This is a genomic window from Mesorhizobium sp. M0830 (assembly GCF_040319965.1).
In the GTDB taxonomy this organism is placed as follows: domain Bacteria; phylum Pseudomonadota; class Alphaproteobacteria; order Rhizobiales; family Rhizobiaceae; genus Mesorhizobium.
In genome coordinates, this window is sequence record NZ_JAMYOR010000016.1 from 1 (window position 1) to 57,671 (window position 57,671).

At 62.2% G+C, this 57,671-nt stretch carries 52 protein-coding genes and 1 pseudogene (1 of these 53 running past the window's edge); 19 read left to right on the forward strand and 34 right to left on the reverse strand.

Annotated elements, in window-relative coordinates; translation table 11 throughout:
- Positions 1-302: 302 nt before the first annotated feature.
- From NKI20_RS12195 to NKI20_RS12225, 7 genes are read left to right on the forward strand one after another with little or no spacing between them, the layout of a single operon-like run.
- Positions 303-1,199, forward strand: coding sequence for a carbohydrate ABC transporter permease (locus NKI20_RS12195; protein ID WP_352600623.1), 897 nt, complete (start codon positions 303-305; stop codon positions 1,197-1,199).
- Positions 1,200-1,201: 2 nt separating this feature from the next.
- On the forward strand, positions 1,202-2,068 hold the full coding sequence (locus tag NKI20_RS12200) for a carbohydrate ABC transporter permease (protein WP_352830801.1): 867 nt from the start codon (positions 1,202-1,204) through the stop codon (positions 2,066-2,068).
- 4 nt (positions 2,069-2,072) lie between these two features.
- The gene (locus tag NKI20_RS12205; RefSeq protein WP_352830803.1) at positions 2,073-3,170 is read left to right on the forward strand and encodes an ABC transporter ATP-binding protein; all 1,098 of its coding nucleotides are present in this window, start codon (positions 2,073-2,075) and stop codon (positions 3,168-3,170) included.
- 5 nt (positions 3,171-3,175) lie between these two features.
- Complete coding sequence (locus NKI20_RS12210) at positions 3,176-4,288, forward strand: mandelate racemase/muconate lactonizing enzyme family protein (RefSeq protein ID WP_352726167.1); 1,113 nt, start codon at positions 3,176-3,178, stop codon at positions 4,286-4,288.
- 9 nt (positions 4,289-4,297) lie between these two features.
- On the forward strand, positions 4,298-4,627 hold the full coding sequence (locus tag NKI20_RS12215; RefSeq protein ID WP_352726169.1) for an L-rhamnose mutarotase: 330 nt from the start codon (positions 4,298-4,300) through the stop codon (positions 4,625-4,627).
- The gene (locus NKI20_RS12220; protein ID WP_352830806.1) at positions 4,620-5,696 is read left to right on the forward strand and encodes a Gfo/Idh/MocA family protein; all 1,077 of its coding nucleotides are present in this window, start codon (positions 4,620-4,622) and stop codon (positions 5,694-5,696) included. Before NKI20_RS12215 ends, NKI20_RS12220 begins: the two co-directional genes overlap by 8 nt.
- The gene (locus NKI20_RS12225; protein WP_352830964.1) at positions 5,693-6,148 is read left to right on the forward strand and encodes a MaoC/PaaZ C-terminal domain-containing protein; all 456 of its coding nucleotides are present in this window, start codon (positions 5,693-5,695) and stop codon (positions 6,146-6,148) included. The genes NKI20_RS12220 and NKI20_RS12225 overlap by 4 nt, the downstream gene beginning before the upstream one ends.
- A 125-nt stretch (positions 6,149-6,273) precedes the next feature.
- Here the strand turns inward: NKI20_RS12225 and NKI20_RS12230 are convergent, their stop codons facing one another.
- From NKI20_RS12230 to NKI20_RS12250, 5 genes are all read right to left on the reverse strand, one after another.
- Positions 6,274-7,170 carry a dihydrodipicolinate synthase family protein gene (locus NKI20_RS12230; RefSeq protein WP_352830808.1) on the reverse strand — a complete coding sequence of 299 codons (897 nt, stop codon included), beginning with the start codon at positions 7,168-7,170 and terminating at the stop codon, positions 6,274-6,276.
- A 28-nt stretch (positions 7,171-7,198) separates the two neighbouring features.
- The gene (locus NKI20_RS12235) at positions 7,199-9,274 is read right to left on the reverse strand and encodes a dipeptide ABC transporter ATP-binding protein (protein WP_352830810.1); all 2,076 of its coding nucleotides are present in this window, start codon (positions 9,272-9,274) and stop codon (positions 7,199-7,201) included.
- A complete protein-coding gene (gene opp4C, locus NKI20_RS12240; RefSeq protein WP_352830812.1) occupies positions 9,271-10,179 on the reverse strand; it encodes an oligopeptide ABC transporter permease in 909 nt (302 codons plus the stop codon). The genes NKI20_RS12235 and opp4C overlap by 4 nt, the downstream gene beginning before the upstream one ends.
- Positions 10,172-11,128, reverse strand: a complete 957-nt coding sequence (locus NKI20_RS12245) for an ABC transporter permease (protein ID WP_352830814.1) — start codon at positions 11,126-11,128, stop codon at positions 10,172-10,174. The genes opp4C and NKI20_RS12245 overlap by 8 nt, the downstream gene beginning before the upstream one ends.
- A gap of 91 nt (positions 11,129-11,219) precedes the next feature.
- Positions 11,220-12,821, reverse strand: a complete 1,602-nt coding sequence (locus tag NKI20_RS12250) for an ABC transporter substrate-binding protein (RefSeq protein WP_352830816.1) — start codon at positions 12,819-12,821, stop codon at positions 11,220-11,222.
- Positions 12,822-13,020: 199 nt separating this feature from the next.
- Here NKI20_RS12250 and nanR point away from each other — a divergent pair, with 199 nt between their 5' ends.
- A complete protein-coding gene (gene nanR / locus NKI20_RS12255; RefSeq protein WP_352830966.1) occupies positions 13,021-13,722 on the forward strand; it encodes a transcriptional regulator NanR in 702 nt (233 codons plus the stop codon).
- Between the two features lie 77 nt (positions 13,723-13,799).
- Here the strand turns inward: nanR and kce are convergent, their stop codons facing one another.
- The 3 genes from kce to NKI20_RS12270 are packed head-to-tail and all read right to left on the reverse strand — an operon-like array spanning position 13,800 to position 16,496.
- Positions 13,800-14,756 carry a 3,5-dioxohexanoate:acetyl-CoA acetone transferase gene (kce, locus tag NKI20_RS12260; protein WP_352830818.1) on the reverse strand — a complete coding sequence of 319 codons (957 nt, stop codon included), beginning with the start codon at positions 14,754-14,756 and terminating at the stop codon, positions 13,800-13,802.
- Positions 14,753-15,700 carry a 3-hydroxyacyl-CoA dehydrogenase gene (locus NKI20_RS12265; protein ID WP_352830820.1) on the reverse strand — a complete coding sequence of 316 codons (948 nt, stop codon included), beginning with the start codon at positions 15,698-15,700 and terminating at the stop codon, positions 14,753-14,755. Before NKI20_RS12265 ends, kce begins: the two co-directional genes overlap by 4 nt.
- Positions 15,701-15,710: 10 nt before the next feature.
- Positions 15,711-16,496: an SDR family oxidoreductase gene (locus tag NKI20_RS12270; RefSeq protein WP_352830822.1), complete on the reverse strand. Its 786-nt coding sequence runs from the start codon at positions 16,494-16,496 to the stop codon at positions 15,711-15,713.
- Between the two features lie 237 nt (positions 16,497-16,733).
- Between NKI20_RS12270 and NKI20_RS12275 the strand changes: the two genes are divergently transcribed.
- From NKI20_RS12275 to apnL, 7 genes are all read left to right on the forward strand, one after another.
- On the forward strand, positions 16,734-17,561 hold the full coding sequence (locus tag NKI20_RS12275) for a phosphogluconate dehydrogenase C-terminal domain-containing protein (RefSeq protein WP_352830824.1): 828 nt from the start codon (positions 16,734-16,736) through the stop codon (positions 17,559-17,561).
- A gap of 327 nt (positions 17,562-17,888) precedes the next feature.
- A complete protein-coding gene (locus tag NKI20_RS12280) occupies positions 17,889-18,830 on the forward strand; it encodes a D-ribose ABC transporter substrate-binding protein (RefSeq protein ID WP_352830826.1) in 942 nt (313 codons plus the stop codon).
- A 95-nt stretch (positions 18,831-18,925) separates the two neighbouring features.
- On the forward strand, positions 18,926-19,570 hold the full coding sequence (locus NKI20_RS12285) for a DUF2291 family protein (protein ID WP_352830827.1): 645 nt from the start codon (positions 18,926-18,928) through the stop codon (positions 19,568-19,570).
- Positions 19,567-21,123 carry a sugar ABC transporter ATP-binding protein gene (locus NKI20_RS12290; RefSeq protein WP_352830829.1) on the forward strand — a complete coding sequence of 519 codons (1,557 nt, stop codon included), beginning with the start codon at positions 19,567-19,569 and terminating at the stop codon, positions 21,121-21,123. Before NKI20_RS12285 ends, NKI20_RS12290 begins: the two co-directional genes overlap by 4 nt.
- Positions 21,116-22,180, forward strand: a complete 1,065-nt coding sequence (locus NKI20_RS12295) for an ABC transporter permease (protein ID WP_352830831.1) — start codon at positions 21,116-21,118, stop codon at positions 22,178-22,180. Before NKI20_RS12290 ends, NKI20_RS12295 begins: the two co-directional genes overlap by 8 nt.
- A 2-nt stretch (positions 22,181-22,182) precedes the next feature.
- A complete protein-coding gene (locus NKI20_RS12300) occupies positions 22,183-23,217 on the forward strand; it encodes a Gfo/Idh/MocA family protein (RefSeq protein ID WP_352830832.1) in 1,035 nt (344 codons plus the stop codon).
- Positions 23,214-25,052, forward strand: coding sequence for a D-apionate lactonase (apnL, locus tag NKI20_RS12305; RefSeq protein WP_352830833.1), 1,839 nt, complete (start codon positions 23,214-23,216; stop codon positions 25,050-25,052). The genes NKI20_RS12300 and apnL overlap by 4 nt, the downstream gene beginning before the upstream one ends.
- 2 nt (positions 25,053-25,054) lie before the next feature.
- Here the strand turns inward: apnL and NKI20_RS12310 are convergent, their stop codons facing one another.
- On the reverse strand, positions 25,055-25,768 hold the full coding sequence (locus tag NKI20_RS12310) for a transcriptional regulator NanR (protein WP_023756728.1): 714 nt from the start codon (positions 25,766-25,768) through the stop codon (positions 25,055-25,057).
- Positions 25,769-25,947: 179 nt separating this feature from the next.
- Between NKI20_RS12310 and oiaX the strand changes: the two genes are divergently transcribed.
- The 4 genes from oiaX to dhaL all read left to right on the forward strand — a co-directional run bounded on the left by oiaX (position 25,948) and on the right by dhaL (position 30,337).
- Entirely contained in the window at positions 25,948-27,198 is a 1,251-nt protein-coding gene (oiaX, locus tag NKI20_RS12315) for a 3-oxo-isoapionate-4-phosphate decarboxylase OiaX (protein ID WP_023756729.1), read from the forward strand.
- A gap of 4 nt (positions 27,199-27,202) precedes the next feature.
- Complete coding sequence (locus NKI20_RS12320) at positions 27,203-28,537, forward strand: four-carbon acid sugar kinase family protein (RefSeq protein ID WP_352830835.1); 1,335 nt, start codon at positions 27,203-27,205, stop codon at positions 28,535-28,537.
- A 128-nt stretch (positions 28,538-28,665) separates the two neighbouring features.
- On the forward strand, positions 28,666-29,673 hold the full coding sequence (locus NKI20_RS12325) for a dihydroxyacetone kinase subunit DhaK (protein ID WP_352830837.1): 1,008 nt from the start codon (positions 28,666-28,668) through the stop codon (positions 29,671-29,673).
- 25 nt (positions 29,674-29,698) lie between these two features.
- A complete protein-coding gene (gene dhaL, locus NKI20_RS12330; RefSeq protein WP_023756732.1) occupies positions 29,699-30,337 on the forward strand; it encodes a dihydroxyacetone kinase subunit DhaL in 639 nt (212 codons plus the stop codon).
- A gap of 18 nt (positions 30,338-30,355) precedes the next feature.
- On the opposite strand, the gene derI is transcribed toward dhaL, so the two are convergent.
- The 25 genes and pseudogenes from derI to NKI20_RS12455 form a co-directional block, all read right to left on the reverse strand.
- On the reverse strand, positions 30,356-30,793 hold the full coding sequence (gene derI, locus NKI20_RS12335) for a D-erythrulose-4-phosphate isomerase (RefSeq protein ID WP_352830839.1): 438 nt from the start codon (positions 30,791-30,793) through the stop codon (positions 30,356-30,358).
- A 25-nt stretch (positions 30,794-30,818) separates the two neighbouring features.
- Entirely contained in the window at positions 30,819-31,586 is a 768-nt protein-coding gene (locus NKI20_RS12340) for a triose-phosphate isomerase (RefSeq protein WP_352830840.1), read from the reverse strand.
- Positions 31,587-31,648: 62 nt separating this feature from the next.
- Positions 31,649-32,587 (reverse strand): sugar phosphate isomerase/epimerase family protein, encoded by a 939-nt coding sequence (locus tag NKI20_RS12345; protein ID WP_352830842.1) that lies wholly within the window; start codon positions 32,585-32,587, stop codon positions 31,649-31,651.
- The gene (locus tag NKI20_RS12350) at positions 32,587-34,104 is read right to left on the reverse strand and encodes a glycerol-3-phosphate dehydrogenase (RefSeq protein ID WP_352830844.1); all 1,518 of its coding nucleotides are present in this window, start codon (positions 34,102-34,104) and stop codon (positions 32,587-32,589) included. Before NKI20_RS12350 ends, NKI20_RS12345 begins: the two co-directional genes overlap by 1 nt.
- Positions 34,101-35,660, reverse strand: a complete 1,560-nt coding sequence (locus tag NKI20_RS12355; RefSeq protein WP_352726211.1) for an FGGY-family carbohydrate kinase — start codon at positions 35,658-35,660, stop codon at positions 34,101-34,103. The genes NKI20_RS12350 and NKI20_RS12355 overlap by 4 nt, the downstream gene beginning before the upstream one ends.
- A 93-nt stretch (positions 35,661-35,753) precedes the next feature.
- Positions 35,754-36,695 carry a D-ribose ABC transporter substrate-binding protein gene (locus NKI20_RS12360; protein WP_352830846.1) on the reverse strand — a complete coding sequence of 314 codons (942 nt, stop codon included), beginning with the start codon at positions 36,693-36,695 and terminating at the stop codon, positions 35,754-35,756.
- 37 nt (positions 36,696-36,732) lie between these two features.
- On the reverse strand, positions 36,733-37,866 hold the full coding sequence (locus tag NKI20_RS12365; RefSeq protein ID WP_352830848.1) for an ABC transporter permease: 1,134 nt from the start codon (positions 37,864-37,866) through the stop codon (positions 36,733-36,735).
- 26 nt (positions 37,867-37,892) lie between these two features.
- Positions 37,893-39,419 (reverse strand): sugar ABC transporter ATP-binding protein, encoded by a 1,527-nt coding sequence (locus NKI20_RS12370; protein WP_352830850.1) that lies wholly within the window; start codon positions 39,417-39,419, stop codon positions 37,893-37,895.
- The gene (locus NKI20_RS12375; protein WP_502898088.1) at positions 39,416-39,976 is read right to left on the reverse strand and encodes a DUF2291 family protein; all 561 of its coding nucleotides are present in this window, start codon (positions 39,974-39,976) and stop codon (positions 39,416-39,418) included. Before NKI20_RS12375 ends, NKI20_RS12370 begins: the two co-directional genes overlap by 4 nt.
- A gap of 129 nt (positions 39,977-40,105) precedes the next feature.
- Positions 40,106-41,116, reverse strand: a complete 1,011-nt coding sequence (locus NKI20_RS12380; protein ID WP_023756742.1) for a sugar-binding transcriptional regulator — start codon at positions 41,114-41,116, stop codon at positions 40,106-40,108.
- Positions 41,117-41,490: 374 nt separating this feature from the next.
- A complete protein-coding gene (locus NKI20_RS12385; RefSeq protein ID WP_352830854.1) occupies positions 41,491-43,149 on the reverse strand; it encodes a glycerol-3-phosphate dehydrogenase/oxidase in 1,659 nt (552 codons plus the stop codon).
- 50 nt (positions 43,150-43,199) lie between these two features.
- On the reverse strand, positions 43,200-43,976 hold the full coding sequence (locus NKI20_RS12390) for a DeoR/GlpR family DNA-binding transcription regulator (protein ID WP_352830855.1): 777 nt from the start codon (positions 43,974-43,976) through the stop codon (positions 43,200-43,202).
- Positions 43,973-45,508, reverse strand: a complete 1,536-nt coding sequence (locus tag NKI20_RS12395) for an FGGY-family carbohydrate kinase (RefSeq protein WP_352830857.1) — start codon at positions 45,506-45,508, stop codon at positions 43,973-43,975. The genes NKI20_RS12390 and NKI20_RS12395 overlap by 4 nt, the downstream gene beginning before the upstream one ends.
- A gap of 527 nt (positions 45,509-46,035) precedes the next feature.
- Positions 46,036-47,349 (reverse strand): ABC transporter substrate-binding protein, encoded by a 1,314-nt coding sequence (locus NKI20_RS12400; protein ID WP_352830968.1) that lies wholly within the window; start codon positions 47,347-47,349, stop codon positions 46,036-46,038.
- Between the two features lie 90 nt (positions 47,350-47,439).
- Positions 47,440-48,288: a carbohydrate ABC transporter permease gene (locus tag NKI20_RS12405; protein ID WP_352726223.1), complete on the reverse strand. Its 849-nt coding sequence runs from the start codon at positions 48,286-48,288 to the stop codon at positions 47,440-47,442.
- A complete protein-coding gene (locus tag NKI20_RS12410; protein WP_352830970.1) occupies positions 48,285-49,187 on the reverse strand; it encodes a carbohydrate ABC transporter permease in 903 nt (300 codons plus the stop codon). Before NKI20_RS12410 ends, NKI20_RS12405 begins: the two co-directional genes overlap by 4 nt.
- A 34-nt stretch (positions 49,188-49,221) precedes the next feature.
- On the reverse strand, positions 49,222-50,313 hold the full coding sequence (locus NKI20_RS12415; RefSeq protein ID WP_352830859.1) for an ABC transporter ATP-binding protein: 1,092 nt from the start codon (positions 50,311-50,313) through the stop codon (positions 49,222-49,224).
- A 48-nt stretch (positions 50,314-50,361) separates the two neighbouring features.
- The gene (gene arfA / locus NKI20_RS12420; protein ID WP_352830861.1) at positions 50,362-51,873 is read right to left on the reverse strand and encodes an arabinosylfuranosidase ArfA; all 1,512 of its coding nucleotides are present in this window, start codon (positions 51,871-51,873) and stop codon (positions 50,362-50,364) included.
- A 183-nt stretch (positions 51,874-52,056) separates the two neighbouring features.
- Complete coding sequence (locus NKI20_RS12425; RefSeq protein WP_352600703.1) at positions 52,057-52,983, reverse strand: ArsR/SmtB family transcription factor; 927 nt, start codon at positions 52,981-52,983, stop codon at positions 52,057-52,059.
- A gap of 62 nt (positions 52,984-53,045) precedes the next feature.
- A pseudogene (locus NKI20_RS33725) lies at positions 53,046-53,248 on the reverse strand (hypothetical protein); the annotation flags it as partial.
- Positions 53,249-53,257: 9 nt separating this feature from the next.
- Positions 53,258-54,337, reverse strand: a complete 1,080-nt coding sequence (locus tag NKI20_RS12435) for an ABC transporter ATP-binding protein (RefSeq protein WP_352830863.1) — start codon at positions 54,335-54,337, stop codon at positions 53,258-53,260.
- Between the two features lie 10 nt (positions 54,338-54,347).
- On the reverse strand, positions 54,348-55,193 hold the full coding sequence (locus NKI20_RS12440; protein WP_352830864.1) for a carbohydrate ABC transporter permease: 846 nt from the start codon (positions 55,191-55,193) through the stop codon (positions 54,348-54,350).
- The gene (locus tag NKI20_RS12445; RefSeq protein ID WP_245266357.1) at positions 55,186-56,049 is read right to left on the reverse strand and encodes a carbohydrate ABC transporter permease; all 864 of its coding nucleotides are present in this window, start codon (positions 56,047-56,049) and stop codon (positions 55,186-55,188) included. The genes NKI20_RS12440 and NKI20_RS12445 overlap by 8 nt, the downstream gene beginning before the upstream one ends.
- 143 nt (positions 56,050-56,192) lie before the next feature.
- On the reverse strand, positions 56,193-57,431 hold the full coding sequence (locus NKI20_RS12450; protein WP_352830866.1) for an ABC transporter substrate-binding protein: 1,239 nt from the start codon (positions 57,429-57,431) through the stop codon (positions 56,193-56,195).
- 129 nt (positions 57,432-57,560) lie between these two features.
- A protein-coding gene (locus tag NKI20_RS12455) for a GntR family transcriptional regulator (protein ID WP_352830867.1) crosses the window boundary here: on the reverse strand, positions 57,561-57,671 show its 3' portion. The gene runs 573 nt beyond the window's last position; 111 of the gene's 684 nt are visible here — the last part of the coding sequence; its start codon lies off the right edge, out of view — the gene reads right to left on this strand; it ends in the stop codon at positions 57,561-57,563.

The window sequence follows — 57,671 nt, forward strand, 5'->3', positions numbered from 1 at the left end:
GTCGAACGCCTGCCGCCCCATGGGCGTGGTGTTCCAAGCTGACGTCGGTAGCGGAGGGTCTGAAGACTGCAAGCGGCGATTCTCGGCGACAAGACGTCAAAGCAGGCACTGGACGAAGCGGCCGCCAAGGCGACGCAAATCCTCCAGGACGCCGGCAAACTCTAACAACGGCTCCCAAGGCTGCCTCCTCCATCAGAAAATGGGGGAGGCGACCGCGTTTTCGCGGGATGCTCAGCTGTTTACGCTGATCCTTCGCCCAGGCCCGCGCACCGCCGTCCAATGCAAACACCTCAAGGATTCTGATGAAGGGCTTCAAGCCGTCCGCGCCATTCCTGCTGCTGCTTCCGGCCATGATCGTGCTGGCGGCGGTTGTTGTCGTGCCGTTGCTGCTGTCGCTCTATTCCAGCTTCACGCCTTTCCGCCTGACGCGGCCCGAGACATTCTACGTCTTCATCGGCTTCAGGAACTATCTTTCAATCCTGTCCAACACCGATTTCTGGTGGGCGTTCGGCCGCACGGTGCTGCTGCTGACCATCGCGCTCAATCTCGAAATGCTGCTCGGCCTCGGACTTGCGATGCTGGTCGAGAAGGCAACGCGCGGCCAGCGTATCCTGCGCACGCTGATGATGTTCCCGATGATGTTCTCGCCGATCCTCGTCGGCTTCCAGTTCAAGTTCATGTTCAACGACAATATCGGCCTGGTGAACAATGCCCTGCAGTCGCTCGGCATCACCAGGGATGCCATACCATGGCTGATCGAAGGCCATCTTGCCTTCATCGCCATTTCTATCGCCGAGATCTGGTCGTCGACGGCGATCTTCGCGATCTTGATCCTCGCCGGACTGCTCGCCATGCCCAAGGAGCCGATCGAGGCGGCACGGGTCGACGGCTGCACGCCGTGGCAGACCTTCCGCTATGTGACGTGGCCGTTCGTCATGCCGTTCGCCTACATTGCCATGACCATCCGTTCGCTCGACGTGGCGCGCGCCTATGACATCGTCAAGATCATGACCGATGGCGGACCGGCGGGCCGAACCGAACTGCTTTGGACACTGGTGGCGCGCACCGCCTACAGCGACGGACGCATGGGCATGGCCAACGCCATGGCCTATTTCTCGATCCTGCTGTCGATCGCCTTCACCGTCTATTTCTTCAACAAGCTCGCCGCGGCGCGCACGCAGATCGGTGCTGAGTGGTGAGAATGGACGAAAATTCTTCCGCCCGCCTGAAGCGTCGGCTGATTGGCATTGTCTATCGCATCGGCCTGTTCCTGGCGATGCTGACCATCTGCCTGCCGGGTCTCTGGATCGTGCTCTCGTCGCTGCGACCGGCGGTGGAGATCATGGCCAAGCCGCCGGTGTGGATCCCGCAGGAGATTTCGTTCGACGCCTACATCGCGATGTTCTCCGGCATCGGCAAGGGTGGCATCCCTGTCATCGAATATTTCCGAAACTCGCTGATCATCTCGGTGACCTCGACGGTCATCGCGGTGGCCATCGGCATGGCTGGCGGCTATGCCTTTGCGCGCTACCGCTTCCGCGGCAAGTCGAGCGTCTTTCTCGGCCTGATGCTGACGCGCACGGTGCCCGGCATCGCGCTCTCGCTGCCGCTGTTCTTCCTCTATGTGCGGCTTGGCATCATCGACACGCATTTCGGGCTGATCCTTGCCTATGTTGCGCTCAACGTGCCGTTCACGATCTGGCTGATCGACGGCTTCTTCCGCCAGGTGCCGAAGGACCTCGCGGAGGCGGCGCAGATTGACGGCTGCACGCGCTGGCAGGCGTTCTGGCAGGTCGAGTTCCCGCTCGCCGGACCGGGCATCGCGTCGGCCGCCATCTTCGCCTTCCTGACCTGCTGGAACGAGTTCGCGCTGGCCTCGCAGCTGACCCGCTCGGTAAGCGCCAAGACGCTGCCGGTCGGCCTGCTCGACTACGCGGCCGAGTTCACCATCGACTGGCGCGGCATGTGCGCGCTCGCCGTGGTGATGATCATTCCGGCGCTCACCCTCACCTACATCGTCCAGAAACACCTTGTCGGCGGCCTGACCTCCGGCGCGGTGAAAGGCTGATCCAATGGCAACCGTTACCCTCACCAAGCTCACCAAGCGCTACGGCAATATCGGGATCGTGCACGGTATCGATCTCGACATCGCCGACCGCGAATTCATCGCGCTGGTTGGCCCGTCCGGCTGCGGCAAGTCGACGACGCTGCGCATGATCGCCGGGCTCGAAGAGATCAGCGCCGGCTCGATCGAGATCGGTGGGCGGGTGGTAAACGACCTGCCGCCGCGCTCGCGCAACATCTCGATGGTGTTCCAGTCCTACGCGCTCTACCCGCACATGACAGTGCGCGAGAATCTCGGCTTCTCCCTGAAGATCGCTGGCGCGGCCAAGGAAGACATGGAGCGCCGCGTCGCCGAAGCCTCGGCCATTCTCGGCCTCGATACGCTGCTCGATCGCCGCCCTTCGCAACTGTCCGGCGGCCAGCGCCAGCGCGTCGCCATGGGCCGCGCCATCGTGCGCGACCCCGATGTGTTCCTGTTCGATGAGCCGCTTTCCAATCTCGATGCCAAATTGCGCACGCAGATGCGCACCGAGATCAAGAAGCTGCATGCCAAGGTGCAGTCGACGGTGATCTACGTCACACATGACCAGGTCGAGGCGATGACGCTTGCCGACCGCATCGTCATCATGCGCGACGGTCACATCGAACAGGTCGGCACGCCCGACGAAGTCTTCCGGCGGCCGGCGACGCGCTTCGTCGCGGGCTTCATCGGCTCCCCGCCGATGAATTTGCACGAAGCGACAGTCGATGACGGCAAGCTGGTCTTCGCCAGCGGCGAAAAGCTGCCGCTGCCCGGCCAGTTCAAGGCCAATGTCGCGACCGGCGATAGAGTGGTGTTCGGACTGAGGCCGGATGACATCTACCCAACCGGCCATGGCATCAGCTCCGGCGCTGCGGCCGACGTCCACCAGATCGAACTGCCGATCACGGTCACCGAACCGCTCGGCAACGAGACGCTGGTGTTCGTCGAATTCAACCGCCAAGACTGGGTTTCGCGGATGCTGAATCCGAGGCCGCTGCGGCCCGGCGAGCGGGTCGCCATGAGCCTCGACATGTCGCAGGCGCATCTGTTTGCCACCGAGACCGGAAAGACGCTGCGGAGCTGATCGGCATGGCCAAAATCGAGAAAGTCGACCTTTGCATGGTGGACCTTGTGCCCAAGGTCAAGCGCACCGACGCGATCCAGAGCTTCGTCAGCCAGGAAACGCCGATCGTCACCATCACGGATTCCGACGGCGCGGTCGGTACCGGTTACAGCTACACGATCGGCACCGGCGGCTCGTCGGTGATGCGGCTCCTCTCCGACCATCTGGTGCCGCGCCTGATCGGCCGCGACCCCGACATGATCGAGGCGATCTGGCACGATCTCGAATTTGCCACGCATGCCACCACCATCGGGGCGATCACGGCCATCGCCATCGCGGCGATCGATACCGCGCTTTGGGATCTGCGGGCCAAGAAGCAGAAACTGCCGCTATGGAAACTTGCTGGCGGCGCCAAGGACCGCTGCCCGCTCTACACGACCGAAGGCGGGTGGCTGCATATCGAGACGCAGGCACTGGTCGACGACGCGCTGGCCGCCAAGGCCAAGGGATTTCGCGGCTCGAAAGTGAAGATCGGCAGGCCGCACGGTTCGGAAGATCTTGCCCGCCTGTCGGCGGTGCGCAAGGCGGTCGGCGATGGCTACGAGCTCATGACCGACGCCAATCAGGGTTTCTCGATCGACGAGGCGATCCGGCGCGCGGCGAGGCTGCGCGAACTCGACCTCGCCTGGATCGAGGAGCCGCTGCCGGCCGACGACATCGATGGGCATGTGCGGCTGTCGAACTCGACGCCGACGCCGATCGCCATCGGCGAGTCGCTTTACTCCATCCGCCATTTCCGCGAATACATGCAGAAAGGCGCCTGCTCGATCGTGCAGGTCGATGTCGGCCGCATCGGCGGCATCACGCCCTGGCTCAAGATTGCCCATGCGGCGGAGGCCTTCGACATTCCGGTCTGTCCGCATTTCCTGATGGAACTGCATGTCAGCCTGACCTGCGCTGTTCAGAACGGCAGATATGTCGAGTACATTCCGCAACTCGACCAATTGACCGGCAAGCGCATACGCATCGAAGATGGCCAGGCGCTGGCGCCGGACGAACCGGGCATCGGCATCGACTGGGACTGGGACGCGGTCAAGGCCATGAGCATCGCCGAATTCACCACGGCGATCACGAAATAGGAGACGGGCATGCAGCGGATGGGGATGGTTCTGGGGCTGAAGCCGGAAAAAGTCGAGGAGTATGTCCGCCTGCACGCCGCCGTCTGGCCCGACGTGCTGACCAGGATCTCGGCCTGCAACATCAAGAACTATTCGATCTACCTGAAGCGGCCGGAGAACCTGCTGTTCAGCACCTTCGAGTACCATGGCACCGACTACGAAGCTGACATGGCCAAGATGGCTGCCGACCCCAGGACACAGGAATGGTGGGCGGTCTGCATGCCTTGCCAGGAACCGCTGGCGACGCGCAAGGAAGGCGAATGGTGGGCTGATATGGACGAGGTCTTCCATCATGACTGAAAGCGGTTTCGACCCTGCCTTGCTTGTCCAGTCATGGCCCAAACCCTCCAAGCCGCGGCCGATCGTCACCTTCGGCGCCGGCTCGATTGTCGGGGACGCGCATTTCCCGGCCTACCGGAAGGCCGGCTTTCCCGTCGCTGGGCTCTATGATCCCGATCACACCAAAGCGGAAAAGCTTGCTAGCCAATGGGGCGTGACGGCCTTTCGCACACTTGAGGAAGCGGCCGCCGTCGAGGGTGCGATCTTTGACCTCGCGACGCCGCCCACCCGCCATGCCGATGTGCTGAAAGCATTACCTGGCGGCGCCGTGGCGCTGATCCAGAAGCCGATGGGCGGCCACCTTGCCGAGGCAACCGAAATCCTCGAGATCTGCCGTTCCAAGAAGCTGCAGGCCGCAGTGAATTTCCAGGGGCGCTTCGCACCGATGATGCTGGCGCTGAAGGATGCCATCGCCAAGGGCTGGCTCGGCGAGATCGTCGACTTCGATGCCTGGCTGGCGTTGGCGACACCGTGGGAGCTGTGGGAGTTCCTGCTCAAGGCACCGCGCGTCGAGATCGCCATGCACTCGATCCACTATCTCGACCTGATCCGGCAGCTGCTTGGCGACCCGCGCGGCGTGCACGCCAAGACGCTCGGCCACCCCAACCATTCGGTGGCGCAGACGCGCACCAGCGCAATTCTCGACTATGGCGACACCGTGCGCTGCGCGCTGTCGATCAACCACGATCACAAGTTCGGTCGCCGGCACCAAGCCTCCGAGTTCCGCATCTGCGGCACCGAGGGCGCGGCCTATCTCAAGCTTGGCCTCAACCTCGACTATCCGCGCGGCGAAGCGGAGGTGCTGGAGATCTACCCAAAAGGCGGAACGGATTGGGTCGCGGTGCCATTGGCCGGAGCATGGTTCCCCGACGCCTTCGTCGGCCGCATGGCCAATGTCCAGCGTTTTGCTGCCGGAGAAGATGTTCTGCTGATCAGTCCGGTAGAGGACGCATGGAGCACGATGGCGCTGGTCGAGGCCGCGTATCAGTCGAGCGCGGCACCGGCGACGCCGATCGCGGAAAGGCCCTGATGGAACAGATCCAGTATTTCGAGGACTATGAGATCGGCTCGTCCCGCCTTACCAGCGGCCGCACCATCACCGAGACGGACTTTGTCGTGCATGCCGGCCACACCGGCGATTTCTTTCCGCATCACATGGACGCCGAGTTCATGAAGACGACGCCGTTCGGCCAGCGTATCGCACACGGCACGCTGGTGTTTTCGGTCGGCATCGGGCTGACGGCAACCGTCGTCAACCCTGTAGCCTTTTCCTATGGCTACGACCGGTTGCGCTTCATCAAGCCGGTGTTCATCGGCGACACGATCCGCACGCACACAACCATCGCGGCCAAGGAAGACGATCCCAAGCGGCCAGGTTCAGGGCGGGTAATCGAGCGCTGCGAGGTGATCAATCAGCGTGGCGAAGTGGTGCTCGCGGCCGACCACATCTACATCGTCGAACGCAGGCCCCCGCAGGGCTGAGACTCGACCTGATGCCTATGAGCTGGCCTTGGCCATGAAGTCGGACCGAGAATGGTCGTGCAGATCTGGCAAGCGCCATATATGTTGTCGTATTCGTCGACTGTAGGTCTTTCAGCCAACTCCTCTCACGCCAGCCACTCTCTCACCGCCGGGCGAGCGAGAACCGCGCGCATCCGCTCTTCGGCGTCGGCAACAGCCAGCGCCATCGGCGCGCGGGTCGGGCCGCAATCGACGCCGATGACGCGGAATGCCGCTTTCATGCCCGGCAGGACGCCGGTTTCCAGCAGCACCTCGACGAAATCTTGCGATACCATCTGCAGCATTTTCGCCCGTGCCAGATCGCCGGCGCGGATCGCCTGGTCGATCGCTACATACAGCCTGCCGAGCAGATTGTAGGTGGTGCCGATGCCGCCATCGGTGCCGAGCATGCCGGCGGCGGCATAGATCTCGTCGAAGCCATAGTAGAACAGCTTTTGCGGCTGCCGCTTGCGCAGCAATGAATATTTGAACAGGTCGGTGGAGGTGTATTTGATGCCGATGACATTGCGCAGATCGAGCAGTCGGACCAGCAGGTTGAGCGGCAGCGGCCGGCCGGTGCGCAAGGGGATTTCGTAGACGATCAGCGGGAGGTCCGTCGCCGCCGCCAGCGCCTGATAGTAGCCAAAGACCTCGTCGTCGGAGAATGGATAGGAATGCGGTGGCAGCGCCGACAGCGCGTGATAGCCGAGCTTTCGAGCCTGCCGCGCAAGGCGGATGGAATCGCGCAGGTTCGGCATGCCGACATGGGCGATCAGCCTGGTGCCGATACTTGCAGCGCCAGCGAAGACCATTTCCTGCTGGGCCAGCAATTCGTCCACCGTCAGCAGGCCGGATTCGCCGCTGCTGCCGCCGACATAGAGCCCGGCCAGGCCCTGGCGCAGGACGTAGTCGTTAATGTTGCGCTGGCGCTGCGGATCGAATTCGCCGGCATCGCTTAGTCCGGTCATCAAGGCGGCATACATGCCCGCCAATTCCTTGGTCATTTGGGAATCCTCAGTCCGTTCGGAAATTTCATTGTGTGGCCTCGCCTGCATGGTGGCAGGCGACGAGATGTTTCCCGGCGATGGATGAGCCGAAATCGCGCACCTCCGGCGTCACCCGCGTGCAGATGTCGCTCGCCATCGGACAGCGCGGATGAAAATGGCAACCAAGCGGTGGCTTCGACGGATCGGGCACCGCACCGCCCAGCACGATGCGCCGGCGTGTACCGCCGGCCTTGGGGTCGGGCACCGGGATCGCCGACAGCAGCGCGCGTGTATACGGGTGCAGCGGCCTGCCGAACACCCCTGCCGTGGTGCCGATCTCGACGATCCGGCCCAGATACATCACCGCGACATGGTCGCTGAGATAGCGGATCATCGACAGGTCATGACCGATGAACAGATAGGTCAGCCCGAGGCGCGCCTTGAGGTCGTCCAGCAGATTGACGATCTGCGCCTGGATGGAGACGTCGAGCGCCGAGATCGGCTCGTCGGCAATAATGAATTTTGGATTGGCCGCCAGAGCGCGGGCAATGCCGACACGCTGGCGCTGGCCACCGGAGAGCTCGAACGGGTAGCGGTCGCGCAGCGCCTCCCGCAAGCCGACCAGCGCCAGCAATTCACTGACGCGGGCATCGCGCGAGGCGCGCGTGCCGATCTTCTGCGCACGCAGCCCCTCGCCGATAATGCGCCCGACCGTCATGCGCGGGTTGAGCGATCCGAACGGGTTCTGGAAAACCATCTGTATGTCGCGGCGGCGCAGCTTGAGCTGCTCGCCTGTCGCAGCGGCATAGTCCCTGCCCTCGAAGACGATGCTGCCCGCGCTCGGCGGCTCGAGCCCGAGCACCGCGCGGCCGGTCGTCGACTTGCCGCAGCCGCTTTCACCGACCAGCGCCAGAGTCTCGCCGCGCATCACCTTGAAACTCACCCCATCGACGGCATGCACGGCGCCGACCTGTCGCCTGAGCACACCGCGCCGAATGGGAAAATGCACCTTGAGATCGGCGACGACGAGCAGCGGTTCTTGCTGGAGCGTCGCAGCCGGTGCCGCGCTGGGCGCGGCTGCCGGCGCGCGCGGCAATCGCTCGACTTGCCGCCAGCGCCAGCATGCGGCGGTGTGGCTGGCGCCGACCGTTTCCACTGGCGGTTTCTGCTCGCGGCAGCGCGCCTCGGCATAATCGCAGCGCGGCGCGAAGGGGCAGAACGCCGGCGGCAGGGTGACATTGGGCGGCGCGCCCTTGATCGGCACCAGCCTTGTGTTTGCCGCCGTCAGCGACGGAATCGAATTCAACAAGCCGATTGTATAGGGGTGCGTTGTTGCCGAGAACAGCTCGTCGACCGGCGCACATTCTACGATCGAGCCGGCATACATCACCGCGACGCGATCGGCGAAGCCGGCAACGAGGCTGAGGTCATGGCTGATCCAGATGATCGCCATTCCGAGCTGTTTCTGCAGGCGAGCGACCAGCTCGACGATCTGTGCCTGGATGGTGACATCGAGTGCCGTGGTCGGCTCGTCGGCGATCAGGATCGACGGCTTGCAAACCAAGGCCATGGCGATGCCGATGCGCTGCAATTGCCCGCCGGAGAACTGGTGTGGAAAGGCGCGCATGCGCTGCGGCGCGTTGGCAATGCCGACGAGATCCAGCATGTCGAGCGCCTGGCGCTGTGCTTGTGGCTGGCTCAGGCCCTGGTGCTCGCGCAGCGCCTCGGTCAGTTGCAGGCCGATGGTCAGCACCGGGTTCAGCGACGACATCGGATCCTGGAAGATCATGGCGATGTCGCGGCCGCGGATCTGGCGCAGTTCGCTGTCGGGCATGGCCAGCAGATCGCGACCGCGAAACAACGCTCGGCCGGCGGTGACGCGGCCGGGCGGCTTGCGGATCAGGCCCATCAGCGTCTGCACGGTGACCGACTTGCCGGAGCCGCTTTCGCCGACAATGGCCAGCGACTCGCCCTCGGCAAGATCGAAGGAGACGTCGTTGACGGCATAGACGGAGCTGCCTTTGGGGCCGAATTCGACACTCAGCCCTTGCACGGAAAGCACAGCTTGCTGTCCTATCCCCTTTGCAGCCCTGTCGACGTCAAGTGTGTCGATGCCCGTCATTTGGCGCCCCCACCCATGATGTGCTGCGGGTCGAGCGCGTCACGCAGGCCGTCGCCGACGAAGTTGATGCTGAGCACCGCCAACGCGATCATCGCGCCGGGCGGGATCCACATCCAGGGCTGGCTCTCGAGGATCGACAGCGTGCGGGCATCGCGCAGCATGTTGCCCCAGCTGGCCGCCGGCGCCTGCGCGCCGAGGCCGAGGAAGGACAGCGAGGCTTCGAGCAGGATGACGGTGGCCACGTCGAGCGTGATCGCCACCAGGATCGGGCCCAGCACGTTGGGCAATATGTGTTCGAGAATGATGACCGACGGCGAGGTACCGAGCGAGCGCGCGGCGAGGACGAATTCCTGGTTGCGCAGCGCCAGTATCTCGCCGCGCGTCAGCCGGGCGATGGACGGCCAGCTGAGCAGGCCGATCACCACCATGGTGTTGAAGATGCTCGGTCCGACCACTGCGACGAAGGCGATGATGATGACCAGGCGTGGAAAGGTCAGCACCATGTCGATCACGCCCGTCAGCAAGAGGTCGACCTTGCCGCCGAAATAGCCGGCAATGCAGCCGATGAAGATGCCTATTGCCGCTGAGATCGCCACCGCGACGAAGCCGACCGTCAGCGAGATGCGGCCGCCATAGAGGATGCGGGCAAAGATGTCGCGACCGGTGCCGTCGCTGCCCAGCCAATGCACGCCCCCGGGCGGCTGGTTGCGGCCGCGCAGGTCGATGTCGTTGGGGCCGTAGTGAGCGATCAGCGGCGCCAGCATGCAGGCGAGCACGATGATGGCGAGCATGATCAGCCCGAGCGTCGCCAGACGGTGATTGAGGAAGCGGCGGACCGCCTCTGCCCACAGGCCGCGCGAGGCGCCGACAGCGATCGTCACATCGGCGGCGGTGACGTCAGTCATAGCTCACCCGCGGGTCGAGCACGCTGTAGGCAAGATCGGTCGCGAGATTCGCCAGCATGACGATGATGGCGGTGATCAGCACATAGCCCATGATGACCGGACTATCCCTGTTCACCACCGCGTCGATGAACATCAGGCCGATGCCCGGCCACTGGAAAATCGTCTCGATCACCACCGAGCCGCCGAACAGCGTCGGCAAAGCGAGGCCGAAGACGGTGACCAGCGGGATCAGCGCGTTGCGCAGGCCGTGGCGCAGCGTGATCGTGCTTGGCCTCAGGCCCTTGGCTTTGGCGGTGCGCATATAGTCCTGGTTCAGCACGTCGAGCATGCCGGCGCGGGCATAGCGCATGAAGATGGCGGCGCGGAACAAAGCAAGTGCTGCCGCCGGCAGGATCAGGTGCCTGAGATTGTCGAGGAGCGAGAAGTTGTCGCCCGCCGTCGAGATGCCCGACGACGGCAGCCAGCGCAGTTCAAGCGCAAAGACGTAGACGAGCAGCAGCCCCATGAAGAAATCCGGGATCGACACGCCGACGAAGCCGCCCAGCGTCAGCGAATAGTCGGTCAACTTGTATTGCCGGAGCGCCGAGATCACGCCCAGCGTGGTGCCGATGAGGAAGGCGACGAGCAGTGCCACCGCCATCAGCTCCAGCGTCATCGGCAGGCGCTCGCCGATGATATCGCCGACGCTGCGACCGTTGACGAAGGAGCGGCCGAGATTGCCGTGCAGGATCTGGCCGATCCAGTTGAGGTATTGGATGTAGAACGGCTGGTCGAGGCCGAGCTCGCCGCGCCGCATCGCGATCAGCGCCTCGCTCGACGGCGCCTCCGCCGTGATCATCGCCAGCACGGCGTCGCCCGGCATGGCATGCGCGATCGCGAAGACTATGACGGTGACGCCGAACAGCACCGGGATGCTGAGCAGCAGCTTGCGCATGAGATAGCTGAGCACCGGCTTCTCCTATCGCTGAAGGCGGCTGTTGAGGCGGTTGGTCATGAGGTTCCACCTCATGACCAACCGATGAGGGCGTCTACGCAGCGGCCTATTTTGCCACTTCCCACTTCTCGACTTCGTTGTAGACCGGGTGGTTGAAGATCACGAGCGGCTGCTCCTTGAAGTGCTGCGCCAGGCCAACGATGCGGTTGTTGAAAGCCAGCGGCCGCACCTCGTTCCACAGCCAGGCCTTGGGCAGCTCCTCGTTGAGGATGCGTGACGCTTCCTGGTAACTTTCGGCACGCACGGCTCGGTCGGTCGATTCCAGCCCCTTGTTGAACAGTTCATCGACCTTGGTATTGCAATAGCCCATGCTGAGTGGTTTTGCGCCGCAGACGACGACCGGCGAACCGAGCGAGGGATCGAGCCCCATACCGTTGGCGAAAAAGCCCATCTGGAAGCTGCCGTCGGCATAGGTCTGGTTGATTGCCGCCGGATCGAGCAGGCGCGGCTGGATGTTGACGCCGACTGCGGCCAGATAGCTCTGGATGGCGGTGACGGTGTCGACATTCATCTGGTCGGAATAGTAGTAGATGAAATCGACCGGCTGGCTGCTGTCCCAGCCCGCGTCGGTGAGCAATTGCTTGGCCTTGTCAGGATTGTAGTCGTAGGGATCGAGGTCCTTGGCGCGTGCCCAATCCTGCGGAAACAGCGTGTTCGACAGCTCGCCGGCGCCTTGCTTGACCGTCTCGATGATGGCCTTGCGGTCGATGGCGTAGAGCATTGCCTGACGCACCCGCACGTCGGCAAAGCGCTTGTTCTCCAGGTTGAACTGCAAGTAGGTCGGCAAGCCGGCGGAGAATTTCGGCAGCACCGTCAAATAGTCGAGCTTCTGCAGCCGGGCGAGTTCGGAGATGGGCACGCCACCGCCCTCATAGGACATGGCGTCGACCTCCTGCGTTTCGAGTGCGGCGATGATCGGCGGCACGTCCTTGTAGATCTGGTAGATGATGCGCTCGAGCTTCGGCGCACCGAGGAAATAGTCGGGATTGCGGTCGACCTCGACATATTGGTCGCTTTCGTATTTCTTCCAGACAAACGGGCCGGTGCCGACGCGGTTGACCCAGAAGGCGTTGCCCTTGATATCGCCGGGCGCGACCTTGCCGAGGATGTGTTCGGGAAAGATGCTTATCGCGATAAGCTGCAGCTCGACCCAGAGAGGCTTGGCGCTGTCGAGTTCAATCTGGACGGTCGTGTCGTCAAGCGCCTTGACCCCGGCAAGCGAGGAGGCCGAGCCATCCTGGAAAGCCTTGTATCCGGCCACCGAGCCGAGCTTCTGCGCCCAAGGCGAGCCAACCTTGGGGTTGGCGTAGAGGTTGAGGCTGAACACCACGTCCTTGGCGGTGAAGGGCGTTCCGTCATGCCATTTGACGCCGTGGCGCAGGCTGAAGACATAGGTCTTGCCGCCATCGGGCGTCTTCCAGCTTTCGGCCAGCATCGGTTGCACGCCATCGCCCGTCCATTTGATGTGGACCAGTCCCTGCAGCACGGTCTCGTCGAGCCTATGGCCGCACGTGGTGTGCAGTGTTCCCATCTCGATGCAGCCGGTGCGCATGGCGGAACGGAACGTGCCGCCCTCCTCGGCCTTGGCGATCACTGCGGCAAACATCAGCGCCATCGCCGGCACAAGGCTCATCAGCAGTCGTCTCATGGAATTCTCCTCCCATTGCTTTCCGCCGGCCGAAATCGGGGCGATGCCCCTGCTCCAGGCCTGCTCCCGCGTCAGACCCTCGCCTGCCGCGCCGACCGCCGCGCCATTGGCCGGCGGCGACCTCCTCCAACCCTTCGGTTCCGCAAGTCCTCGCTTGCGGCGACTGGTCTAATAGCTTAAAAGGTAGACCATGCACAATATGCCGGTTCGAAAAAAATTGTCCGATGAAGTCCGCCTCCGTCTGGAGGAGATGATCCGCGACGAGGTCTATCCGGTCGGCGGCTCGCTGCCGTCCGAGCGCGACCTGATGTCGATGTTCGATGTCGGGCGCCCCTCGGTGCGCGAAGCGCTGTTTGCGCTGGAGAAAATGGGGTTGGTGCGCATCAACAGCGGCGAGCGGCCGAAGGTGACGCGGCCGACGTCGAAAAATATGCTGGAGCAGTTGACCGGCACGGCCCATCTGTTGATGGACCAGCCCGACGGCATCGGCCATTTCGAGCAGCTGCGGCTGTTCCTCGAAGTTTCGATCGCGCGCCATGCCGCCGAGGTGGCGACGCGCGAACAGGTCGATGCGCTGGCGGCGGCACTTGCCGAGAACGAGCGCGCCATCCCGCGCGCTCGCGCCTTCGCCATCACCGATGTGGCGTTTCACCGGGTGTTGACCGCGATTCCCGGCAACCCGATCTTCCTCGCCGCGCATGAAGCGCTGGTGGAATGGCTGATCAACCAGCGCATCCACATGGCCAACACCGAGGTGGAGAACCGCAGGAGCTTTGCCGGCCATAAAGCCGTGTTCGAGGCCATCGAGCGGCACGACCCGGAAGCTGCCGGCCGGGCGATGCGCGAGCATCTGGAAAACGCCCGGCGCAAGTTCAATTCGGGTCTGGCGAAACCCGACTAGGCTCGCCTGTCTTCACGCTTCGATCTTCATGCCGTCATCTCGGTATTTGGCGCCGCACAGCGATTGGTCGGGCCGCGTCAGAAAGCGACCTTGTCGCCGCCTTTCAATGACAGGATTTCACGTGCCTCGTCGGGCGTCGCCACTTCCATGCCGAGCCCTTCGATGATCTTGCGGGCTAGGAGCACTTGTTCTGCGTTCGATTTGGCAAGCTTGCCCTTGCCCGCCCACAGGCTGTCCTCCAACCCAACGCGGATGTTGCCACCGAGTGAGGCTGATTGCGCGGCGATCCGCAGTTGGCTGGCGCCGGCGCCCAGCACCGACCAACGGAACTGGTCGCCGAACAACCGGTCAGCCGTGCGCTTCATATGAGCCACGTCTTCGGGATGCGTGCCGATACCGCCAAGCAGCCCGAACACCGACTGCACGAAGAAAGGCGGTTTCACCAGCCCACGGTCGGCGAAATGGGAAAGGTTGTAGAGATGGGCGATGTCGTAGCATTCGAATTCGAAGCGCGTGCCATTGTCGTAGCAGGTCGCCAGGATGTACTCGATGTCCTTGAACGAGTTGCGGAAGACGAGGTCGCGCGTCGCTTCCAGATGCGGCTTTTCCCAGTCGAACTTGAAGGTCTCGTATTTGTCGGCGAGGTGATAGAGCCCGAAATTGATCGAACCCATATTAAGCGAGGCGACCTCGGGCTTGAACTGGGCGGCTGGGCGCACACGCTCCTCGACCTTCATGTAGGGGCTGCCGCCGGTGGTGATGTTGATGGCGGCTTTGGTGCCTTGCTTGACGCGTGGCAGGAAGCGGGCGAAGGCCTCCGGCGTCTGGTCGGGCTTGCCGGTCTCCGGGTCGCGGGCATGCAGATGCAGGATCGCGGCACCGGCTTCCGCCGCGGCGATCGCCTCCGAGGCAATCTGGTCGGGTGTGATCGGCAAATAGGGCGACATGGTCGGCGTGTGGATCGCGCCCGTCACCGCGCAGGTGATGATGACCTTGCCCCTGGTCTGCTGAGCGCCGCGGGTCGTCTCGATCATTGTCCATACTCCTGGTCCGATTTTTTCTTGTGCGCCGCCAGCGCCATCAGCCGGCGGTCGCGCCATACCTGCCGCTCGCCGAGGTTCTCGCGCGGCAGGCGTTCGCGGCGGTCGGATTCGACGGTCTTCATCACCTCGCCCGCCCAGTCGACGCGGCGCAGCATCTGCGGAAAGATGTTCGAATAGATCGACTGATAGCGCTCGACATAGTCGCGCACGCCGCCGGGCGCGTTCAGATCGATTGTCTCGAACGGACCCATGAATGACCAGCGCAGCGCCAGTCCCTCGCGGATGCCGATGTCGACATCCTCGACACTGGCGTAACCGTCGGCGACAAGCCGGAACGCTTCCTCAAGCAATGCGCCTTGCAAGCGGTTCATGATGAAGCCGTCGAGCTCGCGCTTCATCACAAGCGGTGCGTGGCCGGCATCGATGAGGAAGGCGCGGGTCCTTTCCAAGGTCTCGGCGGACGTCCACGGCGCGGGCACGATTTCGGCTGCCGGAATGAGATAGGGCGGATTGATCGGATGCACGACCAGGCAGCGATGGCGCCCTTGCAGATGGTCGGTGAATTTCGATGGCAAGAGCGCCGAGGTGGAGCTGGCGATGATCGTCTGCGGATCGGCAAGCCTGTCGATCTGAGAGAATACGTCACGTTTCACCTCCAGGTTTTCGGGCGTGTTCTCCTGGACATGGGCTGCACCGGCCAGCGCCTCCGCCAACTCGGCGACTATTGCGATCCGGCCGACCACGGCGTCGACCGCCTGTCCTCGCAGGAGGTCGTTCCTGGCGAGATCGCCAAGCACGCCGGCAATGTAGTCGCGGGCGCCGCCAGTCGCGGCGGGCGACTGATCCCACATCCGCACATTATGGCCGGCACGGGCAAAGCTGATCGCCCAGGCTCGCCCGATGAACCCGCTTCCGACAATCGCGACATTGGCCATGGACTATTCCTCAGAGTGTTTCGACATTGCCGTCGACGCCGAGCGACTGGCCGGAAATGTTGATCCCCGCATCGGAGAGCAGGAAGGCGACCATCGCGGCGACATCATAGGGGCTGGTCATACGGCGCAGCGAGATGTTCTGCAGATAGCGATCCCTCATCTCCTCATGGCTGATGCCGACCTGCTTGGCACGTGCCGAGATGACGCCTTCGATGCGCGGCCCCTCGATGATGCCGGGTAGGATGGCGTTGACCCTTATGCCGTGCGGCCCGAGTTCCTTGGCGAGACTCTGCGTGAAACCGATGACGCCGAACTTCGCCGCCGAATAGGGCGTGCGGAAGGCGTAGCCATGCCGGCCGGCCGCCGACGACATCGAGACGATCGAGCCGCCGCCCGCCGCCTTGATCAGCGGCACCGCGCGTCGGGCACACAGGAACTGGCCGGTCAGGCAGATGTCGATGCAATGTCGCCAGTCCGCCGGATCGATCTCCTCGACACCGCCGGTCGGTCCGGCAATGCCGGCATTGTTGATCAGCGCATCGAGACCGCCCAGCTTTTCTCTAACGGCCTCGAAAAGCCGGTCGACGTCGTCGTCACGCGAGACATCGGCCTTGATCGCGGCGACCAGATCGATCTTGCCGGGAGCAGCGGCCAGCGCCTCGTCGGAAACGTCGCAGACTATGATGCGAGCGCCGAGCCGCGACAACGTGTCGGCTATGGCAAACCCGATGCCTCCAGCGCCTGCCGTCACCAGCACGCGCTGGCCTTTCAGCCCGGTCAGAAAGTCGTCCTGCATGCAACAGCTCCAGCGAGATTCCTGGCTATATAGGAACGGACACTGGCGTGGGTACGCGATCCGCGCAAGTGAGAGCCGGTCGAGCTACGGGCTACGGGGGACGCGCGGCCGGAGACCGGCAGTCATGACTTGGGGCATTCACCGTTATCGGATTGCCAAGGTATGGTAGTGTGATTATACCAGTTGATAAGCTGACGACGGGCGATGCCGTCGGATGAGACCAGGAGTAGTGGCCAGATGACAACGATTGCGCTGTTCGGTGCCGGCGGGAAAATGGGTTACCGCCTATCAACTAATTTTCGCGGATCACCCTACACGATACGCCATGTCGAGGTCAGCGAGGCCGGCCGCGAACGGCTGAAGACCGGACTGGGTTTCGATGCGGTGAGCGCCGACGAGGCGCTCAAGGGCGCCGACGTGGTGATCCTGGCCGTTCCGGACACGCATATCGGCAAAGTGGCGACTAGCATCGAGAGCCAGCTGGCGCCGGGCACGATGGTGGTGGTGCTCGACGCGGCGGCACCTTTCGCCGGTCATCTGCCGAACCGGCCGGACCTCACCTATTTCGTCACCCACCCCTGCCATCCGCCGATCTTCAATGACGAGACCGACATGGCGGCCAAGAAGGATTATTTCGGCGGCGTCAAGGCCAAGCAGCATATGGTCAGCGCCTTGATGCAGGGACCGGAAGAGGATTACGCCAAGGGCGAGGCGATCGCAAAAATCATCTGGGCGCCGGTCATGCGCTCGCACCGCGTCACCGTCGAACAGATGGCGCTGCTCGAGCCTGGCCTTTCGGAGACGGTCTGCGCCTCGCTGTTGGTGGTCATGAAGGAGGCCGTCGACGAGGTCGTGGCGCGCGGCGTCGACAAGCAGGCGGCGCTCGACTTCCTGCTCGGCCATATGAACGTGCTCGGCGCCGTCATCTTCGGCGAGACCAAGGGCGTGTTCTCGGACGCCTGCAACAAGGCGATCGAATTCGGCAAGCCGGTGTTGATGCGTGACGACTGGAAGCGCGTCTTCGAACCGGAAGAGATCGCCGCAAGCATTCAGCGCATCACCTGAAAGAGCACATGCGCTTGGCGCAGCGTCCCGACGCGTCGGCGTACCGCTACCGACACTCCGTTTGCCGCCATCAGGCACATGTCACCTGAATTAGTGATTGACTCATCATACCAGTTGGCTTAGCTGTTCATGGCTCGGATCGACAAGGTTTCGCAGGGAGTACGAAGCCTGGCGAGTGGAGGATGGCTGGTGAGCAACGATCCGCTGAGGGGAGCCGGCAAACGGCTCTTTAGCCCGAAAGCGATCCGCCGCCCGCGCTGCCTGACGAATTCGGATGCCGACAGAGGCCTTGGTTGACCAAGGTAATTTTTCAAACGGGAGGACTTCATGAAACTCACTCGCAGAATGACGCTTGCGGCTTTCGCCGGCATGCTGGCGCTTGGCACGGCGATGCCCGCCTATGCGGCGGATCTCATCGCCATCATCACGCCCTCGCACGACAATCCGTTCTTCAAGGCGGAAGCCGTCGGCGCCGAGGCCAAGGCCAAGGAACTCGGCTACGAGGCGCTGGTCCTCGTCCATGACGACGACGCCAACAAGCAGTCCGAGCTGATCGACACCGCAATCGGTCGTGGCGCCAAGGCGATCATCCTCGACAATGCCGGCGCCGACGCCACAGTCGCCGCCGTACAGAAGGCCAAGGATGCGGGCATTCCGTCCTTCCTGATCGATCGCGAGATCAACGCCACCGGCGTCGCCATGGCGCAGATCGTCTCCAACAACTATCAGGGCGCCCAACTCGGCGCGCAGGAATTCGTCAAGCTGATGGGCGAGAAGGGCAATTTCGTCGAGCTGGTCGGCAAGGAATCCGATACCAATGCCGGCATCCGCTCCAAGGGCTATCACGACGTCATCGACGACTATCCGGATCTGAAGATGGTCGCCCAGCAGTCGGCCAACTGGAGCCAGACGGAAGCCTATTCCAAGATGGAATCGATCCTGCAGGCCAACCCCGACATCAAGGGCGTCATCTCCGGCAACGACACGATGGCGATGGGCGCCTATGCAGCACTTGCCGCGGCGAACCGCAAGGATGTCATCGTCGTCGGCTTCGACGGATCGAACGACGTGCGCGACTCCATCACCTCGGGCGGCATCAAGGCGACCGTCCTGCAGCCGGCCTTCGCGCAGGCGCAGATGGCGGTCGAGCAGGCCAACGACTTCATCAAGAACAAGAAGTCGCCGGCCAAGGAAAAGCAGCTGATGGATTGCGTCCTGGTCAATGGCGAGAATGCCGCCAAGCTCGAGACCTTCGCGCTGACCAACTGAGCCAGCGTGATTTGAACAGCGAGGGGCGAATTTCGGTTCGCCCCTCGCCGCCATTTTCTGTGGGCCGACCACCACCAGCTGAACAACAGGCCATCATGCTGAACACCAAGCCGAACTGGCCGATCCTTGCCGTGATGATCGGCATCAGCCTGACCGCCTGCAAGATCCTGCCGACGAAATCGGCAGACGGCGGCAATGCGCCCGCCTTCGATCCGGACAAGATGGTGGAAGAGATATGGGCGGCGAAGGTCGTGCCTTATCTCGAACAGAAAGCCGGACCGTTTCGGCAAGTTCACACACTGGCAACAACCGATGCCGCTTCTGCCGGCGCCAAATACGGCAATCCGAACAAGCAGGCGAACGCACCGTGGACCTTCGCGGTTCGCGTGGAGGGCAAGATCGTCGCTGCGAACATGCAGTCCCGCGCGGCGACGGTCGACATCGATGTCGACGGCGACGGCAAGGCCGATGCGCGGGTGCAGATCGGACCGGCGGTGCGCGGCACCGCGCTGCGCGACAGCCTGGACTTCATCCAGTTCAACGACTTCACCAACCAGATCGACTTCGCCCAGTTCGGCAAGGCGTTCAACAGCCATGCCGACAAGATGGTGCTGTCCAAGCTGCCGCGCCACGCGCTGGAGGGTCGAAGCGCCAAGGTGCTCGGCGCCTATACGCTGGGCAGCGGCCAGGACCTGCCGCTGGTAACTCCGGCGGAGGCAGAGATCGGGCCGAAGCCATGAGCGCGACCGCGGAGCGCGACATCATCCTGAAACTGGAGGACGTCTCCAAGGTCTATTCCGGAACCGTTGCGGTCAAGCGCGCCAATTTCGAGGTACGCAAGGGCGCCGTCAACGTGCTGGTCGGCGAAAACGGCGCCGGCAAGTCGACGCTGATGAAGATCATCGCCGGCGTCGAACGGCCGACAGCCGGCCGCATACTGCTGCAGGGCGAAGAGGTGTCCTTCTCGTCGTCCGGCGATGCGGTGAACCGCGGCATCGGCATGGTGTTCCAGGAACTGAACCTGTTCGGCAATATGAGCGTCGCCGAGAACATTTTCGCCACCCGCGAAATCACCAACCGGTTCGGCAAGATCGACCGCAAGGAGCAGGAGCGCCGCGCGGCGGAATTTCTGGAACGCCTGCAAGCCGGTATACGGCCCGACATGCTGGTCGAGGATCTGCGCATCGGCCAGCAGCAGCTGGTCGAGATCGCCAAGGCGGTCTCGCTCGACGCGCGCATCCTGATCATGGACGAGCCGACCTCGGCGCTGAGCGCGGCGGAGGTCGAGATCCTGTTCAAGGTGATCGCCGACCTCAAGGCACGCGGCGTGGCCATCGTCTACATCTCGCACCGGCTGGAAGAGCTGATCCGCATCGGCGACTACATCACCGTGCTGCGCGACGGCCGCATCACCGGCCAGGAGGAGATGAAGAACGTCGACACGCGATGGATCGTGCGGCAGATGATCGGCTCCGACGCCAAGGACTTCGCCAAGGCCGACGGTCATGTTCCCGGCGAAGAGATCTTCCGGGCCGAGGACATTTGCCTGCCACGCGCCACCGGCGGCCTTGCCGTCGACCATGTCTCGCTGTCGCTGCGTGCCGGCGAGATTCTCGGCATATACGGCCTGATGGGCGCCGGGCGCAGCGAATTGTTCGACTGCATCATGGGCCGCCATAGTCATTCGACGGGCGAGATCTTCATTGGCGGCAAACAGGTCAGAGAGCGCGACACGACGCGACGCATCCGGCGCGGGCTGGCACTGATCCCCGAGGACCGCCAGCGCGAGGGGCTGGTGTCGATCCTCTCGGTCGCCAGCAACCTGACGCTGGCCAGCCTGTCGCGATTTGCCAGCCTGTTCCATATCCGTGGCGCCGACGAAAGGCAGGCGGTGACACAGATGGTGCGGGAACTGGCGATCAAGGTCGCCGACCCGGTGCAAGAGGTTTCGTCGCTGTCCGGCGGCAACCAGCAGAAGGTGGTGATCGGCAAGGCGCTGCTCACCGGACCCAAGGTGCTGTTGATGGACGAGCCCAGCCGAGGCATCGATGTCGGCGCCAAGGCGGATGTGTTCCGCACCATGCGCAAATTGTCCCGCGACGGTTTGGGGATTCTTTTCGCGACCTCCGATCTCGACGAGGTCATGGCATTGTCCGACCGCATTGCGGTGATGAGCAACGGAAAACTGACTGGCATGTTCGATCGCACTGAAGCGACGGAGGCGGCACTCGTCGCTGCCTCGGCGCTTGGCCACGGACCGGTTCGACAGATGGAGAGCACCGCGCATGACTGACATCCCAGCCAAGGCGGCCGCTCCCTCCGCTTCCAGCGGCTCCGTGCTGTTGACGCTGATGAAGCTCAGGACCTTCATCGCTCTCATCGCCGTCCTGATCTTCTTCTCGATCGCGGCGCCGAATTTCCTGTCGACCGCCAACCTGATCCTGATGTCGAAGCACGTGGCGCTGAACGCGTTCCTGGCGATGGGCATGACCTTCGTCATCATCACCGGCGGCATCGACCTTTCGGTCGGCTCGATCGTCGGCCTGTGCGGCATGGTGGCCGGCTATCTCGTGCTCAACGGCATCGACCTGCAGATCGGCTACACCATCTATTTCACCGTCTTCGAGATCGCGCTGATCACGCTGGCGGTCGGCATATTAATCGGCGCCGTCAACGGGTTGCTGATCACCAGGCTGAACGTCGCGCCGTTCATCGCCACGCTGGGCGTACTTTATGTCGCGCGCGGCCTGGCGCTCTTGTCGTCGGACGGACGCACCTTCCCCAACCTCGTCGGCAAGCCGGAGCTTGGAACCACCGGTTTCGGTTTCCTCGGTGCCGGCCGGCTGCTTGGCCTGCCGGTGGCGATCTGGATCCTGATCGTCGTTGCACTGGGGGCCGCCTATCTCGCCAAGTACACACCGCTCGGGCGCCACATCTTTGCCGTCGGCGGCAATGAACGCGCGTCGCGGATTTCGGGCGTCCGTGTCAACATGGTGAAGATGTTCGTCTATATGTTCTCAGGTTTCTGCGCGGCGATCGTCGGCCTGATCATCTCGTCCGAGCTGATGGCCTCGCATCCCGCGACAGGCGAAAGTTTCGAGCTCAACGCCATTGCGGCGGCGGTGCTCGGCGGCACCTCGATGTCGGGCGGCCGCGGCACGATCGGCGGCACCATCGTCGGCGCGTTCGTCATCGGCATTCTTTCGGACGGATTGGTGATGATGGGTGTGAGTTCGTTCTGGCAAATGGTGATCAAGGGCCTCGTCATCATCGTCGCCGTCGTCGTCGACCAGGCGCAGCGGCGTCTGCAGAGCCGCGTAACGCTGATGCAAATGGCAAAGGCGGGCTGATCATGGCGGAGCTGCGGGGAGCGCTGATCGGCTGCGGCTTCTTTGCCGTCAACCAGATGCATGCCTGGCGCGACATAGCGGGCGCCTCGATCGTCGCCATCTGCGACCGCGATCCGGAACGGCTCAGGATCGTCGGCGACCAGTTCGGCATTGCGAAACGCTATACCGACGCGACCTCTCTGTTCGAAGGCGAGACGTTCGACTTCGTCGATATCGCCACCACCGCGCCCAGCCATCGTCCCCTTGTCGAGATGGCGGCCGCCCACCGCGTTCCGGCGATCTGCCAAAAGCCGTTCGCGCCGACGCTCGCCGACGCCAAGGCGATGGTGAGGGCTTGCACCGACGCAGGCGTGCCGCTGATGGTGCATGAGAATTTTCGCTGGCAGTCGCCGATCCAGGCGGTACGCGCCGTGCTCGACAGCGGCGAGATCGGCACGCCTTTCTTCGGGCGCATTTCCTTCCGCTCCGCCTATGACGTGTTTTCCGGCCAGCCCTATCTGGCGACGGGAAAGCGCTTCATCATCGAGGACCTCGGCATCCATATCCTCGACATCGCCCGCTTCCTGCTCGGCGACGTCTCGACGATCACGACACGAACGGCTCGCATCAACCAAGCGATCGCTGGTGAGGATGTCGCGACCATGCTGATGGATCATACCAGTGGCGCCACCTCAGTGGTCGATTGCAGCTACGCGACGAAGCTCGCCACCGAGCCGTTCCCCGAGACCCTGATCGAGATCGACGGCAGCGACGGAACGATCCGGCTGGCGCAGGGTTACCGGCTCACCGTCACCTGCCAGAGCGGCACGGCCGCCACCGACGTTTCGCCGCCGCTGCTGCCGTGGGCATCGCGGCCCTGGCACAACATCCAGGAAAGCGTCGTCGCCATCCAGCAGCACTGGGTAGACTGCCTGGCAAAGGGAATTGAACCGGCGACCTCGGGCGCCGACAATCTCAAAACCTTTGCGCTGGTCGAGGCCGCCTATGCCGGTGCCGTGAGCCGCCAACCGGTGCATCTCGACGCCTTGCTGAAATGACCACCGACGCCTTCCCGCTCTATGGCACGCGTGCGGTAGAAGCCGAGCCGGTCAGGCTGAGCGCAGGCGCGCTCACTGCCGACTTCGTCAACGGCAATCTGCGCACCATTCGCCTTGGCGGCACCGAAGTGCTGTGCGCCATCGCCTACATCGTCAGGGATCGCGACTGGGGCACCTATGAGCCAGTGCTGACGGACCTTGCCATTGACCAAGACGCAGACACTTTCTCGGTCAGCTATTCGGCAAATTGCACCGGGCCGGACGGAAGCCGGCTCCGCTTCCGCGCCACGATCAAAGGTTCCGCCGAGGGTCGCTTGACGTTCGATGTGAGCGCCCTACCCGAGAGCGATTTCGAGACCAATCGCTGCGGCTTCTGCATCCTGCACCCGATCGCCGGCCTCGCCGGCAGCCCGGTCATGGTGGAGCACACCGACGGCCACGTGGTGGCGACAAAGCTTCCCGAACTCATCGACCCTTGGCAGCCTTTCAAGAATATCCGCGCTATCACCCATCAGGTTCGGCCTGCTGTCACCGCCGAATGCCGGATGGACGGCGACACTTTCGAAATGGAGGACCAGCGTAACTGGTCGGACGCATCCTACAAGACCTATGTGCGGCCGCTGGCGCTGCCTTGGCCCTATGTACTGCCTGCCGGCCAACCCCTGCGCCAGACGATCAGCCTGCGCATCACCGGTGAAGGCACAGCGCCGGCTGCCGCCGTGGCCAACGAACCGGTCCGCGTCGAACTCGGCGAAGCCGGACCGAGGCTGCCCGATATCGGCGTGGTCATCTATCCCGAGGATGTCGAGACGGCGCTGGCGAATCTCTCCGCGCTGACGACACTCGGCCCCCAACAGTTGCTGTTTCACTACGATCCGACGCGCGGCCACGGGCTCGACGCCTTGCGCGCTTTCGCGCGGCTCGCAATTGCTTACCCAGCTGAGACGACCCTCGAATGCGTTATTGCCGGCGCTGCCGATCTCGACGCCGAACTGTCAGGCGTCGCCGACCTGGTGCGCCAGGCCGGGCTGAGCCTCTCGGCCATTGCGGTGTCGCCTTCGGTCGACCGGCAGTCGACGCCGCCGGGCAGTGCGTGGCCGGATTGTCCGCCTCTCGAAGCGGTCTATGCCGCGGCGCGGCGCGCCTTTCCAGATATCCGACTCGGCGGCGGCATGTTCAGTTATTTCACCGAGCTCAACCGGAAGCGCGTACCGGCGGACCAGCTCGATTTCATCACCCATTGCACCTGCCCGATCGTGCATGCGGCCGACGATCTCAACATCATGCAATCGCTGGAGGCGCTGCCTTTCGTCACCCAATCGGCACGAGCGATCTTCGGGACAAAACCCTACCGGATCGGTCCGTCGACGATTGCCATGCGCCAAAACCCCTATGGCGGCGCGACCAAGCCCAATCCGCAGGGACAGCGCATCGCGATGGCTGATCGCGACCCGCGGCATGCCGGCCTTTTCGCCGCTGCGTGGACGATCGGATATGCAGCGCGTGTCGCACCGGCCGGGCTGGAGATGCTGACGCTTTCCAGCTTCACCGGGCCGTTCGGCGTGCTGGCATCATCCGGAGAACCCGTCGCGGAAGGATCACCCCGGCCCATCTTCAGGGCTATCAAGGGCCTTTGCGAGATGGCTGGCCTTGCGCATGTGGCGGCAAGGACGAGCGATGAGACCAGGGTGCTGGCTCTGGCTGGACGCTCCACTTCAGGCAAGACAATCGTGTGGCTGGCGAACCTGACGGCGGACGACGTGCCGGTCGACATTTCAGCTTTTGGCCGAGGCCACCTCGTGATGACCCCTTACGCGATCGTCCGGATCGGCTGAAGTTACTTTTCGGAGTTCATCACATAGAGCGCGCGCGAGCGCTCAAGGTGCTTGATCATCGCCTTCTCGGCGCCGTCGGCATCCTTCTTCTCGATGCGGCCGATGATCTCTTCGTGCTCGGTCAGCGTGAAGTTTTCCTTGCCGGTCCAGATCAGCATTTCGGTGTGGTATTCCTTCAACCACCCGAGCATCGCCTCGCTTACGGCGACATAGATCGGATTGCCGGAAATCGCGGCGATCTGGGTATGGAACTTCATGTCGGCGGAAATGAAGGCTTCGGAATCACCGCGAAAGCCGCGCTGTTCGGTAATGATGGCCCGCAGCCGCTGCACGTCCTCAGCGGTGGCCTTTTCGGCGGCTTCCCTGACCATGCCGCGCTCGAAGAAGATGCGCGCGCTCTTCAGATGCTCAAGCGTGTCCTTCGATGACGACAGGATGATCTTGGCGGCGCCATCGACCTGCTTGATGATCGACTTGGCTGTCAACTGAAGCACCTTGGCGCGCTCGCCATGCGAGATCGCGACCAGGCCCATATTGCTCAACGCCTGCATGGCCTCGCGGATCGCCGGCCTGCCAACCTCGAAGCGCTCCATCAGCTCTCGCTCCGATGGCATGTCGTCGCCCGGCATCAGTTCGCCGCTGGTGATCAGGCGCTTCAGCCGCAAGAAGACCTCATCGGAAAGCTTGCGCCGGACAATCGGTTCCGAACGGTTCATCGTCGCGAATCACTCCCTTGAGCCGGCCATATTTAACACTGCCGCCACAATTCCCGGAAATTGCCGTCTGTTGATCCGCCAAGGCTTCCGGATATGTCTTGCAATACTTATGTACTCATTATACCAGATTTCGCACACTGGTGAACCTTTTTCGAATGCTCGGCCTCAGACAACAGACCATGATCACCCTCACCTATCGCATCGAAACGCCCGGCAGCATCGAAGCGCTGGCCGCCAAGATCGCCAGCGACCAGTCGACCGGCACCTTCGTGGCGCTGCCTGGCGAGACCGAGGAGTTGAAGGCCCGGGTGGCGGCGCGCGTGCTGGCGATCCGGCCTCTGCCCGATGCCGAACGGCCGTCCCTTCCCGACGCCGGCGAGGGGCCGTTCAGGCGCGCCGATGTCGATATCGCCTTTCCGTTCGATGCCATCGGCGCCGACCTCTCGGCGCTGATGACGATTGCCATCGGCGGCACCTATTCGATCAGGGACCTCACCGGAATTCGCGTCGTCGACATGAAGCTGCCGGAGGATTTTCGTGGCGCGCATCCTGGCCCACAGTTCGGTGTTGCCGGCAGCCGCCGACTTACCGGCGTCGCAGACCGGCCAATCATCGGCACGATCGTCAAGCCGGCGCTCGGGCTGCGGCCGCACGAGACAGCGGCGATGGTGGCGGAATTGATCGCCGCCGGCGTCGACTTCATCAAGGACGATGAGAAGCTGATGAGCCCGGCCTATTCGCCGCTGTCGGAACGGGTGAAGGCGATCATGCCGCTCATCCTCGATCACGAGCAGAAGACCGGCAAGAAAGTGATGTATGCCTTCGGCATCTCGCATGCCGACCCGGACGAGATGATGCGCAATCATGATCTGGTTGTGAAGGCCGGCGGCAATTGCGCTGTTGTCAACATCAATTCGATCGGCTTCGGTGGCATGGCCTTCCTGAGAAAACGCTCCAGCCTGGTGCTACACGCCCATCGCAATGGCTGGGACATCCTCACCCGTCACCCTGGCCTCGGCATGGATTTCAAGGTCTGGCAGCAGTTCTGGCGGCTGCTCGGCGTCGACCAGTTCCAGATCAACGGCATCGCCTCGAAATACTGGGAACCGGATGACTCTTTCGTCGAGTCGTTCAAGGCCGTGACAACACCGATCTTTTCACCCGAGGACTGCGCCTTGCCGGTGGCGGGCTCCGGCCAGTGGGGCGGTCAGGCGCCCGAGACGTATGCGCGGACGGGACGGACGGTCGATCTTCTCTATCTCTGCGGCGGCGGTATTGTCAGCCATCCGGACGGGCCGGGCGCCGGCGTGCGGGCCGTGCAGCAAGCCTGGCAGGCGGCGGTCGACGGCATTCCGCTGGCGGACTTCGCCTTGAGCCATCCCGAACTGGCGCGGTCGATCGAAAAATTCGGCGACGGCAAGGCGGCCTGAAGCCATGCAGGACCTGCTTCTCAGCTATTATGGCGACGACCTGACCGGCTCGACCGATGTCATGGAGGCGCTCGAGCTCAGCGGCGTGCCGACCGTGCTGTTCATGCGCCAGCCGGACGAGACCTTGCTGTCGCGCTTCGCCCATTGCCGGGCGATCGGACTGGCCGGCACCAGTCGCAGCGAGTCTCCACAGTGGATGGATACACATCTGCGCGAGGCTTTCGCCTGGCTGAAGACGTTGAAAGCCGCAATCTGCCACTACAAGGTCTGTTCCACCTTCGATTCCAGTCCGACGATCGGCAGCATCGGCCGGGCCATCGAAATCGGCCGCTCGGTGTTCGCGCAGGACAGCGTGCCGCTGCTGATCGGCGCGCCGCAACTCAGACGCTACACCGCCTTCGGCCATTTGTTCGCCGCCTATCGCGACCAATATTTTCGCATCGACCGCCACCCGGTGATGAGCCGCCATCCGACGACGCCGATGGATGAGTCCGATCTGCTGATCCATTTGTCGCGGCAGACGGCGCTGAGCTCCGGGCTGATCGACCTTGCGACGCTGCAGTCCGCGTCGCTGGCGGCGGCGTTCGATCGTCTGACCGGAAACGGCACCGCAATCGTGCTTGTCGATGTCGACAATCTGGAAACGCAGGCCTTAGCCGGCAAGGAGCTGTGGCGCGTTCGCAAGCCGGGCGGTTCTTTTGTCGTCGGCTCGTCCGGGGTCGAGTATGCGTTGTTGGCCGAATGGGCTTCGAATGGCATCGTCAGCGCCGGACAAGGCTTCACGCCGCCGGGCGCTGCCGACCGGATAGCCGTCGTGTCGGGCAGTTGCTCACCAACCACCGAACGACAGATTCGGCATGCCCTGGCCGACGGTTTCGACGGCATTGAGGTCGATCCAGTCGAACTGCTTTCCGAGGCGTCACAGCAGGCGATCGCGCGCGCAGCGGCGAGCGGCAGAGCCAGTCTGCAAGCCGGGCGCAGCGTCATCCTCTACACCGCGCTTGGCCCTACAGCCGACAGGGGCACCGAAATCGACCGGCAGGAAGGCGCCCGCCACAGGCTTGGCCGCGGCCTCGGAGAAATCCTTCGCAGCCTTACCATCGAACAGAGCCTGCGGCGCGTGGTCATTGCCGGCGGTGATACGTCGAGCCATGCACTTGGCGAGATGGGTGTCGATGCCCTGACAATCCGCATGCCGCTGCCCGCTTCGCCGGGTTCGCCGCTCTGCGTTGCCCATTCGCGCGTCAAGGCGATCGACGGGCTGGAGGTTGCGCTCAAGGGTGGCCAGGTCGGGACCGATCGCTATTTCTCAGCCATCCGCGATGGCCTCGGCGATTGAAAGGACCAGCAGCTAGATTCAAGTGCCGCTGCGCGAAACACTTCGACACGCGAAATACGTCTTGCCGGGTGGAAATCCCGGTAACACCCGGTATTATCTGCGAAAATGCCGAAATCGGGAGGATGCCGGTGCAGACCAAGAAGATCATCAATGACGGCAACCGCGCCGTCGACGAGATGCTGGAAGGCATCCTGGCGGCGCATCCCCGCCATCTCAAAAGCGTGGACGGCAGCCCACGCTCCATCATCGCCCGCGACGGACCGCGCCAAGGCAAGGTGGGCCTCGTGATTGGCGGCGGCTCGGGCCACGAGCCGAGCTTTCTCGGCTTCGTCGGCAAGGGATTGGCTGACGCAGCCGCCATCGGCAACGTCTTTGCCTCGCCGCCGCCAGACCCGATCCTCGAGTGCGCTAAGGCAGTTAGCGGCGGCGCCGGTGTGCTGTTCATGTACGGCAACTATGCCGGCGACGTGATGAATTTCGACATGGCCGCCGAGATGGCTGCCATGGACGACATCGAGGTGCGCACGGTGGTGAGCACCGACGACGTCGCCTCGGCACCGCGCGACCAGCGGCACAAGAGGCGCGGCGTCGCCGGCAATTTCTTCATCTTCAAAGCAGCCGGCGCCGCCTGCGACCGGATGCTGTCCTTCGACGAATGCGAGCGTATCGCAGGCAAGGCCAACGACCACACCTTCACCATGGGCGTGGCACTGTCGCCCTGCTCTTTGCCGCAGACCCGCCGGCCGAATTTCGAGATCGGGCCGGACGAGATGGAAATCGGCATGGGCATACACGGCGAACCAGGCATTGCGCGCGGGAAGCTGAAGACAGCCGACGAGATCACCGACGAGATGCTGGACAGGATCCTCGACGAGATGGCGCCGGCGCGCGGCGACAAGGTCGCGGTGCTCGTCAACTCGCTCGGCTCGACGCCGCTGATGGAACTCTACATCATGAACCGGCGCGTGAAGCAGAGGCTCGACGAGATCGGTGTGTCCATCCACGCAAGCTGGGTCGGCAACTACTGCACCTCGCTCGAAATGGCGGGGGCCTCGATCACTCTGCATCGGCTTGACGGCGAGTTGCAGACGATGCTGGACCACCCGTGTGACTGCGCCATGTTTCGCGCCGGCTAACCTTCTCTGCGGCAAGGACAAAGACATGACAATCGACACTGCCCGCCTTGTTGCGATGTTCGCGGCGATCGCAAACGCCATGTCAGCCGACAGGGACAGGCTGTGCGCGCTTGACGGGGTTATCGGCGACGCCGACCACGGCATCGCGATGGAGCTTGGGTTTTCCGCGGCACGCGATGCGGTAGCCGCGCTCGACACGGCGGCCGCTGACCCGACTGCCTTGCTCAATACGGCGGCAAAGTCGTTCCTGAACGCGGTCGGCGCCTCCTCGGGTCCGCTCTATGCGACTGCGTTGATGCGTGGCGCGGCAGCCGTGAAGGGCAAGACGACGCTTGACGACGCGGAAACGGTCGCGCTGTTCCAGGCCATGGCCAAGGGCATTCAGGATCGCGGCAAGGCTGAACCTGGCGAAAAGACGATGATCGACGCATGGGCGCCAGCAGCGCAAGCGGCGGGCGAAGCGCTGGCTTCCGGCAAGGGTCTGGCGGCCAGTCTCGAGGCTGCCGCGCAGGCGGCAAAGGCAGGCGCGGAAGCGACCAAGGCGATGATCGCCACCAAGGGCCGGGCCTCCCGCCTCGGCGAGCGCTCGCTTGGGCATATGGACCCAGGCGCCGCGTCCGCCGTGACTGTGATCGAGGCGATGCGGGTCGCCTTGACCAGTTAACTCAGCAGGTCCCTCGCGTCAGCGCTTGGCGTCGAGCTTGTCGACGGCCTGCACGTTTGCGGCGGAGGGGCCGTTCGGATCGAATTCCGAGGCCAGCCATGCGTCGGCGATCGATTTCGCCAGTTCCGGACCGATGACGCGGGCGCCCATGGTGATGATCTGGGCGTTGTTGGACTTGGCGGCGCGCTCGGCGGAATAGGTGTCGTGGGTCAATGCGGCACGAATGCCCGGCACCTTGTTGGCGGATATGCTGACGCCGATGCCGGTACCGCAAAACAGGATGGCCCGGTCGTAATTGCCGTCGAGAACTTCGTGGCCGACCGCGGCGGCGATATCAGCGTAGAATCCGGCCTGGCTGAGATCGACGACCTGCAACCCCGGCTTGGTCGTGAGATGCTTGGCGATGACATCGAGCAGCGGCTTGCCGGCGCTGTCGGCTCCAAGTGCGATCTTCATGCAATAAACTCCTTTTGCTTCGTGGTCAGCGCGCTATGGCGGCCGACGCCTTTTCCAGAATGTCGATATAGCCTACCGCTTGCCACGCGGAGCGGCCGATGAACAGGCCGTCGATATGCGGCTGGCCGATCAGTTCGGCCGCGTTGCCTGGATTGACGCTGCCGCCGTAAAGCACGGGCGGGGCAGCTTGCAGCCGGTCGGCGGCCACCTTCTTGATCAGCGCCTGCTGCCTGTCGGCATAATCGGCGCTTGCGGGAATGCCCTTCTCGCCGATCGCCCAGACGGGCTCGTAGGCAAAGAGGATTTCTGATGACAGTGCATTGCCCTCAAGGCCTTGCAGCGCACCAAGAACCTGGGCGGTCAAAATCTCATCGGCGCGGCCGGATTCTCGCTCGGCCAGCGTCTCGCCGACGCAGATCAGCGGCACGAAACCGTGCCGGACCGCAGCCGCGGTTTTCAGTCCCACTGTCGCATCCGTTTCACCGAAATGCTCTCGGCGCTCGCTGTGGCCCAGTTCGATCAGGTCGAGCCCACAATCCTTCAACATCACCGGCGAAACCTCTCCAGTCCAGGCGCCGGCGTCGGCCCAATGCATGTTCTGGGCGCCGACCTTCACGCGGGTGTTGGCGAGCGCCGCCTTGACCTGGCGCGCGGCGGTGAACGGCGGAATGACGAAAGGCTGTATCGCCCGATCGAAACCCGGCACAAAGGCAGCCAGCGCGTCGGCGAACTGCAGCGCCTCCGCCAGCGTCTTGTTCATCTTCCAGCTCGTGCCGACCCAGTATGGGGTCATTTTTTTCTCCTTCAACGCGTATTTTCCTGGCCACCAGTGCCGGCGTCGAGCCGGCATTTCACTCAAGTTCGAGGCTTGAGAATGTCGCGGCCACTGTCGATGTAAGGCGCCCAGAAATCCACCGACTCGCGGATCATCTCGATAACCTGATGGTCGACTGGTTCTCTCTCCCTGAAGGAAAGTTCAAGGCAAATTTCGTTGTCGGTTCCGCCGCCCTGCCGAACCGCATCCAGCAGCTTTTGCGGAACTATGCGGCCATCCTTGTTGTAGGCGGCCGTGAACGGCCAGTGGCCGCCCTTGTTCATCGAAGACTGCTTGATATGGATGATCGGCGATTGCAATGGAAACGCTTTTGCCCAGGCATAGGGATCGGTATCGGCCGGATCGGGCGAGGTCACGTCGCCATGGTCGATATCGACCATCATCTGCATTGGAATGGGCAGGTTCGCCGCATCGATGGCGCCTTGCAGTGTGACGCAGCTTTCGATCGTGTGGCCGAACTCGCGGCCGACCGACATCGGCTCCCAAAACAGGTAGGACAGGCCCGCCGCCTTGGCATGTTCGGCCACCTCGCGCCAGCATTCGAGCGCGATGTCGAGAAGTGCTGCCCGCCGTTGCGGATCGTCAAAATCCTTATAGGTGAAGATGGCGAACTGCGTGCCCATGCCTGACGCGCCGAGTTCGGCGGAAATGTCGGCGAATGTCTTGAACCAGTCGACATAGTAGCGCCGGACATCCGCATCCGGGTGGCCGAAATGGTTGAGCCTGCCATAGGGTCCGGTCATGCCCGAGGTGATCCTGACGCCGGTCCTCGCCAGGGCGCTGTTGAACAGGCGCAGGAATTTGGCAATCGTTGCCGCCGGCCAGCCCGGATTGACGAATTCATGCGTCAGCTGCACGTCCCGGATGCCGATGCCATAGGCGATCGCGTCGATCAAATCGTCTGGATCGGCGAAGCGGTTGACCAGGGGATTGGTGTTAAGGGAAAGCGTGAAGGCCATCAGTCTGCCGTTGCCATGATGTTGCCGAACCAGTCTTCGAATGCCTTCCGCTCGGCTGCATTGATATGCAGGCCATGTTTGGTGCGGCGTTCCAGGATATCGGCTGATGTGCCGGCCCATTCGGTCTCGACCAGGAACTTTGCCTCCCGTTCATAAAAATCGGGGCCGAAGCGGCGGCCGAGATCCGCCGCGCTTTGTGCACCGGCGAGCAATTGCCTGGCACGGGTTCCATAGGTTCGAGCGTAGTGCTTGACCAGCGACGGGCCGAGCCATGAAAACTCGGAATGCAGATCACTCAGGAACTGCTCGAAGTCGGCATTGGGAATGTCGCCCCCCGGCAAGGGAATTTTGGCCGTCCAGGCCTTCTTCATAGTCGGAAAGAACGGCTGGATCTTTTCCAGCGCATGTTCGGAGAGCTTGCGGAAGGTGGTGATCTTGCCGCCGAACACCGAAAGCAGTGGCGCGTTGCCATTGGAGGCGTCGAGTTCGAAAATATAGTCGCGCGTCACCGCGCTTGGATTATCGGCATTGTCGTCATAGAGCGGACGCACGCCGGAGAAGCTGTAGACCACGTCCTGAGGCGTCAGCTGCCGCTTGAAATAGCGATTGACCACCTTGATCAGGTAATCGACTTCGCTTGCCTCGGCGGCCACTTCCTCGGGCCTGCCTTCGTAGGGAATGTCGGTGGTGCCGATCAGCGCCAGATCGTTCTCGTAGGGGTTGACGAAGATCACCCGCTTGTCGTTGTTCTGGATGAGATAGGCCTGCCGTCCCTCCCAGAATTTGGGCACGACGATGTGGCTGCCCTTCACAAGGCGAACATTGCGGGTGGAATTCTGCCCAGCGACGCGGCTGACAATGTCGTTGACCCATGGCCCTGCCGCATTGATCAGTGCGCGCGCCCGGACTTTCGTGACCGCACCCGTGCGGCCATCCTGCATGTCGATCGACCACAGGCCATTTTCGCGTCGTGCCGCAATGCATGCAGTACGAGTCAAAACCGTCGCGCCGCGCTGCCTGGCGTCCAGAGCGTTGAGCAACACCAGCCGCGCATCGTCGACCCAGCAGTCGGAATATTCGAAGCCGCGCTTGAATTCGTCCTTGATCGGCGCGCCTTCCGGCGACGTACTCAGATCAAGTGTCCTGGTTCCCGGTAGCCGCTTGCGGCCGCCAAGGTGGTCGTAGAGAAACAGTCCGAGCCGGACCAGCCAGGCTGGTCTGTCTTGCGGGCTGTGCGGAAGAACGAAGCGCATCGGCCAGATGATGTGCGGCGCTGCCTCGAGTAGCACCTCACGTTCGATCAGTGCCTCGCGAACCAGCCGGAATTCATAATATTCCAGATAGCGCAGACCGCCATGCACCAGCTTGCCGGAGCGCGAGCTGGTGCCTTGAGCGAGATCGTCTTTTTCGCACAGGATAACGGACAGCCCGCGCCCTGCCGCGTCACGCGCTATGCCGGCCCCATTGACGCCGCCGCCGATCACGAAGAGATCGACGACATCTGTTGGATTGCTCAAGATCTTGCTCCTGTGCGGTGCGCCATGCCCTTCCACACCGGCCGAAGCGCTCGGTGCGCCGCAACGAAGGAAGGGAAGAGCGCATCGTAGGTTTGCGATAGCACCTCATCATAGGCATCGCAGTCGCCGAGAAGCGGCGTCACCCACTCGGCGGCGCAGTCTTCCATCGAGCCGTAGACGCCGAGGCCGACCGCGGCCATCATCGCGGCACCTGCAGCGCCGGCTTCCTGGCGGCTGCTCGTTCGGACTTGCGCCCGTGTCGCCGCCGCGATGATGCGGCGCAAAGACGGGCTGCGCGCGGCGCCGCCCGACAGGCGAATCTCGCTCGGCACGGGACCCATCGCCTGGTAGCAATCGCGGGCTGCGAAGGCCAATCCCTCAAGGACGGCGCGCGCCAGATCGCCAAAGCCGTGCTTTACCGAAACTCCGATGAACCCCGCGCGTGCATCGGGGTCGACGAATGGTCCGCGTTCGCCAGCCAACGATATGTAAGGCTGGTAAATCAGCGATGCCGGCTCGGATGCTTCCACCCAGACATCGAGTGCCTTCAGCAAATCATCATGAGAAGGTTTGCCGCCAGCCGTCGCGAGCACATCGCGCGCCAGGCCAAGCAGCCAGTCGATGTTGAGCGTCGCCGCCATGTTGGACTGCAATTGTGCGAAGCCGCCTGGAATAGGCATGGCGATGGTGTAGCCGGAGCCATTATCGTTCAGCACGACATCGCCGGGAGCGGCTGCGAAGCGCGTGTGGATGCCGGTCGAGCCAATCACCGTGCAGCCGACATTGCCTGAGGGATCATAGAGGCCGGCTCCGAGAGCCGTCATGACCATATCCACGTAACCCAGCACCACCGGTGTGCCTGCGAGCAGGCCGGTCTCTGCCGCCGCCGATCGTGACAAGGCATGATGGTCGATGGTGCCTTCCAGCATGGGAGGCAGAAGGCGGCGATGCGTCGTCAGATCCAGGATGTCGAGGACCTCGTCGGAATAGCTGCGCGACCGAAAGTCTCCGAAAGTGAATGTCCCTTCCGAAGGATCCGTGGCGCGTTCGCCCGTCAATTTGAAGTAGAGCCAATCCTTGCAATGCAGTGCGGTGGCAGCCCGCTCCAGCATGGCCGGACTGTTCTTTTTCATGAAGGCAAGCTGGGCACCCTGCTGGCAGGAATTAAGTCCCGTGCCGGTCAGCTCGAATCGCCGGCGATCCCTGGGATCGGCACGCATCTCGTCCACCAGATGTCCGGCGCGGGCGTCGAGCCACAGCCATGCGCGCGAGACCGGCAAGCCGTCGCCATCGATCAGCCAGGTTCCGTCGCCCTGCCCGGTGATGGCAACCGCCGCGGTTCGTTGCGCGAGGTCGGGGATCTTGGCCGCGAGATCGCGCACGGTCCGCGCCATGTCGCGCCACGTCTGGTCGAGGTCCTGCTCGGCGCCGCCGCCTTCCAGCGTGACGAAGCTGTTGGGCACCGACGTCATGGCGAGCTGCCGCCCGGACAGATCGAAAGCGACCGATTTGATCACCGACGTTCCCGCGTCGATGCCGATCAGCAGGTCTTTCATGCCGCAAATTCCGGTTGGTTAAGAAGGCAGTTCACGAGGGCGATTTCGCAGAAGAGGCAGGGAGTGTCCGCAAGGACACCCCCTGTTCAGGTTTCACTCCGACAGCACGAAGGGTGCGGTGTACTTGTCGACATTGTCCTTGGTGATGAGAAGGCAATCGAACAGCTGCTTCTCGGTCGCCGCGCCTGTGGCGCCGGTCTTGATGAACGAGTCCGCCTGCTGCACGGCCTTGGCCGAGAAGATGGCAACCGGCTGCAGCACGGTGTACTGCAGTTCGCCGGACTTGATCGCCGCAACCGCATCCGGGGAGCCGTCGAAGCCGCCGACCTTGATGCCAGCCAGCTTGCCGGCTTCCTTCAGCGCCGCAACCGCGCCGAGCGCCATTTCATCATTGCCGCTGATCACGGCGATGATATTGGGATTGGCCTGCAGCATGCTCTGCATCTTGTCGTGGCCCTGGGTCCGATCCCAGTTGGCGACCTGCGAAGCGGCCTTCTCGAGGTCCGGATACTGGCTCAGCACAGTTGCGTAGCCGTTCGAGCGCGTCGCGGCGTTGTTGTCCGACGGGGCGCCGAGCAGTTCGACATATTTGCCCTTTTCGCCGACTGCCTGCACCCACTGCTGGGCACCGAGAGCGGCACCCTGCGCGTTGTTGGAGACGAGCTGCCCCTTGGCGAGGCCCTCCTGGTTGATCTCGGCATTGACGAGGAAAACCGGGATGTTGGCGGCAATCGCCTTCTTCACCGCACCGACGGAGCCGTCAGCGTTGGCCGGATCGAGAATGATGGCCACCGACTTGTTGGTGATGGCGGTGTCGATCAGGTTGCTTTCCGTGTTGGTGTCGCCCTTGTGGGCGCCGACATTGGCCGTGTAGCCGAGCTTCTCGGCCTCGGCCTTGGCGACGTTGCCCTCGGTGAGCCAGTAGGGATTGGCCGGATCGTTGACGATGATCGAGATCAGACCCGCGGCAGAAGCGGCGGCCGTGAACCCGACGACCATCGCGGCCGCAAGCAGACTTTTCAGCATGGTTTTCATGTATATTCCTCCAATGATTACGCGGTGTTGCTGCCAGTCACCTGGCAGTCTTCCCTTGGGCAGGATTGGCCGCTTCGGCCTTCCCCCGTTTCTGAGAAGTCGGTTGGCCACCTGTAGCGCTTGGGAGCTTGCTGCGGCGGCGATACTGAACGGCATTGAGCAGCACGGCGAGCACGATGACCGCGCCCGTGAACACTGTCTGCCAGTAGGATGAGATGCCGATGATCACCAGACCGTCGGACAGGAAGCCGATGACGAAGGCGCCGAGCAGGGTTCCGCGGATGTTGCCGCGCCCGCCGGTCAGTGCCGCGCCGCCGATGACGACGGCCGCGATGGCCGTCAGTTCGTAAGTGGTGCCTGCGGTCGGTCCTGCCGATGTCAGCTGCGAGGACAGGATCAGGCCGGCAATGGCGGCGCAGATGCCTGACAGCACATAGACGGAAATCTGCACCGTCTTGACCGGAACGCCGGACAGTTCGGCCGCGCGTTCATTGCCGCCCGAGGCATAGAGCCAGCGCCCGAAGGCGGTGCGGTTCAAGACGATGCTGCCGATGAGCGCGATGACCACGAGAACCACCACGCCGGTTGGCACGCCGAACAGGCGGTTGAAGCCAAGCGCATCGAAGCCGGTGTTTCCCAGCTCCGGTTTACCACCGAGATTGTTGTAGGTCAGGCCACTGGTCATCAGCAGCGCCAGGCCGCGCGCCATGTACATGACGCCCAGTGTCGCGACGAAGGCCGGAACCTTGAAGCGCGCGATGAGCACGCCGTTGATCAGCCCGACGACGGCGCCCAGCATGCAGGCAAGCACGGCGACCACCCAGACCGGCGGATAGAGAACGACGCCCAGCCAGGTCAGCGTCATGCCCTGCATCAGGAAACCGGCAACCACACCGGCAAGCCCGAGCGTCGATCCCACCGACAGGTCGATGCCGCCATTGAGGATGACGAGCAGCATGCCGACGGCGAGAATTCCGAAGATGGCGACATGCGAGGCCATGGTCAGGAAATTCGCCACCGAAAGGTAGTAGGGCGACAGGAACGAGAAGACGACGATGATCACGATCAGGGCAAAGAATGCGCGGCCCTCGAGCAGCAGCTTGGCGAGATCGAAGCCTTCGCCGCCCGCGCTTGGACTGGATTGTTTTCTGGCCTGGCTGACATCGGTCATGGTCTGGGCTCCGAAATTCCTGGTGATCAGGCGACCACGGCTTCGCCGGAGGCGGCCATGATCTGCTCTTTGGTGGCGTTGGCGCCGAACTGCGCTGAAATCCTGCCCCGGCGCATGACGACGATGCGGTGCGCGATGCTGAGGCACTCGTTGACCTCAGAGGTCGAGAAGACGACCGCAAGGCCCTGCGCGGCGCGTTCGCTGAGCAAGCGGAAGACCTCGGCCTTGGCGCCGACATCGATGCCCCGGCTCGGCTCGTCGAGAAGGATAACCTTGGGGTTGGTCGTCAGCATCTTGCCGATGACCACCTTCTGCTGATTGCCGCCCGACAGCGATCCGATCATGGCGTTGCCACCGGCGGTCTTGATGGTCACCTTGCGGATCGAATCCTCGACCAGCCCACGCTCCCTGGTGCGGGACAGAAACAGCCCCTTTGCGAACGCTTCGATGCTGGCAAGCGAGAGATTGCGGCCGACGGTCATGGTCTGCACCAGCCCGTCGCGCTGACGGTCCTCGGGGACCAACACCAGTCCCTTGGCGATGCGCTGGGCAATACTCAGTCCCGAGACGTCCTCGCCTTCCAGAAGCGCGCGGCCGCCCGCCATCGGCACCCGTCCGGCGACCGCTTCCAGCAATTCCGTGCGCCCGGCGCCCATCAGCCCATAGATGCAGACGATCTCGCCCGCTCTGACGTCCAGCGACAGATGATCGACGACGGAATAACCGGAGCCCGAAGTGTCGACGACGCTGACATCCTCGATCGACAGGGCGACCTCGCCGAACGCATGACCGGTCGGCGGCGAACCGAGATCGAAGTTCTCGCCGACCATGTTTCGCACGATCCATTCGAGGTCGATATCCTTGGCCTCTGCCGTCGCCGTGATCGCGCCGTCGCGCAGGACGACGGCGTAGTCGGTGATCTGCAGCGCCTCTTCGAGATGATGCGATATGTAGACGATGGAGACGCCGCGGCTGGTCAAATCGCGGATCACTTTGAACAGCACCTCCACCTCTGCGGCGCTGAGCGCCGAGGTCGGTTCGTCCATGATCAGGATACGGGAATCGACCGACAGCGCCCGCGCGATCTCGACGATCTGCTGCTGCCCGAGGCGCAGATCCTCGACCAGGGTCATCGGATCGATGTCCTCCTCGAGATCGGCCATCAGCGCGCGCGCCTGGCGCGACTCTTCGGCGAAGTCGAGGCCGGTCCTGGTGCGCAGTTCGCGGCCCATGAAGATGTTGTCGCGTACGCTGAGGTTCGGCGCCAGGCTGAGTTCCTGGTGGATGATCGAGATGCCGCGATCGCGCGCGTCCGAGGACGACGAAAAACTGACGAGATTGCCGTCGAGCACGATGTCGCCCGACGTCGGCGTGACGACGCCGGACAGGATCTTCATCAGCGTCGACTTGCCGGCGCCATTTTCTCCGAACAGCGTCGTGACCTTGCCGCGATGGATGTCGAAATTGACGCCCCTGAGGGCATGGACGCCGCCATACGACATGACGATGTTGCGCGCCGAAAGCACGGCGTCGCCATTCGCAGCCGGTTTCATTTGACGTCCAGCCTCACGGGAGTGACCAGCCAGCTTTTCGGATTGACCAGCTTGAACGCGCCGACAACCGAAACGGTCTTGCCGGCCAAGCTGCTCGTGTCGACCTTTGCCAGGACTTCCTTCTTCATCTCGTTGTTCAGCGCCGAGCCGGCGTCCTGGTATTCGATCTGGTTGGTGAATTGGCCGAATGTGATCTTGCCGGTGGCGTCGCGCAGTTCGGTGCCGTTGATCGCCGGTCCCGTCTGCACGCGAATCATCAACGTGTCGGGCAAACCGTCGACTGCGACCTTGTAGATGCCCGATTTTCCTTCGCCGACAACGCCAGTGAACTTGACCGAAATGACTGGCCCCACACCTGCAGGCACGCCGTATTCCTTCTCGGCCGTCGCCCTGTCCTTGGCGATCGCCGTCGCCACTGTCACGGCGTCGGCGGCACGGGTCTCGACATCGGCCTGCACCTTGGGAAATTCCGACTTGCCGTAATCCGCGGCGGAGAAGACGGCGCTGCGGACGTCACCGGCGGAGCCGATCCTGACCACCTTGGTGTCGAGCGCCATGGCGCCAAGCAGGACAACGACCGCAACGCCAGCCAGTATCCGACGCAAGCCGGGCGAGGCCTGCCGGGTCGATGCGGTGGCAGCCTTCGCACTCATGACGCAACCACCTGCAAGGTAGATCTGCCGTTGTCACGCATTTGACGATCCTCCGTTCACATGGCGCTTTGCACCATTGGACTGGTTCTTTTCGACCAGAGCGCGGGCAGTGCTTTCATCGGTGATCAGGCCGCTCAGATAACGGCTTTCGAGCACCGCTTTGATCGCGCGCACTTTCACCTTGCCGCCAGCGACGGCGACGATCCTGCGGCCTTTCAACTGATCCCGTGGAAGCGCCAGAATTCGCTCCGACAGCGCCGTTTCCACCGGGCGTCCCTTGTCATCGAAGAAGTGGGCGAGCAGCTCGCCAACGCCGCCGTCGCGTTTGACCTCATCGATTTCGGAATGTTCGATCATGCCGGTAGCGACCAGCGAAGCTTCCCGCATGGCGGTTCCTATGCCGACGAACATCAGGTCGGATCGGCTTGCGAGAGCGAAGACATCGCTGATGCCGCGCTGGCCAAGCAGCACCTCACGGTCCTCGGCCGTGTTGGCGACGAAAGGCACCGGCATCACATAGGCCTGCGCGCCGGTCCGCTCGGCCAGGCGATGCATGACATCGTGCGGGTTGGCCGCGAATTTGCGCGTCACGCCGCCGAGCAGCGAGACGAAACGGATATGGGCGGCAGCGGTCCGCGTCAGATACTCGACGCTTGCCGCGAGGGTACGACCATGGCCGACGCCGATCAGCATGTCCTCGCCGCGATCGATCTCGCGCTTCAGAAACTGCGCGCCGGCGATGCCAAGCGCCTTAAGAGGCAGATCGTCCTGATCGAGATCAGGAACGACCTCGCAGTAATCGAGCCCGTAAGCATCGATCAGCTGCTGCTCGAGGTCGATGCATTCGCCGACGTCGCCGTCGATAATCACTCTGACCAGGCCATCCTGAGTGGCCCGGGTGATGAGCCGATGCGCCTTGAGGCTGGTCAAGCCGAGCCGTTTGGCCACCTGGGCCTGTGTGAGACCGCCGGCATAGTGAAGCCAGGCCGCGCGGGTGGCGAGGCTGGATTCATGGTCGCGGTTAGCGGTTCCGCCGGATTTCAAGCCATCTCCTCCCCAGGATGATATTATTATCTTTGTGTGCAAAAATTTTCACATCCCTGCATCGCTGTCAATCCCTCGCCGGATTTGGCCTACGGGGAATTCTGTGTGGCCCTATTAGGAGGTCTGCATATTGGGTGATCATAATGATGTGTTATTTTAACGTCAATCGATGTTATCTCGCTTCAATACCATCGAGACAGCAACCGGTATTTGCTGCCGATCTTCAAACTAAATGTCTGTTTTCAATCATTTATGCCCGGCGGCACATAAATCCCAATCAGGCTGTGTTGCGTTGTGTTGCCCGTGCGACGTAGCCATGGGCAAACCGATAGGATTGCCTTGAGAAATGCCATCGGCATTGCCCGATGACGCGATCAGGCCAGCCGCATCAGGTTGCGGCCCTTGAGCTCCACAACGGCGGCTTCGACTTCCCGCGCGATGCGCCCAGCACTCCAGCCCAGCGCCCTTCCGGCGATCGACGCGATCTCCTGCAGGTCCCGGCCTGTCAGGGAACCTGATATCGCCAGTGTGCTGCGACGCATGACGATATCGGCCAGATGTTCGACGAACTCGCTGCGGACGATGTAGTCGATTTCCGACTTTCTGTAGCCTTCGGAGTCCGGCAGATCGCCCTCATCGTCCAGTTCGTGCCCGGCAATCTCCAGGGCTCTGGTTCCGTAGCGCGAGAGCAATTCATCGAGACGCCATTCCTCGATGCCCGTTTCCGACCGTGCCCGGGCCAGCCAGTCCGCGCGTGCCGCCGCATCAGCTGGAAAATCCCTGCCGCCGCCAATCGGCATGGCTTGCGTTGAAACCTCGCGCTTGCGCTGCAGGCGACCGAGCACGGTGTCGGCGACTTCCTCGGCAAAGCCACGGAACGTCGTCCATTTGCCGCCGACCAGCGAAATGACCGCGAAAGGTCTGTCCTGGTCCGGCTCGGCGATCGGTGACGAGTGATCGCGGCTGATCAGCCCGGGCACCGATGCCTCCGACGAAGGCAGCGGCCTGATGCCGCTATAGGCGTAGACGATCTGGTCGCGCTCGAACGCCATGCCCGGCAGCAGCGTTCGCACGCTGTCGAGCAGATACTCGACTTCGTCAGGCTCGCAGCGCACTTCGTCGGGACTGTCGGCCTTGATGTCGGTGGAGCCGACCAGCGCCAGGCCGAGATAGTCGTAGACGAGGCAGATACGGCCGTCGTCGGCCTCGAAATAAAGCATGCGCCCGGCAAGGTTTCTGACCAGTTCGTCATGCCTCAGCAGGATATGAGAGCCCTTGGTACCGCCGATCATCTTCGAGGGCGCGCCAAGCAGATCGTTGACACGGTCGATCCATGGACCGGCGGCATTGACCACCAGCTTCGGCCGCACGAGAAAGGCGGCGCCGTTTTCCGGCTGGAATGTCAGTATGCCATTGGACGAGGCCACCAGCGCTGTGTAATTCGCGCTGGCCGAGGCTGCGTTCGCCTGCAGCCCATCGAGGATCAGCTCGAGCACCAGCCTTTCGGGGTGGCTTATCTTGGCGTCGTAGTAGGTGCCAGTGGCGACGATCGAAGGATTGAGCGCCGGCATCGCGCTGAGCGCCTGGCGCCGCCCGACCATGCGGTGGCGCGGCATGACCTGGTTTCGCGAGCCATAGAAATCATAGATCATCAGGCCGACCTTGATCAGGATGGCACCGCGGCTGCGCGGTGCGCTGGTCGAGCCGAACAGCGTTCGCAGCGCCGCCAGAATGCCCTTGCTCCAGGAAAAGATTGGGATGACGGTCGGCAGCGGACTGACATAGTGCGGCGCGTTCTTCAAAAGCAGATTGCGTTCGAGCGTCGACTGCGCCACCAGCCCAAACTCGCCGGTTTCGAGATATTTCAAACCGCCATGAATGAGCCGCGATGGCGCGGCACTTGTGCCTGAGCCGAAGTCCGCCTTGTCGACGATCAGGCAGCTGACGCCCTGCGCGCACAGATCGCGAAACAGGCCCGCTCCGTTGATGCCGGCGCCGAGAATGATGACGTCGACCTCGCCTGTCCCCGCCATGGTAGCCAAACGCCCTGCGGGGTTTCCCGTACGTGCTGCTTCCGTTGGGTTCATGGCGCTTTCGTTTTGACGATGCGCAGCTTGACGCCGGCCCGTTCGAGCGCTTGCGCCCGCGCATCGCCCAGGCCTTCGGTCGCCAGCACGACGTCGAAACTGGTCAGATCGTCGAAGACGTGCAGTGCGATCCTGTCGAACTTTGCGTGATCGACCAAAAGGATGCGCTTGACCGATGCGACCATCATCGCCTGCTTGACCCGCACGACATTGGGGTCCTGGATGAAGGCGGTGGTTCCGGTGATGGCCGAAGCCGAACAGATCAGCACATTGGCGCGCAATTGCGCCACGGCGTTCTCGCAGACGATGCCGATATAGGCATTGTAGGTGACGTGGTACTGGCCGCCGAGACAGATGAAGTCGATGTCGTCGACATTGGTCAGCAGCGACGCCGTCGCCACCGAGTTGGTGATGACGGTCAGCGGCCTGACGTCGAGCAGCAGCGTGGCGACGGCATTTGCCGTGGAGGAATCGTCCAGCATCACCACCTGGCCGGCTTCGACATAATCCAGTGCTACCCGCGCCAGCGCATCCTTTTCGGCGCGATTGACCGTCACCCGGTAGCGGAAGGCGCTTTCGTAGAGGCCGGAAGGCTGAACCGTCACCGCACCGTGCAGCTTGCGCAGCACGCCCTGCTGCGCCAGCCGGTCGATGTGCCGGTGGATGGTCATGCGCGATACGCCGAAATGCTCGACCAGATCGTCTATGCGCACCTGGCCGAGCTTGATCACATAGTCGGCGATCTCTTCGCGTCGCTCGTCGGCCTTGATCATGTTGCTCCCCCAGTGTCTTGCCGCGCCAGCTTCTCGATCTCCGGCCAAAGCGGTTCGAGCGCACCGGCTATGCGGCCATAGAGGGAAAAGCGCTGGTTGAACACAGCACTTGAGGCCGGCACTGGCTGGTATTGGCGCGCCGTCATGCCGACCTGCCTGGCACCTTGTTGCGGCGTCGCGAATATGCCGACCGCGGCACCCGCGCAAAGGGCAGCGCCAAAGGCCGCGGCCTCATCGGTCGAGGTGACGGTGACCGGGGCATTCAGCACATCGGCAAACATCTGGACAAAGGCCGGATTGCGTGAACCGCCGCCGGTCAGGCGGATTTCGCTGACAGCAAAACCCTCGCGCAAGGCTTCGACATGGGTGCGATGATTGAAAGCAATGCCCTCCAGAACCGCCTTGAGCATATCGCCGCGATCGTGCCAGCCGTGAAGGCCGACAAAGCTGCCACTGGCGACATCGCCAAACGGGGAGCCGAACAGATAGGGGTGAAACAGGATGGTCGACCGCTTCTTCAGCGCCACGTCGATCTCTGCTGCCAGCAACTCATGGATCGAGCCGCCATCGACCGATGCCTTTTCCTGCTCCGAACGGCAAAACGTGTCGAGAAACCAGTCATAATTTGCGGTCGAGGCCGGCGAGATCGCCATATTGTTCCAACGGCCCGCGTCGATGGCGTTGCGGCAGAACCAGCGCGGGTCGACGCGCGGTTCCGAAGAGACGACTTCGTTGATGGAATAGGTCCCGGCGACGATGGCGAGCACGCCCTCCTCATGGCCGCCCATGCCGAGGGCGGAGGCGGTCACGTCGTGCAGGCCGCACGCGACGGGTGTCCCCTTGCGAAGGCCAGTCACTTCGGCGGCCTCAGCAGTGACGTGGCCGACTATGTCAGCCGAATGCGCCATCGGCGGCAGCGCGTCGAAAAGACCGTCCAGTCCGAAGATGCGCATCGCTTCCGGCGCGAAGGCTTGCGTGCGGACATCCGTGAATGAGGTGCTGGCCTCGGTACGGTCGGTGCCGATCGTGCCCGACAGGCAAAAGCGCAGCCAGTCCTTGCAGGCCAGTATATGCCAGATGCGCCCGTAGCGGTCTGGCTCGTTCTTCCTGATCCAGGCTAGCAGCGCCGATGGCGCCGAGACGTGCGGCGCCTGGCCGGTGCGCGCCAACGCATCTTCGAAGACCCCGTCCGCCGACCATTGTTCTACAATCTCGCCGGCGCGGCTGTCGAGCGACAGGATTCCAGGCCCCAGCGGCCGACGATCCTGGTCGAGCAGGTAGAGACCGTCGCCATGCGCGGTCGCCGCCACCGCCCTGATATCGTCTGCCGGGCGGCCACAGAGGGCGATCGCCTCCTTGATTGCGTCGGCGGTGGCCTGCCAGAGGCCGGCCATGTCGCGCTCCACCCAGCGCGCATGGGGCATCGATTGCGGCACCCGCCGACGCGCCACGGACAACTGAGTGCCACCGGTATCGAAGATCACCGCCTTGGTAACCGTGAGACCGTTATCGATTCCGAGCAAACTGGGCACGGTCACCGCCTCTTTCAGCGACTGGCAATGCGCACTGCAAGCTTATCCTGCAGGCTGGGGCAAGGGTGACAGACATAGCGGCGATCGACGAGCAACGGTGATACAAAAGCGATGGCATCCAACGGATTAACGAACCATACCGTGATGTTAACTTAACGTCAATCTATGCGACAACGCTTTTGAAGCACATGTCAAATTTGAGCCTCAACGCTTATAGCGTTCTGATTTAATTAGCTTTTTTGGCGCTAGAAAATCCCACCCGGAACGTTAAATCGGCCGGCGACCACCATCGATTAATCCGCAAAGCCGGAGCATGGCAACTGCAACAGAGCGAAAACCGTCGCGACAGCAGGCACCTTCCCCATCCGAGAAACATCCAAATTACATCGAGGGGGACCATCCGCAATGAGAGTCAAACTGCATCGGTATGGCTGTCTGGATCGGATGCACCCGCTTCCATTTGGCAAAGAACCCCGCGACCGTTTACGGTCGCGAGGCGTTGGGAGCGTTCTCGGGAAAAGCTGTGGTCAGATGTTGGCGAGCAACTCGTTGACGCGGCTTTCCATGTCGGCAAGGGCGGCATCGACGTCTTTCTGGCCAGTGATTGCGGCGCTCATCTCTTCGCCGACAATGTCCTGGATCGCAAACTGACGCTGCACGGCTGACGGCAGCGGCCTGCCGAGATCGGCGACAGCGGCGATCGTGTTGCGATGCGGCAGCGCCTTGAAGGCGTCCGAGGTGATGATGGCCTTGTATGCCGGCAGGTGGCCGGTGCGCGACCATTCGAAGTCGTTGTCGGCGAAGAACTTCAGGAACTTGCCGATGGCCGCGGTCTGTTCAGGCGTGCGGTCCTTCTGCGAGACTGCCCAGGTGTGGCCATCGGCATATTGCGCATGGGCACCGCCAAAAAGCTGCGGATATGGGTACACAGCGTAGCCGCCTTTGTTGAGCGCCGTGCCCTTGGTTTGGGACTGGGCATTGTTGTCGCCGACGACCCATGTGCCGTTGAGCTGAACGCCACCGTCACCGGCAAGAAAAGCGTTGATCGCGCCGCCGTAGTCGAGATCCTTGGTGGTGTAGCCCTTGTCGAAGATCGCCTTGTACATCTCGATGACCTTCTTGGCTTCCGGTGTATTCAGCTTCACATGCTTCGGATCGGCAAAGAAGTCGGAATCCTGTTGAAAGAGATAGGTGTAGAGATTGCGCGTGTAGAGTGCCGTCTCATTAGCCAGGTTCTGAACGAAGTAGGGCTTGCCGGTCTTCTGCTTGAACTGTTCGGCCTGGGCGAGCAATTCCTCGGGCGACTTCGGAAGCATCGGCGTGCCGTCGGCATTGACGAGCCCGGCCTGTTTGAAGAGATCCATGTTGATGTGATAGAGCATCGTCCAGCTGTCGATCGGCAGGCCGTAGATCTTGCCGTCTTTGGTGGCGCCGTTGCGCGCTGCATCCGTGAAGGCTTCAGGTGTGACGCCGACGGACTTCAAGAGATCGTCGAGCGGCATCAACAGCCCCTTCGACTGGTAGTCCGACAGTGCGGATTCATGGATGGTGACGATGTCCGGGGCATCGCCCGAAGCGAATTGCGCGGTCAACTGGTCATAGCCCGGCCATTCCACGGTGCTGACGCTGACATGGACGTCGGGGTTGTCGGCGTTGAACTTGTTGATCAGCGAGGTGATGATGCCGCATTCACCAACAGCTTTGGTGACATCGGTGTTGGTGCCGAAATCGGCATCGCAGGCACCGAAAAAGCGCTGTACCGTCAGCTCCGTTGCTGCAAAGCCTGGGCTGGCGAGCATCATTACCCCCGCGGAGACCGCGGCAAACAGTATTTTCTTCATTCTCATGTCAGTTCCTCCTACTGAGTTCCGCCACTCCACACTGGATTGGCGTCATGCTTTCCATCGCTGCGGCGCACCCTGCAATTTTCGTTATCGGACCGCGGCGCCAGAGACGGCGGTGACGATGTATTTCTGGAAAAAGAGGTAGACGATCAGGATCGGCGCGCCGGCGAACACCGCCTGCGCCATCAGGAAGCCGATGCCTTCGGACTGGGCGAAATTCGTCTGTGTCGAAGCCATGCCGACGGTTAGCGTGTACATGTCCTTCCTGGTTGCCGAGATCAGCGGCCACAAATAGTCGTTCCAGGCACCGAGGAAGGTGAAGATGCCGAGCGTTGCCTGCGCGGGCACGGTGAGCGGCAGCAGCACCTTCCAGAAGGTCCGGAACCGGCTGGCATTGTCCAGCATGGCGGCTTCGTCCAGCTCCTTCGGGATGGCCTTGAAATATTGGGTCATCAGGAAGACGCCGAACGAAGCCGACAGGCCGGGGAGAATGAGCCCGTGATAGGTGTTGTGGAACTTCAGTATGCTGAAGATCTGGTGGCGGGCGACGAGCACGGCCTGTTCCGGCACCGCCAGACCGAAGAGCACGATCACGAACAGGATGTTTTTGCCGGGGAAGTTCAGACGTGCAAACCCATAGCCGGCGAGCGACGACAGGACCAGGGTACCGAGTGTCAGCCCGCCCGAGACGATGATGCTGTTGAGCACCCAGAGAAATACCGATGACGTGCCGATGGTGTTGATGTAGTTCCTGAGCGTGTAGGGTACGCGAAAAACCGAATTCGGATCGGCCATCAACTCGGCATTATCCTTGAGCGACAGGCCGATGACCCACAGAACCGGCGCGATCATGGCGATCGAAAGCAGGATGACGAGGGCCAGCAACACGCGGTCGCCAAACGCGCGTCCCTTGATGGAAACGGCTGGGGCGCTCATGCCTGATCCGCCTTGTTGCGTGCGACGAGGTATTGGGCCATGGCCGCGATCAGGATCAGAATGAACAGGACCTCCGATGCCGCGGCACCCATGCCCAGATCCCAACGACGGAACGCGGTGTCATAGATGTAGAGCACGATCGGCTTGGTGAGGTTGTTCGGGCCGCCGCGCGTCATCAGCCAAGCCTGGCCGAACAGCTGAAATTGCAGCACGATCTGGATAATGATCACCAGGATGAAAGTGCGTTTGATCGACGGCAGCGTGATCGAGCGCAGCGTCTGCCAGCGATTGGCATTGTCCAGGGCTGCCGCCTCGTAAACATCCTGCGGGATCTGCTGCAGGGCCGAGAGAAACAGCATCATCGGCAAGCCAATGCACCACCAGACGGTGGCAATGGCGATACCGATCATCGCGAGGCTGGGGTCGGAAATGAAGGCCGGGGCGGTTGCGCCGAACCATCCGTAGATCGTCGACAGCAGGCCGACATTCGGAATGAACACGATGCGCCAGATCAGTGTGACGATCGTGACCGACAGCACCGAGGAAGAAAAGAACAAGGTCCGCAGCACAGCGGCGGTGCGCGTGCGGCGGTTGAGGCAAAGCGCGAGAAAAAGGCCGATCAGCGCCAGCGTCGGCACTGTCAGAATGACGAAGTAGAAGGTGTTCCAGACCGATTGCAGGAAGACCTTGTCGTGAAACAGCCTGACATAATTGCCGAGACCGACAAAATCTCCGGACGAGAACGTGTCGGCTTTGTGGAAGCTCAGCCACATCCCCCAGAGGAGCGGAAAGATGAGCAGCGTCGTGAAGAAGAACAGGAACGGCGCGACGAAAACGAAGTTTCGCCATTGCGGCGCATAGATATCGACGCTTGGAGCCCTAACGCTCACGGCCGGCATCGCGGTCTGTGATATCGTCAGCGGGTCGGCCATATCAAGCCTCCCCCGCATGCCAGGCGCGGCCGGCCGCGCTGAACAGATGCGACTTCTGGCCGTCGAAGGCGAGCCCTACCTTGTGGCCGACCGCGACGCGGCTGTTGCCGACATCCGAGCCGACGATCTGCTGGCCATCGCCGAGACGAATGTAGATCAAGGTACGCTCGCCAAGCCGCTCGAGCACATCGACCACGCCATCGGCATTGCCCTGTCCGGCAGGAACGATGCGGACATCTTCCGAACGGATGCCGAAGCTGTACTTGTCATCGGCCAACAGGGCGGAAGAAATCGCGGTCCGAACCGATATACCGTCCGAAAACCTGGCCGTGGCGTTGCCACTCGATCTGTCGAGTGTCGCATCGATAAAGTTCATCGCCGGGGCACCGACGAAGCCGGCGACGAATTTGGTCGCGGGGCGCTCGTAGATTTCCATGGGAGAGCCGATCTGCTCGATCTTACGGTTGTTCATGACGACGATGCGGTCGGCGAGCGTCATGGCTTCGACCTGATCGTGAGTGACGAAGATCATCGTCGATTGCAGGCGCTGGTGAAGCTGGGCAAGTTCGAGGCGGGTGCGGGTTCGCAGCGCCGCATCCAGATTGGAGAGCGGCTCGTCGAACAGGAAGGCCTTCGGCTCCTTCACGATCGCACGGCCGATGGCGACACGTTGGCGCTGGCCGCCCGAGAGCTGGCCCGGTTTGCGCTCGAGCAAATGCGGCATTTCGAGGATGCGGGCGGCTTCGTTGATCCGCGCGTCAATGACCTCGCGCGACATGCCGATATTCTCAAGCCCGAAGGCCATGTTGTCGCGTACCGTCATATGCGGATAGAGCGCATAGGACTGGAACACCATGGCAATGCCGCGCTTGCCCGGCGGCAGATGATCGATACGTTCCTTGTTGATGGCGATCTCGCCGCTATCAACAGTTTCGAGGCCTGCGATCATGCGCAAAAGCGTCGATTTCCCGCATCCGGATGGACCGAGAAACACGATGAATTCGCGTGCCTTGATGGAGAGCGACAGATCCTCCAGCACCGACATGGCACCGAAGTGCTTGTTCACATTCCTGATTTCGATATCGGCCGTCACGTCGACGCTCCTCCTCAGCGCATGCACTTTCCGACAACACGCCCGAGGTCAGAGCTTCAGGCGTATCATCTGGTAGGAATAGGCCGGCAACGACAGGCTCAATCTGCCGTCAGCGACCGAGGCGCCCACTCCTTTCCTGGGGCCGACATTGCCGGGATTCCCGGCTGAATTGACGGCTTTGAGATCGGCGTGCGTCATCATCTGGTGATCAACGATATCAGCCGCGCCGAAACCAGTGATGTCGATCACGGTTTCGATCGCCTCGCTCGAATGGCGGTTGACGGCGAAGAAGGTGACATGGCCGGTTTTGGTGTCGTGCACGCCGGCCACATCGACATAGGAAACGTCGCCCGCGACGGCGGATTTATAGGTCGGGCTGTCCACCTTGAGATCCAAAGCATTGCCGCGGCCGTAGATCGAAGCATAGAGATAGGGATAGAATATCGTCTGGCGCCATGCCGGGCCGTTGGGAACGGTCATGATCGGTGCAATGACGTTCACCAGTTGCGCCAGGCAGGCGATCTTGACCACATCGGAACGACGGATGAAGGTGTTGAGGATCAAGCCGACCTGCAGCACGTCCTCGAAATTGTAGATGTCCTCGAGCAGCGGCGGCGCAAAGGGCCAGCCGTCATTGCCGCCAAGGATCTTCTTGTCCTGCTCCTTGGAATGATACCAGACGTTCCATTCGTCGAACGAGATGTAGACCTGCTTGCTTGAGCGCTTCTTGGCCTTGATATAGTCGATGACGCCGGCGACCGAGACGATGTAGTCGTCGAGCTTCTCGCTCATTGCGAGATAGTTCGGCGCGTCATTGGCTTGGTTGTCGAAATACATATGCAGCGAGATGTAGTCGACCTCGTTGTAGGTGTGGTCGAGCACGGTCGCTTCCCATTCGGGATAGGTCGGCATCTTGGCATTAGAAGAGCCGCAGACCACCAGTTCGAGCGACTTGGAGAAGGCGCGCATCGCCTTGGCGGTCTCATGGGCCAAGCGGCCATATTCGTCGGCGGTCTTGTGGCCGATCTGCCAGGGGCCATCCATTTCGTTGCCTAGGCACCACAGCTTGACGTCGAAGGGCTCCTTGCGGCCGTTGGCGATACGCTTGTCGCTCCACTCACTTCCGCCTGGATGATTGGTGTATTCGAGAAAGTTGCGGGCTTCGTCGAGGCCACGCGAACCGAGATTGACGGCAAGCATCATCTCGGTGTTGGCGGATGCGCACCAGTCGGCAAATTCATGCAGGCCGACTTCGTTGCTTTCCGACGTGTGCCAGGCGAGGTCGAGGCGCACCGGGCGCTCTTCCTTGGGGCCGACGCCGTCTTCCCAATTGTAGGCTGAAACGAAATTGCCGCCGGGATAGCGGACGATCGGAACGTTGAGTTCCCTGACCAGATCGATAACGTCTTGACGCATGCCATTGGCATCCGCCGTCGGGTGGTCCGGCTCATAGATGCCGGTGTAAACTGCCCGCCCCAGATGCTCGATAAAGGATCCATACAGCCGCGGATCGATTTCCGAGACAACATAGCGCGGATGCGCCGTTACGGCTGCCTTCATGCATTCCTCCCACGATATCACAAATGATGATTTAAATCACCTTATTCGATATCAAAGGGAAGCAACGCTCATTCGTCAAGTCAAAAACATCCAAATGTCTGACAAAAGAACGGCGGCTTCGATCGTTAATTGAGGCAAGAGGCTGAAATTGCTGCACTATCTTTGAAACCCGATTTGATGATATCAACTGGTTTTGATTCTGAGCAGGATGTCCTGATCGTAATTTCCAAATCCCTTGCCGAAAATATTGATCCCGCCGGGACGCTCGGCGTCGTCCTTGACGCCGATACGGATGCGGATCGAATGATGGCTCTTGAGGTCGAGGACAGCGAGGCTGGTTTCAGAAATCCTGACACCGTCGACATAGGTGCCGTCAGCGGAAATTCGCCAGTTCTTCAGCTTGCCATATTGTGAGCCCTTGAGCTTCCACCAGGAGGGCGTGAAGACGCCGCGCTTGTCGCCGAAATCGCCAGGTGAGGTCCACGTTCCGACATCGATGCCATTGATCGTAAGCGTGATGTCCGAGGGCCAATCGGCGCTGGTGCCAGGCACTTCCGAGGACAGCTCCACCACCACTTCCAGCTCCGTAATCTCGGCATTGGCGAGCTTGGCATTGTTGGGGAACTGGTATTCTACAAAGCCGCGCGTGAACCACAGCAACCCGGCTTTCATGCGGTCCGGATCGAGAAAAGTGTTGGGCACGTCGAGCAGACCGATGATCCCATCCGGCGAACAGAGGCCGCAGGGCGCCGTGACCTCGAAACCGGTGTAAAGCCCAATCGGCATCGACACTTCGATCGCATCGTTCTTGACCGAACGATACTCGCTCTTGAAGACCACGAGCACTTCCTCGGCGGTCGGATAGCAGATTTTCTGGCTGCCCTTCTTCGCCTTCTGGTTCTCCGTGCGGATCAGGCCAGCATCCTCGAGCACCTGGATATTGGTCGAGACCGTCGATTGCGGCAGCGACAGCACGGCGGCGATGTCATTGACATTCATCGGCCCCTTCTCATGCAGCAATTTCAGCATGGAGATGCGTGCCAAAGAGGCCAGCCCCCTGAGGACGGCAATGCCCTCCTCAGGTTCGATCACAAGAAAATTGCGACTCATGGATGTGCCAGCCCTGTGCGAAATCTATATCCGAAATCACCTTGTATATCGGGATAATTGATTTAATCAATGCGTTGCCGGCTCCATGTCACTTCGGGCCGTAGATCCACAGGGCGGAGCCATAGCCGTATCGAGGCGAAAAGGACCCATGTGTCACAACGAAGCGCGACGCGGCGGAAGTGCTTGATCTTCGAGAAGAACCGCTGGAGGCGGCTGCGTTTGTGGTAGTCCACTTCCGGTTGGATTTGAGCGGAATGTTCGGAGTGTGCACGCCCTAAATATCGATGCGCTGCTCGCTGCCAGGGTCGAACAGGTTGATGCTCGCCGGATCGACGGCAAGGAATATTGGCTCTTTTCGCCGGCCTGCAAACCTCGGTGGCAAGCGTGCGATGATCGACTGCTCGCCAACCTGCACCGTCACCATGGTTTCAGGGCCGGTAGGTTCCACCACATCGATGACCCCCGTGACCGAAGCTTCATCGCGCGCAACTGCCTTTAGTTCTTCAGGCCTTACGCCCAGGATCACCGGGCGGTCGAAATCGACCTGTCGCTTGCCGGCCGGCATTGCGACCGACACGCCGGTCGCTGCGAAACGCACGCCGCTCGGGCTCGAGGCCAGTCGTCCAGGAAGGAAATTCATTGCCGGCGATCCGATGAAACTTGCGACGAAGATGTTGGCGGGCCGTTCATAGATGGTGCGAGGATCGGCCAGTTGCTGGATGTGGCCTCCCTTCATCACCGCCACCTTGGTGCCCAACGTCATTGCCTCGATCTGATCGTGTGTCACATAGACGATGCTCGTGCCGAGACGCTCGTGCAGGCGCTTGATCTCTGTGCGCATTTCCACACGAAGCTTGGCGTCGAGATTGGACAGCGGCTCGTCGAACAGGAACAGCTCGGGGTCGCGCACGATCGCCCGCCCCATTGCAACGCGCTGCCGCTGTCCTCCCGAAAGGTTGGCGGGGCGCCGGTCGAGCAGGTGCGAAATCTGCAGCAGTCGTGCCGCGTCGTCGACGGCACGCTTCCGCTGGGCTGCGTCCACGCCCCGCATTTCCAGTCCGAAGCCGATATTTCTCGCTACCGACATTGTCGGGTAAAGCGCATAGGACTGGAACACCATCGCGATATTGCGGTCCTTGGGTGCAAGGTCAACGACGGAGCGGCCGCCGATCAGGATGTCGCCGCCGGACGTGTCGTCGAGGCCGGCAATCATGTTGAGCAAGGTCGACTTGCCACATCCGGACGGCCCGAGCAGAACCAGAAAGCCTCCGTCCTCAAGCTCGATGTCGACCCCGTGAAGGACCTGCACGGAGCCATAGGACTTGCGCACGTCCTTGATGGAAAGTGTCGCCATGCGAATACTCCTAACCCTTGATGGCGCCCGCAGTGAGCCCCTGAACCATGGTTCGCTGGACAATGGCGAAGAGAACGACGACAGGCAGGATGCTGAGAATGCCGCCCGCCGCCAGGACGCCCCATGGAAGCTGGAACTCGCCGACCATCAGTTGCAGGCCCACGGGCCAGGTACGGGACCCCTGCCCCGTCGTCAGCATCAGGGCGAACAGGAACTCGTTCCACGCGGCGATGGCAATGAACACCGAACTTGCGACCAGGCCGTTGCGCGCGAGCGGCATGACGATGCGCACCATGGCACCAAGCCTGGTCGAACCATCGATGCGTGCCGCGCTCTCGAGTTCCCTGGGCGCGGAATCGAAGAAACCTTTGAGCATCCACACGAACAGCGGCAGCAGGAAACTCGTATAGGCAAGCGCAAGGCCGAAACGGCTGTCTACAAGACCAACGCCGCGCATGACGACATAGAGGGGAATGATCATCATGACTGCAGGAAACATGCGAACGACAAGATAGCCGAGCATGAGCTGAGTTCGGCCCCGAAACGCGAAGCGGGAAAATGCATAGGCCGCAAGCGTGCCCGTGGCGACGCAGATCGTCACCGTCAGGAAAGTGACGGTGATGCTATTGCCTATCAGGCGCGGGAAACCGGACTGCGTCCAAATGGCCACATAATTGTCGAAGGTAATGCGCCTCGGTATGTACTGCATCGTCTGGGTGACAATGTCGCCCTCGTATTTGAGCGATGTCAGCAACATCCAGATCATCGGACCGATGCAGAACATCGACAGGCCCGCGAGGACGAAGTAGGTGGCGATGTTAGCAATCATGCGCCGGCGGCGCTTGCTTTCAATCATCGCCCTCTCCCTTGGTAATCCTGGACAGGCGGATGTATGCCGCCGCGAAGATCATCAGGATCACAAACATCACCACCGACAGCGCCGACGCGTAGCCGAAATTGAATTCCTTGTAGGCTGTCTGGAAGGCATATAACGACAGGACCTGCGTGGCATCTCCCGGTCCGCCACCGGTGAGAATGAGGAGCAGATCGGGCGAATTGACCAGACCAATGACGCGCAGGATGACTGCCGCCGCGATGACGGTCTTGAGCATGGGCAAGGTGATCAGCCTGAGCTGCGCCGAGACGCCCGCGCCGTCCACTGCCGCTGCCCTATAGAGATCTTCGGGAATACTCTTCAGGCCCGCCAGCAGCAGCAAGGCGAAGAATGGAAAACCATGCCAGGCCTCGACGAGGACGGTCGCCGCCAGGGCGGTATTGGGATCCGCGAACCAGGCCTTGTAGGTCTCCAGCACGCCCACGCGGACAAGAAGGTCGTTGATGACGCCAAGCCGCGGATCGAGCAGCAAGGCCCACATATGGCCCGCAACGACGTTGGGGAGGAAATAGGGAAGCAGGATAAGCACGGCGAAGATCTTCGTGCCCGGCAAATCCCTGTTGAGGGCTGTCGCGGCGAGAAGGCCAAGCGCCAGTTCCAGCACGATGGCGGCAGTGACCCACACAACTGTATTCTTCAGTGCGATCCAGAAGACCGGGTCGGACCACATTCCGGCATAGTGTTTGAAGCCGACCCAGCCATCCAGCCCGGGACGCGTCAGACGCATGTCGCGAAAACTGATGGCCATGCCGTAAAGCGTCGGATAGGCGATCACCAGAAGGATCATGACGAGGCTGGGGAGGAGCAGCAAATACATCCAATATCGGGTCTCGGACAGTTCGCCGAGGGCCCGCAAAGGCAGATATCTGCTTGAGCTTGACGTCATGGATCTGCGGAGCGAAAGCTCCGTCCCGTTGCGTTCAAAGCACGGCTACACGTCGGAGCAGCCGTGCCGGGATGTCAGCGAAGGGCCGCTTCGAGGCTCTGGATCATCCGGTCCACAGCCTGTTCCGGCGTCGATCGACCCGTGAGCACCGATTGGAAAGCGGGATTGACGACATTCTCGGACCAACCCGCCGCGCCAACGAAATTGTTCGGCAGGCGTCCGAACTTCAGCGTTTCGACAGCCGCGTTATAGATTGGATTGCCGGTGATCCGCTGATCCTGCAGGGCAGCGGCGGAGGCCGGGAAATAGCCCGTGCCCTCGAGCAAGGTCAGCGCAGCATCGGTCTGGCCCCAGAAACTCACCCACTGCCAGGCGGCCTCGATATTGTCTTCCCTCATTATACCGTTGCCGGCGTAGGCGACGCGAGCGACATGCGCCTTCGGACCGGCCGGCATCGGTGCGGTCGAGAACTGCTTGCCCTGCTTCATCGCAGCCGAGATTTCGTTCAGCGAACCCGTATGGTGCCATACCATCGCCGTCTGCCCGGTGCGGAAGCCCTCCATGATCTGGCGGTAGCTGTCATTGGGCGCGCTCGGCGGCACAACCTTTTCCTTCAGGAAGAGATCGGAATAAAACGTTATCGCCTCGACCGCCGCCGCCCTGTCGATGGCTGGCTGTCCATCCTTGACGATCGGCGAGCCAAACGCCTCCATGACATCGATGACGTATTTGAAACCGCCGGCGCCGGCGCGCATGCCGAATGCATACCTGCCCTTCGACGGATCGGTGAGCTTGCGGCAGGCACCCAGGAATTCGTCGAAATTCGTGGGTGGCCCGGCCAATCCGGCTTCCTCGAAATAGTCGGCGCGGTAGTACATCCAATCGACGAAGGCAAAGGCGGGAACCGCATAGATGGCGCCGTTGCTGGAAAGCCCGGTCCAGCGATTGTCGGGAAAATTGGCCTTGCCCTGCCATCCGTTCACCCGCTCGGTAAGGTCAATCAATCCCTCCATCGCGGTAAGATCGGCGAAGCGCTCGGCAATCACCATGGCGGTATCCGGACGCCCACCGGTCAGCACGGCCGAAGAGACCTTCGCCATGTATTCCGAGTTCGGGATGTTCTCCTGGGTCACCGCCACACCCGCATTCGCCGCCTGAAACGATCCAATAATCTTCATCAGGCTGGTCATTTCCGACTGACTGGTGAAATGGTGCCAGTAACTGATGGCATTCGCGGCACGGGCACCGCCGACGCGCCCTGCCATCGCAAGAGCCGCCGAACCCATGAGAAACTGCCTCTTGTTCAACTGCATGCGACCTCCTCCCAGATATCAGATCAGCAATCTGATCGATCAGCTGCAGTTTTTGGGTAGCATCCTTTCCCACGCCGTGCAACCGCGCCGGCTCGCAAACTGGCAAAACGACTGATCGCTACCGGCCTGTCAGACGAGACCTAGGTTCCGTTGCATCGCAGCCTGGAAATGAGACTGCAGCTTTGCTTCGGCGGCATCCGCATTCCTGGTGCTGCAAGCCTCGAGGATGTCGAGGTGCTC

Excerpts from the sequence above, each read along its gene's own strand:
- NKI20_RS12195 (WP_352600623.1), top strand. The coding sequence starts at position 303 with ATGAAGGGCTTCAAGCCGTCCGCGCCATTCCTGCTGCTGCTTCCGGCC.
- NKI20_RS12200 (WP_352830801.1), top strand. The coding sequence starts at position 1,202 with ATGGACGAAAATTCTTCCGCCCGCCTGAAGCGTCGGCTGATTGGCATT.
- NKI20_RS12205 (WP_352830803.1), top strand. The coding sequence starts at position 2,073 with ATGGCAACCGTTACCCTCACCAAGCTCACCAAGCGCTACGGCAATATC.
- NKI20_RS12210 (WP_352726167.1), top strand. The coding sequence starts at position 3,176 with ATGGCCAAAATCGAGAAAGTCGACCTTTGCATGGTGGACCTTGTGCCC.
- NKI20_RS12215 (WP_352726169.1), top strand. The coding sequence starts at position 4,298 with ATGCAGCGGATGGGGATGGTTCTGGGGCTGAAGCCGGAAAAAGTCGAG.
- NKI20_RS12220 (WP_352830806.1), top strand. The coding sequence starts at position 4,620 with ATGACTGAAAGCGGTTTCGACCCTGCCTTGCTTGTCCAGTCATGGCCC.
- NKI20_RS12230 (WP_352830808.1), bottom strand. The coding sequence starts at position 7,170 with ATGACCAAGGAATTGGCGGGCATGTATGCCGCCTTGATGACCGGACTA.
- NKI20_RS12235 (WP_352830810.1), bottom strand. The coding sequence starts at position 9,274 with ATGACGGGCATCGACACACTTGACGTCGACAGGGCTGCAAAGGGGATA.
- opp4C (WP_352830812.1), bottom strand. The coding sequence starts at position 10,179 with ATGACTGACGTCACCGCCGCCGATGTGACGATCGCTGTCGGCGCCTCG.
- NKI20_RS12250 (WP_352830816.1), bottom strand. The coding sequence starts at position 12,821 with ATGAGACGACTGCTGATGAGCCTTGTGCCGGCGATGGCGCTGATGTTT.
- nanR (WP_352830966.1), top strand. The coding sequence starts at position 13,021 with ATGCCGGTTCGAAAAAAATTGTCCGATGAAGTCCGCCTCCGTCTGGAG.
- kce (WP_352830818.1), bottom strand. The coding sequence starts at position 14,756 with ATGATCGAGACGACCCGCGGCGCTCAGCAGACCAGGGGCAAGGTCATC.
- NKI20_RS12265 (WP_352830820.1), bottom strand. The coding sequence starts at position 15,700 with ATGGCCAATGTCGCGATTGTCGGAAGCGGGTTCATCGGGCGAGCCTGG.
- NKI20_RS12270 (WP_352830822.1), bottom strand. The coding sequence starts at position 16,496 with ATGCAGGACGACTTTCTGACCGGGCTGAAAGGCCAGCGCGTGCTGGTG.
- NKI20_RS12275 (WP_352830824.1), top strand. The coding sequence starts at position 16,734 with ATGACAACGATTGCGCTGTTCGGTGCCGGCGGGAAAATGGGTTACCGC.
- NKI20_RS12280 (WP_352830826.1), top strand. The coding sequence starts at position 17,889 with ATGAAACTCACTCGCAGAATGACGCTTGCGGCTTTCGCCGGCATGCTG.
- NKI20_RS12285 (WP_352830827.1), top strand. The coding sequence starts at position 18,926 with ATGCTGAACACCAAGCCGAACTGGCCGATCCTTGCCGTGATGATCGGC.
- NKI20_RS12290 (WP_352830829.1), top strand. The coding sequence starts at position 19,567 with ATGAGCGCGACCGCGGAGCGCGACATCATCCTGAAACTGGAGGACGTC.
- NKI20_RS12295 (WP_352830831.1), top strand. The coding sequence starts at position 21,116 with ATGACTGACATCCCAGCCAAGGCGGCCGCTCCCTCCGCTTCCAGCGGC.
- NKI20_RS12300 (WP_352830832.1), top strand. The coding sequence starts at position 22,183 with ATGGCGGAGCTGCGGGGAGCGCTGATCGGCTGCGGCTTCTTTGCCGTC.
- apnL (WP_352830833.1), top strand. The coding sequence starts at position 23,214 with ATGACCACCGACGCCTTCCCGCTCTATGGCACGCGTGCGGTAGAAGCC.
- NKI20_RS12310 (WP_023756728.1), bottom strand. The coding sequence starts at position 25,768 with ATGAACCGTTCGGAACCGATTGTCCGGCGCAAGCTTTCCGATGAGGTC.
- oiaX (WP_023756729.1), top strand. The coding sequence starts at position 25,948 with ATGATCACCCTCACCTATCGCATCGAAACGCCCGGCAGCATCGAAGCG.
- NKI20_RS12320 (WP_352830835.1), top strand. The coding sequence starts at position 27,203 with ATGCAGGACCTGCTTCTCAGCTATTATGGCGACGACCTGACCGGCTCG.
- dhaL (WP_023756732.1), top strand. The coding sequence starts at position 29,699 with ATGACAATCGACACTGCCCGCCTTGTTGCGATGTTCGCGGCGATCGCA.
- derI (WP_352830839.1), bottom strand. The coding sequence starts at position 30,793 with ATGAAGATCGCACTTGGAGCCGACAGCGCCGGCAAGCCGCTGCTCGAT.
- NKI20_RS12340 (WP_352830840.1), bottom strand. The coding sequence starts at position 31,586 with ATGACCCCATACTGGGTCGGCACGAGCTGGAAGATGAACAAGACGCTG.
- NKI20_RS12345 (WP_352830842.1), bottom strand. The coding sequence starts at position 32,587 with ATGGCCTTCACGCTTTCCCTTAACACCAATCCCCTGGTCAACCGCTTC.
- NKI20_RS12355 (WP_352726211.1), bottom strand. The coding sequence starts at position 35,660 with ATGAAAGACCTGCTGATCGGCATCGACGCGGGAACGTCGGTGATCAAA.
- NKI20_RS12360 (WP_352830846.1), bottom strand. The coding sequence starts at position 36,695 with ATGAAAACCATGCTGAAAAGTCTGCTTGCGGCCGCGATGGTCGTCGGG.
- NKI20_RS12365 (WP_352830848.1), bottom strand. The coding sequence starts at position 37,866 with ATGACCGATGTCAGCCAGGCCAGAAAACAATCCAGTCCAAGCGCGGGC.
- NKI20_RS12370 (WP_352830850.1), bottom strand. The coding sequence starts at position 39,419 with ATGAAACCGGCTGCGAATGGCGACGCCGTGCTTTCGGCGCGCAACATC.
- NKI20_RS12375 (WP_502898088.1), bottom strand. The coding sequence starts at position 39,976 with ATGGCGCTCGACACCAAGGTGGTCAGGATCGGCTCCGCCGGTGACGTC.
- NKI20_RS12385 (WP_352830854.1), bottom strand. The coding sequence starts at position 43,149 with ATGGCGGGGACAGGCGAGGTCGACGTCATCATTCTCGGCGCCGGCATC.
- NKI20_RS12390 (WP_352830855.1), bottom strand. The coding sequence starts at position 43,976 with ATGATCAAGGCCGACGAGCGACGCGAAGAGATCGCCGACTATGTGATC.
- NKI20_RS12400 (WP_352830968.1), bottom strand. The coding sequence starts at position 47,349 with ATGAAGAAAATACTGTTTGCCGCGGTCTCCGCGGGGGTAATGATGCTC.
- NKI20_RS12405 (WP_352726223.1), bottom strand. The coding sequence starts at position 48,288 with ATGAGCGCCCCAGCCGTTTCCATCAAGGGACGCGCGTTTGGCGACCGC.
- NKI20_RS12410 (WP_352830970.1), bottom strand. The coding sequence starts at position 49,187 with ATGCCGGCCGTGAGCGTTAGGGCTCCAAGCGTCGATATCTATGCGCCG.
- arfA (WP_352830861.1), bottom strand. The coding sequence starts at position 51,873 with ATGAAGGCAGCCGTAACGGCGCATCCGCGCTATGTTGTCTCGGAAATC.
- NKI20_RS12425 (WP_352600703.1), bottom strand. The coding sequence starts at position 52,983 with ATGAGTCGCAATTTTCTTGTGATCGAACCTGAGGAGGGCATTGCCGTC.
- NKI20_RS12435 (WP_352830863.1), bottom strand. The coding sequence starts at position 54,337 with ATGGCGACACTTTCCATCAAGGACGTGCGCAAGTCCTATGGCTCCGTG.
- NKI20_RS12440 (WP_352830864.1), bottom strand. The coding sequence starts at position 55,193 with ATGATTGAAAGCAAGCGCCGCCGGCGCATGATTGCTAACATCGCCACC.
- NKI20_RS12445 (WP_245266357.1), bottom strand. The coding sequence starts at position 56,049 with ATGTATTTGCTGCTCCTCCCCAGCCTCGTCATGATCCTTCTGGTGATC.
- NKI20_RS12450 (WP_352830866.1), bottom strand. The coding sequence starts at position 57,431 with ATGCAGTTGAACAAGAGGCAGTTTCTCATGGGTTCGGCGGCTCTTGCG.